This window comes from Paenarthrobacter sp. AB444 (assembly GCF_028736865.1).
Classification (GTDB): Bacteria; Actinomycetota; Actinomycetes; order Actinomycetales; family Micrococcaceae; genus Arthrobacter; species Arthrobacter nicotinovorans_B.
Genome location: NZ_JAQZBY010000001.1, coordinates 397933 through 455344 on the forward strand (window position 1 = coordinate 397933; position 57412 = coordinate 455344).

A 57412-nucleotide genomic window follows, 5' to 3' on the forward strand; every position below is an offset into this window, starting at 1 on the left:
AAGAGTGATTCTAGAATCCCAACAGGCGAGAGGACACACATTTCGTATGTCCAGTGGAATACGTCGCGAATGAGCCACGCCTAGCCCTTGCAAGGAGCCAAGGACGGCAAAAGCCTGCCCGAAGTCATGATTTCGCGTGTTTGCCACCCATGAATGAAGACAGCCCTAGAACCGTCAAAGGAACCAGTCATGAATGCGCTCACCATCAAGGACCCCGCCGATCTGCTCAGCTTCATCGGTCACACTCTCGGCTTCTGGCCACAAGAAAGCCTCGTCTGCATCACCCTCGACAAAGACCAAGTCGGCGCAACCCTCCGCATCGACCTCCCCAAACAACCAGGGTACGAGATCCACTTCGCCCGCATTGTCGCGGCCTACCTCACCACCGACGAACGAGCCAACGGCATCGTCTTCGCCCTCTACACCACAGAAACACCTGAAGCAGGCGAGGCAAGGCCACACCGGGCCACCGTTGCAGCCCTCACCGGAGTCCTCGCACATCAAGGAATCACCATCCGCGACGGCATCTACGTCACCAATACCACCTACTCCCCCTACGACGCTCTTCCAGGCGAGAACATCGCCATACCGCTCAGCAGCACCGAATATTCACAGGTCAACGCTGAGTTCATCTACCGCGGCAGCATTATCGCGCCCACCAACCACATCACCCTCCCGGCGGCGACCCACAAGCAGGAGGACGCGACCGTCGTCGAACGCCATAAGGAAGCCATCCTTAACCGGCCGCCGGCGGCAGCGATCGAAGACGCGCACCGGCTTTGGACGGGAATGTTGAACTTGAAGGACTACCCCACCGACCCGGACGTCATGATGCTCGTCGCCTACTTCCAGTTCCCGCACATCCGCGACCAACTTATGGCCGATATCCCGGGAATCGACGAACCACCCGAACACATCCTCTTCGCCCAAACCACCACCGCACCGGACTGGTCCAGAATCGAAAGGGCAAAAGACCTGCTCCTGCACACGTACATCCGCACCAGCCCCGAGCACGCAGCACCCATCCTCACCACCATCGGCTACATCAGCTGGTGGGAAGGCAGAGGATCCAAAGCACACCAATACCTCCAACTCGCCCTCGACACCGACCCTGGCTACCGCTTCGCACGCCTCACCGACCACATGCTCGGCGCCGGCATCATCGCAGGCTGGAACACCAACAAAACCACCGCCTACCGGAACAATTTGGATATGTCCTGACTCTGGCACGAGACCCCTGGGCCCGATCACCTCGAGCCACAGCTTGACGAATTGCATGATCCGCATTGCGAACGAGTCTCAAGCAGATGGAGGTTCCTTTCGACAGATCGGCAACCCGTGTGACAGCGGTGATGATTTCAGCGATAACATGAACCGCACTGGCTCCTACGGTCGGATCGCGACCGGCATGGGATTCGACGCCGGTGGCGGTGAGCTGAAAATTTCCCAAGCCCTTCCCCCCGTCTTAAACGCCGCGCCGGGGTTGGACTCGAGCACCTGCATTGCATAGGCCTGGCCCGCTGCGGCTTCCATGGCGGCGGAAGGCCCATGAACCGATTTCCTCATCACTATTGAAGACAAAGATGACCGTGGGCCTCCGCAGGCCGGCTTCGCGCAGAATCTTGAGCGCCGAAATGCCTTGTATCAGCCCCGTTTTCAGGTCGACAATCCCGAGGCAGCTCAACGCCGGGCGGCCGGTTTCGTCCGCCCAGCGTGCGGACCCGACTTTTGCAAGGTTTCCGGCTGGCGAAATCGTGTCATAGCGGGCCAGGACGAGAACATGACCGGTGCCGGCATAAGGTGATGGTCAGTGTTGGTGCGGAGTCCCCGCCGTCCAGCAGTGCCGCAGGGGTGGGCGCACCCAGACATTCAGCGCGAGCCGGCAGAGGTATCGGGCCCCTTACTTCAGCGCGGTGACGTCGCGGCTGCGTGTCTCGACCCGGACGAAATCAAGCATGTCCTTAACGATGGAGTCCTTGGCCGTCTGTGTCGGCTCCGGCAGCAATGTCACGCTGCGTTCTCCTTGAGATGGATTGTCCGTGCGGGTTTTCAGAGCGTTCGTGACGGACAGGAGGATAACCCCTGCCGGGAGAGTGGCGGGGGAATCGGCTTCCGTGGAGGCTAGCAGTGACTGGGATCGGTTTGGTATAGCCCGGTTACGGTTCGACGTGCTTTGTAGGGTTTCATCCCTGGCGTGCGAGGTGCTCAGTCAGCATGAGGACTCCTGGCAGGGTCACCATGGCAAGGATGGTCTGGATGGCCGTGATCGAGGCCATCAGACGTGTATCGCCGCCCATCCTGCTGGCGAGGACGTAGGCGCTGGGCGCGGTGGGAACTGCGCAGATGAGCACCGTGCTCGCGAGGCTGGCGCCGGTAACACCGAGTGGGATGGCGATAGCCACAGTGGACAGCGGCAGGATGACCAGTTTCAGTACCGTGGCAAGTCCAACGTCAATCGTGTCGCGCTTACGGAATGTGAAGTGCAGTGCGGCGCCGGCGATGAGCGTTCCACACGCCAGCGCCGGGGCGGCCAGCATCTCCGCGGTCGCCTTGAGGAACTCGGGTAGTGGCAGGTCGGCGAAATTCAGCGCAAGCCCGACGGCACATCCTTGGATCAGCGGATTTTCGAGGAACTCCCGCCATGCCGACTTTCTTTTCGGATTCCTGGCTTTGTCCCCGTACGCGGTGAGCATGCTGACTGAAATGACATTCACCAGTGGAACGACGATGGTGCTGGCGAGCGCGAATACCGCCACACCTCCTTGCCCATGCAGGGTCGAGGCGAAAATCAACCCGATGTAGGTATTGATGCGGATGGCGCCCTGGACCACAGAGGTCAGCTGGGGACCGGTGGCTCGAAGCGGGCGTCTGAGGGCGATCAGGATGCAGGTGACGGCCAGGATCGGCGCGGCAAGACTGAGCAGCAGCGGCCCAAGCGGAACGACGGTGAGGTCGGTGTCGGCGATGGACAGGACGAACAGGGCGGGGGTGAAGACTCGGTAACTCATCCATTCCAGTCCGCGCCAGAAGCCGGGGTCGGTCAGGACCCTTTGGCGCAACAGGGCACCAGCGGCGAGCAGAAGAAGGATCGGCACGATGGCCGTCGTCACGAGTGTCATGGCCCCCAGTGTGATGCAATGGCTTTATGCCTTTCAACCATGACAACATGAATGGTCCGCTGCTCGCGGTGGAGCTCGTCAACCTTGCCGCCGGAGGTTCATGGACGATCGGTTTGGCGCGAACTGTTCTTGAAAAGCACCAGATCCGCAGGACGTCGTCCTTGGACGCGGCCGACGCTGAGCTCCTGCGGGCCTGGGCGTGCAGGCTGCGGGAGGCTTTTGAGGCAGGTGGTGTCCAGTCGCGGTGCGCTGTCATCAATCACCTTCTTGCCGAGGGAACTTCCCATGCGTATCTGACGACCCATGACGGGCGACGGCCACACCTGCATTTCGCACCGGAGGAAGAGGACCTCCTTGCCCGGGTCAAGGCAGTCACAGCTGGCGGTTTGGCGATTTTCGCTGTCGAGTCCGAAGGGGGTCGTTTAGGGATCTGCATGCGGCAGTCATGCGAGGTTGCGTTCGTTGACACCAGCAGGAACGGACGGCGAAGCTATTGCTCGGCCAGGTGTGGAAACTACGACGCGGTTCGACGTCACCGCAGGCATACCCTGGATCCACTTCCTTGATCCGGCTGGCCTCAGACCGGTGGGGCTCCGGAGCACCTGGCACAGCAGAACGGCCACGGGCGATTGAAAGGGCTCCTGCTGGACGGGGGACGTCCAGTGCTTGTGCATCATGCCCAGTGAGGCACTGTCGCCGACGGCGGTCGGTCGGTGGTGGAGCTGGCCTCGGCAGGTATACCAGCCGTTGATCATGAGGACAACGGCTACAACCGTGACGATCCGTGGCATGAGATCGGTGAGGGTCTGGATGAGGATCAAGCCCTGGAACGCCAGCGTGAGATAACTGGTGTACGGGGCACTTGGCACGCTGAATGCAGGGCGTTCGAGCCATCCGCGCTTGGCCCAACGGTGAAGTTGCATCTGGCATAGCACGATGGTGCTCCAGGTTACGCCCACGGCGACTGAGACTACGCGGAGGACGGCTTCGAAGGCGCCATCGGGCATGAGGTAATTGATCGGGACTCCGAAAAAGGACACGGCCGCAGTGATGACGATGCCGCAAAGGGGACGCCGGCTTTGTTCTTGCGCAGTGCGAACACCGGGCCGGGCCGGCACAACCCAGTCCAGAACAGAAGTTGGACTCTGCAGTTCTGGACCTGCGCCCTAAGGACCGGGAACTTGTCATGCTGATCGTGTGGGATGGCTTCGGGGAAGCTGAAACGGGTGCGCTTCTTGGGTTGTCGCCAACGGCCTCCCGAACGCGTTACTGCGTTACTCATGGGCCCGGAAGAACCTGAAGTCCAGCTTCAGCGGTGCCGGCTCCCAAGCTGTGCTTACTTTGATCGGATTCAGATTCACTGGCTGCACGGCGCACCGGGTTAGGAAGAGTTGCCGTCGCAGCTCCCGCTGGATTCTAGCGAGGCAGCGCTGGCACCCGGACTTGACCTCCTCCTCTATTGCGCCGCATCGAAGCCTGCGAGGAGTCGTCGTGTTGCCGTGGCCATATGGGAGCGCATGCTCTTTGTCACGGCCTCAGCGTCCCGGGCCTTCAGCGCCTGGTAAATCGCTGTGTGCTCCTTGAGTGCGGCTTCGGCGTGCCCTTCGTCCGTGAGGGCTCGGTCCACCCAGATCCGCAGCAGGGAACGGATGCTCTGCAGGAGTTCCTCAAGGACCGTGTTTCCGGAGGCGGCGGCGATCTCCCGGTGGAAGGCAGCGTCGGCCTCGACGAAGGCTGCCAGGTTGTCCAGGTTTTTTTCCATGGCGTCCAGGTCCACCCGCATCCGGTCCAGTGCTTCGTCGGTGATACGAAGTGCCGCCAGTTCGACAGCCTGGATCTCCAAGCCGCTCCGTAGCTCAACGAGCTCCCGCGTCCGCGGCTCCCCCAGCATCAACCCCCAGCTGAGCGTCCGTGGCAGAAGCTCGGAGACGCCGTCGCGCAGGTACGTCCCGGAACCCGGCCTGACGATGACGATGCCGAGGATCTCCAAAGCGGCCAAGGCCTCGCGAACCGCCGAGCGCCCGACGCCGAGGGACGCTGACAGCTGGCGTTCGGCGGGGAGGCGCGTGCCGGGAGCGATGTCTCCACTGGTGAAGTACGCGAGCAGTCGCTCGGCTACTTCGGACACCACGGAACCCTGCTCCATGGGGGCCAAAGCTGCCGTCATCTGGGCCGCTGCGGCGGCGGGGTTCACAGGCATCTTCAAAGCGTAGCAACCGGATGACCAATCAATACTCATCAACCGGTTGACCAATTTAGAATCCGGGCCTATGGTTTAAATCACAAGCTTCGTCAGGCCGCATCCAGGCGGCCCATCGCATGAGTCAGCCCCTCGGAATCCAACGCAGGATCAGTGGGGATACCAACATCTAGGAGTCAATGTGGACACCACACAATCGGTGGTAGAGAAATCCGCAATCAAGAAGGTGGCTATCCGGCTGGTGCCGTTCGTCGCCCTGATGTTCTTCATCAATTACCTGGACCGCACGGCCATCTCGTTCGCTGGCCCCAACGGCATGAACAATGACCTGGCGCTGTCCGCAGCCCAGTTCGGCTTCGCGTCCGGCGTCTTCTTCATCGGCTACATCCTGCTGGAAGTCCCCAGCAACCTGGCCCTCCACAAGTTCGGCGCCCGTCTCTGGCTGGCCCGCATCATGGTCAGCTGGGGCATCGTTTCCCTGCTCTTCACCTGGGTTGGCAACGTTGAACAGCTCTACATTCTGCGCTTCATCCTGGGTGTTGCCGAGGCCGGCTTCTTCCCCGGCGCGATCCTGTTCCTGAGCCTCTGGGTTCCGTCCAAGCACCGCAGCAAGATCCTTGCCCTCTTCTACTTGGCCCAGCCGCTGACCACTGTGATCGGCGCTCCCCTGGCCGGTGCCCTGATCCAGCAGCACGGCGTGTTCTTCGGCCTTGAAGGCTGGCGCTTCATGTTCTTCGGTGTTGCCGTTCCGGCAATCGTGATCGGTGTCATCGCCTGGTTCTACCTGGCTGACAACCCGGCCAAGGCCAAGTGGCTCACCGCCGAGGAAAAGACCTGGCTGACCGGCGCCCTGGAAAAGGAAAAAGCCCAGACTGCCGCCAGCAACAAGCACGTCAGTGTCCGCACCGTGTTCGGCAACGGCCGCGTCTGGATGCTCTCCCTGATCTACTTCGGCTTCATCTACGGCCTGTACGCCCTCGGCTTCTTCCTGCCGACCATCATCGCCGGTTTCGAAGGTCTCTACGGCGCCAAGTTCGATGTGTTCCAGAAGGGCCTCATCACCGCCATCCCGTACCTGCCAGCAGCGTTCGCCCTGTACTTCTGGTCCAAGGACGCCACCAAGCGCGGCGTCAAGACCTGGCACATCGCCCTCCCCGCCCTGATCGGCGGCCTCAGCATCCCGCTGGCCCTGTTCGCAGGCTCCCCCGCAGCGACCATCGCCGTCATCACCATCACGGCCATGTCCATCTTCGCGGCCCTGCCGAACTTCTGGACCGTTCCCACCCAGTTCCTCACCGGCGCGGCAGCCGCCGCAGGCATCGCCCTGATCAACACCGTGGGCAACCTGGCAGGCTTCAGCGCCGGTTACATCACGGGCTGGCTCAAGGACTGGACCGGCAACTACACGGTTCCTATGTTCGTGGTGGGCGGCTTCATGTTGCTCTCCTCGATCCTGATGGTGGTCCTCAGCCGCCAGGGCAAGACCTCCGCAGGCATCGCCGCCGAGGCCCTTGACCCGCAGGGCGCCGGACACCACGTCGAACCGTAACCCTTAAGCCGGGGCGCCCTCCCGGAGGGCGGGCGCCCCTCTCCAACCGCACACATATTTCACACCAAGAGCTCCAGGAGCCCCCGCATGACCCGCTTGTTCAATGAACCCGCAGCTTTTGCTCACGAGATGATCGAAGGTTTTGTCGCATCGCACGGCCGTTGGGTCCGCCGCGTCAACGGCGGGGTCGCCCGGAGCACGCGTTCGACGCCGGACACGGTCGCCCTGGTGATCGGCGGTGGCTCCGGACACTACCCGGCATTCGCTGGCTTGGTGGGCCAGGGCCTGGCCCACGGCGCGGCAATGGGCAACCTCTTCGCTTCCCCGTCCGCGCAGCAGGTCTACAACGTGGCCAAGGCCGCGGACAACGGCGCTGGCGTGTTACTCGGTTACGGCAACTACGCCGGCGATGTCCTGCACTTCACCCAGGCCCAGGACAAGCTCCGGGCCGAAGGCATCGACTGCCGCAGCATCGCCGTCACGGACGACATCTCCTCGGCACCCCTGGCGGAGAAGCACAAACGCCGCGGGATCGCCGGTGACCTTACCGTCTTCAAAGTGGCCGCCGCGGCCGCCGAGGCCGGCCACTCCATGGACGCCGTGGTGGAAATCGCCCGGCGCGCCAACGACCGGACCCGTTCCTTCGGTGTCGCCTTCACCGGCTGCACCCTGCCCGGCGCGGACCAGCCGCTCTTCTCCGTTCCCGAGGGGCGCATGGCGGTCGGCATGGGCATCCACGGCGAACCCGGGATCGGCGAAACGGACGTCCCGACGGCGGATGAGCTCGCCGAGCTGCTGGTAGCGGACCTCCTGGCGGAAGTACCTGAGGGCGTCTCGGTGGAGGGCGCCCGGGTGGTCCCGATCCTCAACGGCCTGGGTTCGGTGAAGTACGAAGAACTTTTTGTGGTCTACCGCCGCGTGGCCCAGCTCCTGGCCGATGCAGGTCTGGTTGCCGTGGACCCGCAGGTGGGCGAGCTGGTGACCAGTTTCGACATGGCCGGTACCTCCCTGACGCTGTTCTGGCTGGACTCCGAACTCGAGTCGTTGTGGCTGGCCCCGGCTGATGCCCCGGCTTTCCGCCGTGGCGCAGTGACCGCCCAGGCGCTCGACGCCGAGGAACTCGCCGCCGGGAATGAGGAAGCCGAAAACTCCATCCCGGTTGCCTCCGATGTTTCCCGCGGCGCAGCACCCCGGGTCCTTGCAGCCCTTGAGGCAGCAAAGGCCGTGATCGATGCGAACGTGAACGAACTCGGCAGGATCGACGCGATCGCCGGCGACGGTGACCACGGCATCGGCATGGAACGCGGAATCCACGCCGCCACTGCTGCTGCGGCAGACGCCGTCGAACGCGGTGCCGGTGCCGGAACCGTACTGAATCTCGCCGCCGATGCTTGGGCCGACAAGGCCGGTGGCACCTCGGGTGCGCTGTGGGGCATGGCCCTGCGCGCAGTCGGCGCGGCCGTGGGCGACACCGACGCACCGCACGCCGCCGCGGTAGCCGCCGGCGTAGCCGAGGCGAAGCGCTCCATCATGGACTTCGGCAAAGCCAAGGTAGGCGACAAAACCCTGGTGGACGTGTTGGCCCCCTTCAGCGAGGCACTCACCACGGCAGTGGACGACGGCGGCTCCCTCCGGGACGCGTGGGGCGCAGCGGCGACCATTGCCGAACAATCCGCCGAAGCCACCGCGAACCTGCTGCCCCTCATGGGCCGCGCCCGCCCGCACGCGGAAAAGAGCCTGGGAACCCCTGACGCCGGCGCCATCTCCATGGCGCTGATCGTCCGGGCCATCCACAACACCCTCATTGGTGAAACCACCGCTACGAACACTGTTAAGGAGAACGCATGAGCGCCAAACTGCGCCTGGTCATCGGATCGGACGACGCCGGATTCGAATACAAGGAAGCCCTCAAGGCTGACCTGGAAGCGAACCCGCTGGTCGAGTCCGTGACCGATGTTGGAGTGGACGCTACCTCCCACACGCCGTACCCGTCCGTGGCGATCGCCGCCGCTGAACTCGTCGCCGCCGGCACCGCGGACCGCGCCCTCCTGGTCTGCGGCACCGGGCTGGGCGTGGCGATCGCGGCGAACAAGGTCCCCGGTGTCCGCGCCGTCACCGCCCACGATTCCTTCTCCGTGGAACGCTCGATCCTGTCCAACAACGCCCAGGTCCTCACCATGGGACAGCGCGTCATCGGCCTTGAACTCGCCCGCCGTTTGGCCAAGGAATGGCTCACCTACACGTTCGACGAAAGCTCCGCCTCCGCAGAGAAAGTCACCCTGATTAAGGACTACGAGGGTGTCACGTCCTGCTAAGCCTGTTGCCGCCAAGGCAGTGATCGGGGTGAGCCTGAAGATGTACTTCGGGTACCAGCGCTCCGTGGATTATTGCCGCGATGTCGCCACGATCGCCTTGAAGCACCCGTCCGTGCAGAGCGGGGACATTGAGCTGTTCGTCCTGCCGGTTCTGCCCGCCCTTCCCGAAGCTGCACGGATCCTCGGTTCCGCGCAGGTGGGAACAGGCGCGCAGGATATCTTCTGGGAAGACGAAGGCGCCTACACCGGCGAAGTCGGCGGCAAGACCGTCGCTGAGCTTGGCGGACGCTACGTCGAAGTTGGCCACGCGGAACGACGCCGGATCTTCGGCGAGGACGACCGCGTCATCGGGCTGAAAACCGCGGCGGCCTACCGCAACGGCCTCACCCCGGTGCTCTGCGTCGGCGAACTCACCGCAGGTTCCCCCGAGGAAGCCATCGCCCAGTGCACGGCCGAAATCGACGCCGCGATCAACCGCGCCGACTCCCTCGGCCCCACCGGCCGGACCATCGTGGCCTACGAGCCGCAATGGGCCATCGGCGCACCAGAACCAGCCACCCCGGAGTACATCAGCGCCGTGGTCCGCGGCCTCGACGCCCACCTGAAGGACTTGCCGGGCCAGGAAAACAGCCGGGTCATCTACGGCGGCAGCGCCGGACCGGGCCTGATCACGGAACTGGACACCGCCGTCGCCGGCTTGTTCCTGGGCCGCTTCGCACACGACCCCGCAGCGCTGAAAACCATCCTGGACGAAACCGCCGCGCGCCTCGCCGCGCAGGAGGTGGCAGCATGAGCGGCGCCTCCCAAAGCAAAATCGGCCTCTCCAGCTACGCCTTTTTCTGGCAGCTCTCGGACCAGGTCAGCAACCCGCTGAGCATCCACGATGCCCTCCGGAAGGCCGCGGAAATGGGCGTGGACCTCTTCCAGATCTGCGACTACGCACCGCTGGAAGACATGAACGACGCCGACCTCGCCGCCGTCCGCGCGACGGCCGACGAACTGGGCATCACCCTGGAAGTCGGAACCAAGGGCATCCGCCCGGAGCACCTGCGGAAGTTCCTGCACATCGCCAAGGTGCTCGGCTCGGACCTCCTGCGGACGATGTTCAACGTCCCCGGCCACACCCCGGACAACGAGGAAGCCGTGCGGATCTTCACCGAGGTGCTTCCCGAATTTGAGGCAGCCGGGGTGCGGATCGCCGTCGAGACCTATGAACAGGTCCCCACGGAACGGATCCTCGCGGTGGTGAAGCAGGTCAACAGCCCGTACCTCGGCATCTGCAGCGACCCAGCCAACACGGTCGCTGCGCTGGAGATGCCGCGTGAGGTGATTGACGCCGTCGGGCCGTATGTGGTGAACATGCACATCAAAGACTTTGCGTTCAGCCGCAAGCAGGGATGGGTCGGGTTCACGTACTCGGGCGCACCCCTGGGCGAAGGCCTTCTCGACTACGACTACATGGTCGAAAAGATCCAGCCCAAAGTAAGAAACATCAACCAAATCGTCGAGCACTGGCTGCCTTGGCAGGACTCCGAAGCGGAGACCATCCGCCTCGAAAACCAGTGGACCCAACAAAGCCTCGATTTCCTAAGGAGCAAGTGAAATGTCAGCAGAAACTTTGACCGTCGCCGTCATCGGAGCCGGAGGCAAGATGGGGATGCGCGTTTCCCGGAACCTCCAGAAGTCCAACCACACGGTCTTCTACAGCGAGAACTCTCCCGCCGGCCAGGAACGCGTCCAGGCTGAAGGCCGCGAGATCACCGCCACCGACGACGCCGTCAAGGGCGCCGACGTCGTGATCCTCGCCGTGCCGGACACCGTGCTGGGCGTCGTCTCCGAAGGCGTCGTCCCGCAGATGAAGGCAGGCTCCATCCTGCTCACGCTTGACCCGGCCGCCGCCTACGCCGGCCTGCTGGCCAAGCGCGACGACGTTGTCCAGGCCGTCGCCCACCCGTGCCACCCCTCCGTGTTCCTCGAGCGCACCACCAAGGAAGAATGGGCCGACACCTTCGGCGGCGAAGGCGCACCGCAGAACGTGGTCGCAGCCATCGACGACGACGCCCCCACCGCAACCCGCGACGCAGCCGAAGCCGTCATCCGCACCATCTACGCGCCCGTCATCGACGTGCACTGGGTCACGGTCTACCAGCTCGCGGTTCTGGAACCCACCCTGGTGGAAACCGTGGCCTGCATGATCGGCACCCTGCTCAACGAGGCACTCCACGAGACCGTGCACACCGTCGGCGTGCCTGAGGCAGCTGCCAAGGCCATGCTCTTCGGCCACGTCCAGATCGCCCTCACCAACGCCCTGCGCGGCTCCAACCCCTTCTCCGAGGCCTGCGAAATCGCCATCCAGTACGGCAAGGACACCATCATAAAGGACGACTGGAAGAAGATCTTCGACGACTCCGAGCTGGACAACGTCATCGCCAAGATGCTCAAGCTGGACGCCGTCAAGCGCTAAGCACCCCCGACTGATGGCACTGAATTTCGTCCTGGAATTCAGTGCCATCGCCCTATCTCTTCCATGAAAGCGAGTCTGCTATGACTGCCGTTTTGCCCGAAACCCAAGAACTGTCATGGACCGATCTGGACAAGAAGGCAGTTGACACCGTTCGCGTGTTGGCTGCCGACGCCGTGGAGAAGGTCGGCAACGGCCACCCTGGAACGGCAATGAGCCTCGCTCCAGCCGCGTACCTGCTGTTCCAGAAGCTGATGCGCCATGACCCGAAGAACCCGGACTGGATCGGCCGCGACCGTTTCATCCTGTCCCCCGGTCACACCTCGCTGACCCTGTACATCCAGCTGTTCCTCTCCGGCTACGGCCTGGAACTGAAGGACCTTGAGGCACTGCGTACCTGGGGTTCGCTGACCCCGGGCCACCCCGAGTACAAGCACACCGCCGGTGTGGAAATCACCACCGGCCCGCTGGGCCAGGGCCTGGCTTCCGCTGTTGGCTTCGCGTACTCACAGCGCCGCCAGCGCGGCCTGTTCGACGCCGATGCTCCCGCAGGCGAATCGCCGTTCGACCACACCATCTGGGTCATCGCCTCCGACGGCGACCTCCAGGAAGGCGTGACCTCCGAGGCGTCCTCGCTTGCCGGCCACCAGGAACTGGGCAACCTCGTAGTGATCTACGACGAGAACCACATCTCCATCGAAGACGACACCGACATCGCCTTCACCGAAGACGTCCTCAAGCGCTACGAAGCCTACGGCTGGCACACCCAGCGCGTTGACTGGACCCGTCCCAGCGAAAACAATCCGACCGGCGACTACGTCGAAGACGTCCAGGAACTGTACTCCGCACTGCAGGCAGCCAAGGCAGAGACGAACAAGCCGTCCATCATCTCCCTGCGCACCATCATCGGCTACCCGGCACCGAAGAAGCAGAACACCGGCAAGATCCACGGTTCCGCCCTGGGTGCCGAAGAAGTCGCAGCACTGAAGACCGTGCTCGGTTTCGACCCGGCCAAGTCCTTCGACGTCGACGAAGAGGTCCTGGCACATGCCCGTAAGGTCCTGGACCGCGGCGCCGAGTCCCGCGCCGCCTGGCAGGCCAGGTTCGAGGCATGGCAGGCGTCCAACCCGGACGGCGCCGCCCTCTTAGAGCGCGTTGAGGCCAAGAAGCTTCCGGTGGGCATCGACCTTGCCCTTCCCGTGTTCGAAGCCGGCAAGGACGTTTCCACCCGTGCGGCATCGGGCAAGGTCCTGAACGCCATCGGCCCGGTCCTTCCCGAGCTCTGGGGCGGCTCCGCCGACCTCGCCGAGTCCAACAACACCACCATCGAAGGTTCGCCGTCGTTCATCCCGACATCACGTTCCACGGACGCCTGGAAGGGCAACCCCTACGGTCGCGTCCTGCACTTCGGTATCCGCGAACACGCAGCGGCCTCGATCGTCAACGGCATCTCCCTCCATGGCCGTACCCGGGCCTTCTCCGGCACGTTCCTGATCTTCTCGGACTACCAGCGTCCGGCCATCCGCCTCGGCGCGCTGATGGGCGTCCCGTCCCTGTACGTCTGGACCCACGACTCCATCGGCCTCGGCGAAGACGGACCCACGCACCAGCCCGTGGAACAGCTCGCCTCCCTGCGCGCCATCCCCGGCCTGGACGTCGTCCGCCCCAGTGACGCAAACGAAGTCTCCGCTGCCTGGAAGGCCATGCTGGAGAACCACGAGAACCCCGCCGGCATCGTGCTGACCCGCCAGAACATCCCCACCTACGCCCGCGGTGAAGGCGAAGCCACCGGTGATACCTTCGCATCCACCGCAGGTGTGGCCAAGGGCGGCTACGTCCTGGCCGAAGCCTCCAAGAACGGTGAAACGGTGGACGCCCAGGTCATCCTGATCGGCACCGGCTCCGAGGTCCAGCTCGCCGTGCAGGCCCGCGAAGCACTCCAGGCCGAAGGCATCGCCACACGGGTCGTCTCCATGCCGTGTGTCGAGTGGTTCAACAAGCAGGACGAGGCATACCGCGAGTCCGTCCTCCCGGCCTCCGTCAAGGCCCGCGTCTCCGTCGAAGCCGGACTCTCCCAGGGCTGGCGCGAATTCGTCGGTGACGCCGGCCGCTCCATCTCGCTGGAACACTTCGGCGCCTCGGCTGACTACAAGCGGCTCTTCCAGGAGTTCGGCATCACCGCCGAGGCTGTCACAGCCGCCGCCAAGGACTCCCTCACAAACGCCACCGCGTAACACCTGAGGGCCTTGGTATTACGAAATTCCGCCATCATGGGCCGTTACCCGCTGCTTTGCCGTTCCAAGTGGCACCGCGCCCTAGGGAGAGGACTGTGCCGTGGGAATCACGTGAAAGCAAAACCCCTCCGAAGGGGCATGCGGTGCCCGAGGTGAGACTCGAACGCAATTCGCGGCCTTGTCATTGCTGGGATCCCGCGAACATATGCGGATGTACACCAGTCCGGGGTGACTAACAAGTGTGGACAGTGTCCACACTTGTTAGTCAACGGCTTCCAGCCCGGTTTTCTGGGTTCGAGGGTGCCCTGACTGGACGGGCGTCCCTGGCAACACTCGATGAGCGCCGCTAATTGGACTAAAGAATCCCATCATCTGCAGTTCACGAGCAAGCGCTCGAGCGAAAATCCCTCTGACAATGGACCTGGACCAGCGGACTACGGCCCGAAGGCCGGAGATGCTCGTTGGCCACGAAACCCTGCCAACTGGTCCTGGTTGGCAGGGCTGGCAGTTACTTCTCTCACTGGCATCCATGAAGTAGCAGTACCGTTACTGGTTGGCATCAGGCTTCCCTCGCTGACGAACTGCCTCGCCTGAGCGTCGCGGTCCGGCGCCCACCAGCCGCTGGTGGGGCAATGGTCTCCCGTACGGACGGCACTTATAGGCCTGGGTCCGCTCTGTCGTTTGCTGCTGATAAGGCTTCTTTTCTTCATGCCAACTCCTACGCATTTGGTGACCGCTAGTCAACTCTAATGACTAGCAGTAAACCATAGTTGGAATTTCGTGCGTATCAAGCAGAAGTTTCAGCCCTGTTACTTCTCCTCGCCCCGCTCCGCGCTTCTTAGGCAGCTCAGAAATTCGTCCACTGCTGGCGCAGGACCGGCGCTCCGGGCAGCGAAGAGGGACGTCCGAGGGTTGCCCGCGATGGGCCTGGCCACCACGCCAGGCATCTGGAATCGACGCACGGACTCGGGAAGGATCGACAGCCCAAGTCCTGCTGCGACCAGGCCGAGGACGGTTTCTTGGTGGATGGTTTGTTGGACCACGTTCGGGGACACTCCTGCCTCATCGAAGAGGTTCAGGACGCGTGCAACAAAGCCAGGCATGAGGCGGTACGGGAACAGGATCATTGGCTCCCCTTGGAAATCCTGGGGTCGGATCTCCGCGCGCGATGCCAGCGGGTGGGCCTCGGGCACGACGGCAACCAACGCCTCAGTGCTGACCAGCTCCAGCGTGAGGCCTGGTACCTCACCGGGGTCCCGGAGCACACCAAGGTCCAGCTCGCCGTCGAGCAGTTGCTCAATTTGCTCCCCGCTGGTGAGGGGGAAAAGAACCAGCTCCACGCGGGGCCGGCGTTCCCGAAAGACCCTTATAGCTTCCGGGATAGTGCTGTAGCTGGCAGAGCTCACGAATCCGACCCTGATCCGGCCACTAAGTCCTGCTGCCACACTGGCGGCATCGCCGGCGGCGTCGTCGAGTTCCGTCACGGCGCCTTGGATCCGGTTCCTGAACGCCTCTCCCGCCGGGGTCAGCGCGACGCGGCGGGTGGTCCGATCAAACAGCTGGACGCCCAGCTCTGTCTCCAGCCTGCGGATAGCCACAGTCAGCGGCGGTTGGGTTAGGTGCAACCGTTCGGCAGCTCGGCCAAAGTGGAGCTCGTCCGCGACAACGAGGAAATAGCGCAGCTGCCGGAGTTCCATGTTCATTCTTTCGTCAGACGTTAACAATAACAACAAAAATGATATTGGACGCAACTGATCAAACGGTGAGTAACTAAGGAAAAGCGAAGAAATCCGCGCACTTCATCCACCACCATCAGGAGTCTTTTATGGAATCGTCCGAATACGTCGTCGTTGGAGCTGGCCTGTCCGGCGCCGCTACCGCTTGGCAGCTTTCGGCCCGCGGCCACGAGGTCGCACTGCTGGAGCGGACCACCCCGGCCAACGACGCCGGCAGCTCCCACGGCTCTGCCCGCATCTTCCGCTACGCCTACCCGGACGAGTTCTACACTTCCCTAGTCCAGGAGGCAAAGGCCGGATGGGACGAGCTGGCCCGCCTGTCGGGAAAGCAGCTGATTACGCCCCACGGCGCCGTGGATTATGGTCCGGTGCGCCAGCCCGAACGACTCGCCGCGGTCCTCGAAGCCCGCGGCATCGAGCACGAACTGCTGACCGCCGGGCAAGCCCAGGACCGGTGGAGTCAGATTGCCTTCGACACCGACGTACTGTGGCACCCCGGCGCTGGCGTCATCGACGCCCATGAATCAGTTGCCGCAATGGTGGACCAGGCCGCCGCCCACGGAACGACACTGCACGCCAATTGGGAAGTCGCCTGCATCACTGAATCCGCTGGCGCCTATACCCTCACGTCCTTGGACGGACGTTCCATCCGGGCCGCCAACGTCGTCGTCGCGGCAGGCGGCTGGCTGCCGAAGCTCTTGGGCTCGCTATCCCTGCCAACGTCCTTCCTTGAGCATTTCCCGGATTTCGAGGTCCGGCAAGAGCAGGCCTACCACTTCCCCTACATTGACGGCACTGACCCTGCCTCCTGGCCAACCTTCATCCACAAGCGCGAGGGCTGGCAGTCCTACGGCCTGCCGGGCGGCCGCGACGCGGACTTCCGGGGCCAAAAGGTCGCCGAATACAACGGCGGCAAGATTCTGCCCTCCGCGGCAAACCAGGACGGCCTGATCGACCCAGCCAACCGCCGTCGGGTGATCGAATATGTCGAAAAGTATCTGCCAGGCCTCGTGCCCGAACCATACGCTGAGACCACCTGCCTGTTCACCAACACACCCACCGAAGACTTCATCATCGACCGCGCCGAGCGCATCACCATCCTCTCCCCCTGCTCCGGGCACGGCGCCAAGTTCGCCCCGCTCATCGGACAATTCGCCGCCGACCTCGCCACCGGCACGGGAACGGTCCCCGAACAGTTCCGCGTGGCAGCTCAGGCAACAACTGCAGGAGCGCGCTCATGACCCACCTCACAGGGATTCTCACCCACCAGGCAAGCACGACGGCGGCAACGGTCACCGGACTGCTCTCCGACATCGCCAACCTCGGCACTGACACAGTACGTGGCGGCTATACCCGCCCCGTCTATTCCACCGCTGAACTGGACTTGCGCGAATGGTTCATCCAAGAAGCCAACCGGCGCGGCCTTGCCGTGGAAACCGACCGCAACGGATCCATCTGGGCCTGGTGGGATACCCCCACCAAAGATCGCAGCAATGCCCTGGTCACCGGCAGCCACCTCGACTCCGTCCCCGGCGGCGGCCCCTTCGACGGACCCCTCGGCGTGGCCTCCGCACTGGTCGCCGTCGATATTCTCAAGAGCCGCGGAACTAACCCAACCCGGCCACTCGCCGTCGTCGTTTTCCCGGAAGAAGAAGGCTCTCGCTTCGGCGTCGCGTGCCTCGGCTCCCGCCTCATGACCGGCGCCATCGACCCGGACAAGGCCCGGAACCTCCGCGACCCCGACGGCAACACCTTCGCCGACACCGCCAAAGCCAACGGCCTCGACCCCCGCTTCATTGGCCGCGACGAGGTACTCCTGGGCCAGATCGGCGCGTTCGTTGAACTCCACGTCGAACAAGGCCGTGGCCTGATCGGCCTCGACCAGCCCATCGCGATCGCCTCCTCCATCCTCGGCCACGGCCGCTGGCGTCTGAGCTTCCACGGGCAAGGCAACCACGCCGGCACCACCCTCATGGCAGACCGCCACGACCCCATGATCGCCGCCTCCCGGACCGTCGTCGCCATCCGCGACACCGCCCGCGAACAACCACACGCCCGGGCAACCGTAGGCAGGCTCCAACCAGTCCCCGGCGGAACCAACGTCATCGCTTCCCGCGTGGACTTCTGGCTCGACATCCGCCACCCGGACGACGCCGTCACTGCGGCTGTGGTGGAAAGCATCCACACCCAAGCGCAACTGATAGCTGCGGAAGAAGGCTGCACCGTGGACCTGCGCGAAGAATCGCTTAGCCCCACGGTCCACTTCGACCCCGCCCTGCAAAAGCAACTCCAAAAGGCCCTCCCCGAGGCGCCCATCCTGGACACCGGCGCTGGACATGATGCAGGAGTGCTCTCCCCCCATGTCCCCACGGCCATGATCTTCGTCCGGAACCCCAGCGGCGTCTCCCATTCCCCCGAAGAGCACGTCGTGGACGAAGACGCCGACACCGGAGCCCAGGCCCTGGCCGACGCCCTACAAGCTCTTCTCGTCTAACGTCCCACAGGGCGACCGAGAAGTTACACGCCGGAAACATTCGCTTGACGAAAGCGTAACGGCATCAGCGTTTACTAGCAGTTACCACCGTTTCCCAACAAGAATTTAGGAATCCCGCATGTCTACTCAAATTAACTTCCGCTACCTCAGCGAACCGGACATGATCGAAGCCGGTGTCGGTGACCTCGTCCGTTGCACCGATGTCATGGAAGAAGCACTCGTCCTCCTGCGCCAAGGCGACTACCGGATGGCCGGCGAGAACGGCAATTCCCACGGCGCCATGATTACCTTCCCGGCAGCTCCGGAGTTCGAGGGCATGCCGAAGGACGGCCCGGACCGCCGTTTCATGGCCATGCCGGCCTACCTTGGCGGACGTTTCGGCACCTCCGGTGTGAAGTGGTACGGCTCCAACACCGAAAACCGGGCCAAGGGACTCCCCCGTTCGATCCACGTGTTCGTCCTCAACGACCGCGACACCGGTGCCCCGTTGTCGATCATGAGCGCCAACCTCCTCAGCGCCTACCGCACCGGCGCGGTCCCCGGCGTCGGCGTCAAGCACCTGGCAAAGGCAGACGCGAAGGTCGCCGCCGTCGTCGGACCCGGCGTCATCGCCCGCTCCGTCCTCTCCACCACTCTGGCCCTGCGCCCTTCGATCGACACCCTCTACGTCAAGGGCCGCAGCACCGGCAGCACCCAAGCCTTCGTTGACTGGGCCCAGGACACTTTCCCCCAGTTGACCAAGGTCGCCGCAGCCGAGACGATCGAAGACGCCATCGCCGAGGCCGACGTCGTCATGGCCACCACCTCCACCGACGCCGCCGGCAGCGAAGCGTTCCCGTACTTCCCCAAGCACGCCATCAAGCCCGGCGCCCTGCTGCTGCTGCCCGCAGCGGCCCGCTTCGACGACGACTTCCTCCAGGGTGACGCCCGCCTGGTCATCGACGCCGAAGGCCTCTACCGTGCCTGGCTCGAAGAGTACGGCCCCACCGCCTACCAGATCCTCGGCATCCCGGGCTCGCACTGGTTCGGCCTGCTGGAAGAAGGCAAGCTCCCCGCATCGAAGATCGAAGAGATCGCCGACATCGCCACCGGCAAGCTCCCGGCGCGCCGCGACGACGAGGAAATCATCCTCTACTCCGTCGGTGGCATGCCCATCGAGGACGTTGCCTGGGCCACCGACCTGTACCGCACGGCCGAGGAGAAGAACATCGGCACTGTGCTGAACCTGTGGGACACCCCCGCCCTCGCCTAAGCACCACAGACCCGCGTGGGGGCAGAGGTCACCTGCCCCCACGCGCACCAATCAACCGCCTCCACCAACTGCACGAATGAAAGGGGTTTCCCATGGACACGGGAAATATCGCCTGGCTGCTGGTCAGCTCGGCCCTGGTTTGCTTGATGATCCCCGCCCTGGCCCTCTTCTACGGAGGCATGGTGGGCTCCCGCCGCATCCTGAACATGATGATGATGTGCTTCGGCGGCGTCAGTATCGTCGCTGTCCTCTGGGCAGCCTTCGGCTACTCCGCAGTCTTCGGGAACTCCATCGGCGGCCTCGGCCTCATCGGTGACGTCACCCAGTTCCTCGGGCTCGAACAACTCCTCGCCGACGATCCCAACGCCACCCTGCCGCCCGCGCTCTTCGCCGCGTTCCAACTCTTTTTCGCGGGTATCACCACCGCCATCATCGCCGGAGCCGCAGCCGGACGCATGAAATTCGGCGCCTGGATGCTCTTCGCCGCGCTCTGGGCAACCGTTGTCTATCTGCCCGTCGCCCACTGGGTGTTCGCCCTCGACTCCGCCGACGGCAGCATCACCGGCGGTTGGATCCTCAACAACCTCAAGGCCATCGACTTCGCCGGCGGCACCGCAGTCCACATCAACGCCGGCGTCGCAGCACTGGCCCTCTCCCTGGTCCTTGGCCGCAGCGCCGGCTGGCCCAAAAGCGAGCACGTCCGCCCGCACAGCCGCCCACTCGTCCTCGTCGGAGCTGGCCTGCTATGGGTCGGCTGGTACGGATTCAATGCAGGATCAGCCCTCGCCGCCGGCAACACTGCCGCGGTCGTCTTTCTCACCACCTCCGTGGCAGCTGCCGCTGCGCTACTCGGCTGGATCGCCGTCGAACGCCTCCGCCGCGGCCGGGCCAGCAGCATCGGCGCAGCCTCCGGGCTCGTCGCCGGGCTCGTCGCCATCACCCCCGCCTGCGGTGCGGTCGGCCCCCTGGGCGCCATCGCCATCGGCGCCATCGCCGGCGTCGTGTGCTCGTTGGCCGTCGAATGGAAGTACCGCCTAGGCTACGACGATTCCCTCGACGTGGTCGGCGTCCACTTGGTTGGCGGCATCATCGGCACCCTCCTCATCGGCGTCTTCGCGACCGAGGCCGCACCCAACAAGACCGCAGGGCTGCTTTATGGAGGCGGCTTCGGGCTCCTCGGAACACAGGCCCTGGCCACCGGAGCCGTCCTCGTGTACTCCTTTGTCGCCACCTGGCTCGTCGCTAAGCTCGTCCAAGTCACTGTCGGCCTGCGAATCCGGCCCGAGGACGAACTGCGCGGCATCGACCTCGCCGCCCACGCCGAAGAAGCCTACCTCGTCGACGAAGAACCGGAGATGCTCGGCTCTCCCTCCAGGTCCTGATGAACGTCGTCAGTTACTGCGATCTCACCGAATCCCGCTGGATCAACGGCGGCGGCACGGTCAGGGTCATCGCTTCCGGGGCCATCGCCAGCGACGGCACCGTCAGCTTCGCAGTAAGCGACCGCTGGGATTGGCGACTCTCCATAGCCGACGTCGGGCAACCCGGAGACTTCTCCCAGCTGCCCGGCGTCGGGCGCATCCTGACAGTGGTCGACGGCGGACCGCTTCACCTCACCATCAACGGCAAATCCCGGATGGCGGCCCCCTACCAACCGCTGGCGTTCGACGGCGGCATCCACACGAGGGCGGCACTGCCCAAGGGACCGGTCAGAAACCTGAACCTCATGTGCCGGAAAGGTCATGCCGGCGGCAGCGTCTCTGTCATTCCACTGCAGGAACATGCGCTGCTGCCGCACCAGGCCGCTGTACTGTTGGACGGTGAAGCCTTTGCAGGCGGAAGGAAACTCAACAGCCTAGATACGGTCTTCGGGTCGCGAAACAAAAAGGTCCTGGTTAAAGGAACCGGAACCCTCGCATTGGTGGGACTGTACGGTGCCATCAATCGCTGAAACAGGCGCCGCCGCCATCGCTTCAGGGGGCGGTCACGGCCAGGAAACGGATGGGAACTTCCACCAAGCGCAGCGGCCCATGAGGGCCCTCCCCTTCAAACACCAGAGAGTCCCCCGGGCCGAGTTCATATTCATAGGATCCGTGGCCATAGATCATTCGACCCTCCAACATGTGGATGAACTCGGTGCCGGGGTGCTGGAACTGCGGAAACACATCCGAGGCACTGGTCAAGGTAACCAGGCTTGGCTCAATGGCCCGCTCCCGCCTTTTCAAAGAACCCAGGGAACGGTATTCGTGGCCATGCCGGGTGCCACTCCTGACAGTTACGCTGCCTTCCCCGGCCCGTGTCAGCGTTGCTTCGCGTTCAGTGTCCGCACCCTGGAACAGTGCGGTAACAGGGATATTCAAGCCCTGGGCCAGCCGCTGCAAGGTGGTGAGCGACGACGAGGTACTGGCTGATTCGATCTTGGAAATCATCGCCTTGGACAAGCCTGTCCGGTTTGCGAGTTCGGCGGCGGACATCTCTGCTTGGAGCCGATGGCGCTTTACTTGCGCTGCAATGACGCCCTCCAAGGGGCCAACTGCAGCCACGTCGACGTCAGTTGAGCCGGGCGCGTCAAGTTCAGCCTTTTCAGCCCACTCTGTAGTCATGCATCGAGTATAGGCGGGCATACCTTTGCTCTCTTGAGAAGATCCCCCACGCGCTCTGGCACTTGTCCGTCGCTGCGTGGTTGCTGACGTTGCTAGCATTGCGGTCGAAGCCGGGTTTGCTGGGCCATCAACCATTCAATGGTGAAACCAGGCGTTCAGCGGTTGCAGCTCGCGCTACCATTTATCGCTGCCAAAACGTTAGTCGTCGGGCTGCACGAGCTTGGCCCCTGCCAGGCAAACAGTACTCAGGACATCAAACAAAAGGGAGCGACCGAGGCACTTTTTCAGAACCAACGAGTCCGATAAAGCGTTTCAGAAGTGCCTGTGTATGGACATCCACCGTGGCGTCGTAGCTCTCAAAGTCCATCAAACCTTGCCTCGCCTTTTGCATGCCAGTTACATCGCCCTCATCCACTAGCGGCAGCCATCGTCTGAATCCATCGAGCGAGAGCTCAGGGTGGAATTGCACCCCCCACGCCCGATCGCCAACGCGAAATGCTTGGTGCCGATACTGATCAGTCGATCCCAGCCACTCCGAGCCGGGAGGTAGCTTCACGATGGTATCCCCGTGAAAGGAGCCGACGAGTAGTGGGTTGGGGAGTCCTTCCATAAGAAGATCGTTCACAGCCGCTGGCTGCCAAGTTACGCGTATCACTCCAGCCTCAAGCCCATGGCTCCCGCGAGAGACTAAACCGCCGAAGGCTTGGGCCATCAATTGCGCGCCTAAGCAGATGCCTAAAGTCGGAACGCGTCTCATGGACGCACGGACGATGATCGCCCTAATGTCCCCTAGCCAGCTATAAGTCGCGTCATCCAGAGAACTCATGTCCCCACCCAGGATCACCAGGGCATCTTCATCCACAAATTCCGGGATTGCTTCACCCTTGAAGGGCTGGACCACCCTAACCCTCATGCCGGCGTCGTAGAAGTGCGGAGCCAGCCGATCCAAGGGGCACTGGGGATCGGGCTGAATAACAAGCACCCTCATTTGAGGACTGTCTGAAATCAGTGGGTGGGCCGTCACTGTTGGATACTCCATTCGTCGTGGTCAATGCAAATGACCCAACCAAATGATGCAGCAGTCTGTGACTGTTAGTCAACTTCGTTGAGCGCTAGTAATCCGACTGTTGCCGCTGTATTCCTGGCGGCCGCTTCAGCGCCTTCGTGAAACAGAAATCGATCGTAAAACCCATGCAGCCAAGGATGCACTCACGCTTTGCGAAAGGGGCATCGAGGAACTTCGAAGCTTGCTCGGATAACCAGACAACTCCCGCCGCTCGATTTTCATGCATACATGCCCGAACGAGGAGCGCCCCTGACCTGGAGCGGCTAGGTGTCGTTGCTTTTGCCGCCACCAGGACCCTCAAGGAATACGAGGCGTCAGGTGAAGGGACGATCAAGCCACTATCTGCGGCAGACCCGCCAAAGCGTAAAGCGGCTTTGACCGAGACATTGCTGTCGAACTCATCTCGTCATGTGCGTTCGTAGGCGAAGCTGGACTAGATGGTCGATCCAAAGTGCCGATGACTTCATAAGGCGAGGTCTTCCGGTCGATCCTACAGAGCTAAGGAAGACGCCCCGTATCCTTTCTATCCACAGCTCAGGCGCTACAACGAAACAATTGAAGCACTGGAAGCGGCACACTGCCGATTTTCCGTCAACGCGGCAAACATGAAGGTGGCTAGGGACCTGGCGATGATTCCTCTGGATCCTCTCCTCCTTAAGACCGATCATCCGTCGGGAGATCGCAACTCCCACGCCCATAGGCAACCAGGTGCCATAGCGGATGTCGAAGAATCGCTCGCCAAATTGCGTGGAACAACAACTGTAGAGATCCGCCGCCGAACTTGGGTCAACTTCTCCAACCTTGTTAATGAGGTTGGCGTGGATGCGCTGCTCCCGAACCCTATTCAACAAACGGTGACCGCCGTTCGAAAGTAGCTTGCACCCCTCCATCCTGAAGAAGCTGCGTCGCGACACTATCGCGAGTCCTGCCCGCCCCAGGCGAGCATCGTCATCCGGTTAGCCGGGACGCATGCCTTTACCCACGTGAAATAAATTGCCGTGCACGCCACACAACTCAGTCTCCAGGCCAATCGTCAATGGCCGGGAACTCGCATGCACGAGCATGCATGCGGCGGGAGTTCGGCATGCCCAATCAGCAGCAGCGGACCTTAAAGGTTAGTTTCGTAGGTCTGGCTGACAAGGTCTGCACCGAATTGGCGTCCAGGCTCTTCCTGGGTCAGTTGGAATCCCCGGTCCAGATAGATTTGTCGCGCCGGCCCAAGAATGTCGGTCGTCCACAGGGTGATCCGCCGGTAGCCGGCGTTCCGGGCGAAGGCCATACAAGTGTCGACGAGCTGTCCGCCGAGCCGGTGGCCGCGGCCGTCGGGACGCACGAGTAGGGTGCGCAGTTTCGCAGTTGCGTCATCAGCTTTGACGCAAAAGATGCATCCAACTCGTTGTCCGTCGATCTCGGCAATCCAGGCCGCCTCCCGTGCCGGGTCGTGATGTGCGGCGTAGTCGGCGACGATCCTCGCTACAAGCGCCTCGAAGCTCGAATCCCAGCCAAATTCCCGGGAATACACCTCCCCATGTGCCATCACGACCCAGCCGAGGTCTCCAGGTTGACCCAAAGGCCGTATCACGACGTTGGCCTGATCTGCCATTGGTTCTCCATCCCAAGTTGCTGAAACGATCGTTTCAGTAGCTTAGGATAGGCGCATGACCACCCGGGAGACAACTGCATCAACGCGGCGCGAGGAGCTGCTCGAACTGGCCTATGGCTACGTGCTGCGGCACGGACTGGCAGACCTTTCCCTGCGACCCCTGGCGGCTGACATCGGTTCGAGCCCCCGCGTGCTGCTGTTTCTCTTCGGCAACAAGGACGGCCTCATCCGTGCACTGCTTTCCCGTGCGCGGGCCGAGGAGGTGTCGCTGTTGGCAGAACTCAAGTCCCGACCCGGCGGCAGTCTTTCATTTGTCGCGGGGGAGCTGTGGCGCTGGCTTTCTGCGCCCGAGAGAAGGCCGGTCCTGGCGCTTTGGGTTGAAAGCTATGCTCGGTCACTCGTCGATCCGTCGGGCCCGTGGGCAGACTTCGCTCGAGCCACTGTCGATGATTGGCTTAACCTGCTGGTGACGACGCAGGAGCCAGCAGCTCAGGACACGGAACAAGGCCGATCGGACAGAACCGCGGCCCTCGCAGTCCTTCGCGGCGCACTGCTGGACCTGCTGGCCACAGGAGACACAGCAAGAACCACCAGGGCTGTGGCAGCGCAGCTGGCCACACTTGCCAAAAGAGCCTGAAACCGGAACTCGTCCATCGTGGAGACATGCATCAGATGCATGAAGCCTGGAGCCGCAAGGGATCCCGGCGCAAAGTTCCTCCCCACTCCCGTAGCTTGGTGTCGATATGGGTGCTTAGCGGCGGGGGGTTGATGTAAGAACAAATCTTTTGCGCTGAAGCACCGTTGGTGGCTGCAAGCGCAGCTTTGGTCCCATGTCAGACAGTAACGGCAACGGGGTCGACGCAACCCCCAAGATTGCGGCGACCCCGTTGGTCTCTCCCCCCGCCCTTCGTATAGGGCAAGCACCGACAGCAGGGCCGACGACGGCCGGGATAGGTTCTCGCTGCCGGTTAGCGGCCTGGGAAACCCGCTTGGCGCCGTCGGCCTTCACTCGGGATTCTCCGCCGATGCCACCGGCTGGTTTCCCCGCCGCCGCGCTCCACCCGGTCCGTCCCGTCTTGCCAAAACCGAAATCTCAGCCGCCGGCTGAACGCGCCACGACTCCTTACGTGGCCAAAGTCATGCATCGGTCTACAGGAAATAGCAGCCGCTGGGATAGTCCGAGTCAACTCCACTAAACGACCCGGCATCTCTTTTAGCGAATGCCTGCCTCCCTCACGGCGATTTAAGGTTGAGCCAGGAATGCGTTTAGTTGTAGGGATCTGCGATGCCGATGTATTGGGTGGTGGTGTATTCGGCGATGCCTTCGGAGCCTCCTTCACGTCCGAGCCCGGATTGCTTCACGCCGCCGAAGGGTGCTGCGGCGTTGGAGATGACGCCGGCATTGAAGCCGACCATGCCGAACTCGATCTGCTCGGCCACCCTGAGCAAACGGTTGAAGTCGCGGCTGTAGAGATAGGACGCGAGTCCGTACTCGGAGGCGTTGGCGAGGCGGATCGCGTGGGCTTCGTCCGTGAACGTGGTGACGGGGGCGACGGGTCCGAATATTTCCTCCCGCAGGATCCCGGCGTCGTTGGGGACATTTGCGAGCACGGTGGGTAGGTAGAAATACCCGGCGCCATCGGCTGGTGAACCCCCAGTGAGGGCAGTAGCGCCGGCGTCGACGGCGGCGCTCACCAAGGCATGCACGTCATCCCGGGCGCCGGAGTCGATAAGCGGCCCCACTTGCGTGCCCGGTTCGGTGCCGCGGCCGATGACCAGGACGCCCATGGCGGCGGCAAACTTTCGGGTGAACTCCTGCGCGACGGATTCGTGGACAAGAAAGCGGTTGGCAGCGGTGCAGGCTTCGCCCATGTTGCGCATTTTGGCGGCCATGGCTCCTTCGACAGCGGCGTCTAGGTCCGCGTCCTCGAACACGATGAACGGTGCATTCCCGCCGAGTTCCATGGAGGTTCGCAGCACGTTCTGGGCTGCGTCGGCCATGAGGCGTTTGCCTACCGGGGTGGAGCCGGTGAAGGAGACCTTCCGGAGGCGGGGATCAGCCAGGAGTGGGCCGCTGATGCCGGAAGCTGACGCGGAGGAGACGACGTTCAGGACTCCAGCGGGCAGGCCGGCGTCGAGCATGGTTTGGGCGAAGTATTGCGCGGTCAGGGGTGTGAGTTTGGCAGGTTTGAGGACCATGGTGCAGCCGGCGGCGATGGCGGGCGCTACTTTGCGGGTGGCCATCGCGAGCGGGAAGTTCCACGGTGTGATGAGCAGGCAGGGGCCGACGGGTTTGTGCTGGACCAGGATCTTGTTCTTGCCTTCGGGGGTGGTGAGGTAGCGGCCGTAGTCGCGGACGGTTTCTTCGGAGAACCAGCGCAGGAATTCGGCCCCGTAGGTGACTTCACCACGGGCTTCTGCGAGGGGTTTGCCCATTTCCAGGGTCATGAGCAGCGCGAAGTTCTCGGCCCGTTCGGAGACCAGATCGAAGGCGCGGCGCAGGATCTCGGCCCTCACCCGTGGTGCCGTCCTGGCCCAGGAAGCCTGCGCCGCGGCGGCCGCGTCCAACGCTGCCACCGCGTCCTCGCTCGTCGCGGAAGCCAGCGTGGCGAGGACCTCCCCCGTGGCGGGATCGTGGACATCGAACGTCCCGCCGTCGGACGCGTCCCGCCACTGCCCGCCGATCAGCAACCCGGTCGGGACGGAGGCAAGCAGGGACGTTTCATGGTCAGTGGTCAAAGTGGTCATGTGATTCCTTGCAGATAAAGGGCGTTCAGCTGCCCGTGGCCTGGATGACGGTGTCCAGCCAAGGAACGCGGTTGCTGAAACGGCTGATTTTGGATGGGAGGGTCCATCGGTACGCGTCGTGCTCGTCGTTGAGGGTGAGCCGCCGCTGGGAGCTTACGGCCGTGAAGGTGTGGACCAGCCAGGGGTTGCCGTCGACGTCCGGGATGAGGAGCTGTTCTCCGCGGTGGAAGGCGGTGAGATTGGCGCGGGTGAGGCCCGCTTCTTCGTGGAGTTCCGTGCGGGCCTGTTGCTCCGGCGACATGCCTGCTTCGAGGTATCCGGTGATGCAGTGCCACAGGCCCTGCTCATGTCCCACGCTCTGGCTGCGCTTGAAGAGGGCCAGCCGTCCCCGCCACTGCACGACGGCGGCAACAACTTGCCGGGGCGGCCCGGCGGTCACTTCGATCAGCCCAGGGGCCGCCCCGTGGAGGGTTCGGGTGTCCATCAGGCGCCCCGGTTGAAGAATTGCTCGCTCGTCAGTACTTCGCAGAGCGGTGAGAGCAGTCTAAGGAGTGCGAAGGACTGCTCCTGTGCTTCGTCGCTGACGGCGGCGCAGGCGTCGGAAATGACGGTCACGAAGCGGCCGGCGTCCACCGCACCAAGGGCGGTGGAGAGGACGCAGCAGTCCGTGGCCACGCCGGTGAGCACCATTTCCGAACCAACCGGAACAAGGTCTGCGAGCTCCGAGCCCCACTTGGAGAAGGTGGGTGCGTCGACCACCGTTGCGGTGCTTGGGACATCCATGGTGATGTCCCAAGCACCGGACTCCGGCGGAAACCGCATCTGGTCCCAGCGCCGGTAGTAGGCGGACCAGCCTCCGGTTTCCTGCGGGTCCCGGACGAACCGGGTGAACACGGTGGTGGGGCCGATGTTCTCCTGCAGTTGGTTGATGACCGGGACAATCTCCCCATAGCGGGGAACCTGCCACTGCCCTGCGTCGCGGAAAGCCCGTTGCATGTCCACCACCACCAAGCGTGTCTGTGTCACAGGGTCTGTGCCTCCGGACGGCTGTCCAGCATCTCGAGTCCGGAGAGGCGTTTGCGCCGGTTGGTCGCGAAGTAGACGGCGACTGCGACAGCGGCGCCGACGTAGTAGGACAGGTCGCCGATGCCAGGGAACGCTGCTGCGATGGGACCGGTGTAGATGGAAGACATCCAGAACGGCGAGGAGAGCACCACACCGGCGGCCCAGGCTACGAAGCCCCATTCGAACTTGCGGGTCTTGTCGAACAGTTCGCGCAGTCCGCGTTCTGTGCGGCGGCCACCGCGGAGGTAGTCGCAGACCAGGACGGCGACGTAGGGAGCGATGCAGTATGCAGTGAGGTTAAGGAACGCGGTGAAGCCCTCGTTGAAGCCGGTTTGGCCCCACTGTGCCACCAGGTAGGAGGCGACGCAGATGACGATCACGGCGATGTGGCGCTTGACCGGAACACCCATGGTCTGGATGGAGATGGCGCCGCCGTAGACGTTGAGGAAGTTCTGGGTGAAGGACGACAGCGCGACGACGCAGAGGCCTACTGCGGCCCACGGACCCATGACTTCCTTCAGGGCGCCGATGCTGTCCGTAGCCGTGGTGGTTGAGCCGAGCAGGGTGCCCAGAATGCCCATCCATACAAGGGTGATGAAGTTGCCGAGCATGGTTGCCCAGCCTGCGCCGCGGCGGTTTCCTGCGGTGTTGGGCAGGTAGCGGGAGTAGTCCGAAGCGAACGGCATCCAGGCGACGATGAAGGAGAAGAACCAGCCGAAGAAGATGATCCAGCCGCCCACGCCGTCAAAACCGGGAGCGGATTCGTTGGCGACATTGACCACCTTGCCGTTGGCCGCGGCGACGATCGTGATGAACACAAAACCAATCACCAGAACGAAGGACAGGATGCGCTGGAGGAAGTGGATCAGGTTGTAGCCGATCACCGCCACGCCCAGCTGGATTCCCATGAGGATCAGGGACGAGACCCAGAACGGAATATCCGTGAGCAGGGCGATCGCTTGCCCGCCCAGGATAACGGTCACGGCCGCCCATCCGATGCCGGCGAAGACGTTGACATAGGCCACCGGGAAGAGGTTACCTACGAAGCCCAGTGGTCCGCGGCCTTGCATCTGCTGGGGAATGCCCAGCCGCACACCCATGGCTGAGAGGTAACCCATGCCCGCCGACGAAATGACGCCGGCCAGGACGATGGCCAGGACAGCCGCCCAGAACGGGAGGCCAAAGTACGTGGCGCTGAAGCCGAGGACCACGATGGGGAAGTTCATTCCGGCGGCAAACCAGAGGAAGAACTGGGAACGAGGCTTGCCGTGGCGCTCGACGTCCGGGATGTGCTCGATGCCGTAGGGTTCGATTTTGGTGAGGCTGTCGCGGTACCCGCGATCTTCGGCGACGCTGTCTTCTGCGGCGCGCATGGTTTCAGGGCTCATGTTTGTGTCCTAATGTGGGAAGCGCACCTTGGTGCACTGCTTACGAGCAGGGAGGCTGGCGCGGCTGTTTCCTTTGTCCGAGGTTGGGCAGCCGCGCCGGCTCTTTAGAGTTCGGCCAGGGCGTCGCCGTCGAAGAATCGACCGGCTTTGTAGACCATGGGTGCCGAGCCGCCGGTTTCCGCGTGGCGGACACGGCAGATGAAGACCGTGTGGGTCTTGGCTTGGAAGCGTTCCTGGATTTCAGCTTCAAGCGATGCTGCGGAGCCGTCCAGGAGCGGGCTGCCGTTGGGTCCGTCGTGCCACTCGAGTTCCGCGAACTTGTCCGGGCTCTTGGAGGCAAACGTGCGGACGGTTTCGCGCTGGTTGGTGCCCAGGATGTTGATGCCGAGGTGACTTGAGGAAAACAGTGCCGAGTAGGTGCTGGACGTCTTCTGGACGCAGACCAGAACCAGCGGCGGTTCGAGCGAGACAGAGCAGTAGGAGTTCGCGGCCAGCCCCTTGGGGGTTTCGCCTTCCTTGGTGGTGACCACCGTGACTCCGGTGATGAATTGGCGGTTGAACGCCTTCATCAGGTCGGGGTCCAGCTCGGGCAGGTCCGCGGCGTCCGGCGCGACGGGTGCCGCAATGCCGCGGAGGGGACGGATGCCCAGGCCGGCCAGCAGTTCGCTGCCGTCCCAGGTGACGGATTCACGGGTGATCTTCCCGTTGTCCAGGGTCAGGATGTTCGAGCCACGGGTTTGAACGGTGAGTCCCGTGGGCGGAACACCCAGGTATTCGTGGGTGTGCGTACCGGTGGAAGTCCAGAACACGGCCACGGTGCCGTCTCCTTCAACCACGTCGTCGACGGTGGTACTCAGATCGGGGAAAGCTTCCCGGACCGCAGCGATCTCCGCCTTAAGGCCGGCAAGATCGACGGTTGCGCCCGTGGCCTTGCTGGTGCGTAGGTAGTCGACCGCCATAAGGGCATCGAGAGCGTCGAGGTCTCCCTTGTCCCAAGCTGCCAACCAAGCTGATGTGATGAGCGGTTCTAACGTCTGTTGCATACCAATGACAGTAAGCCAGCTCACAAGGAAAGGTCAATACTCACGTGGCATTCAGTCAATTTCCGTATAAACACTGGGATTCTTGAAAAGTTGGCGATGAACTGTTGACGGCCTGATGCATGCAACATACGCTGTGATGTATGCAAGACGAACTCGTAGTTATGAGCGACTCCGCTGAGCAGGATGGTCTCCTCGGCAAGATCCGGCGACTGGTCCTCGGGGGACAATTCCCTCCGGGTGCGGTCCTTCCGGAGGCCTTCCTGGCGCAGGAGTTCGACGTGAGCCGCACCCCTATCCGGGAAGCGCTCAAGCAGCTTCAGCATGAGGGCCTGGTGGAGATCCGGCCCAAGGTGGGCACGTTTGTCCGCGAACCTACGCGCAGGGAGATCATCGAGCTCTTCCAGCTGAAGGAATCCTTGGAAGGCCTCGCCGCGTCGCTCCTGGCCCGCAGGGGCGAAGTTCCGGAACTGGACGTGCTGCGCCGGAACTTGGAAGCCTCCGAAATGGCCGGCCTCACCCACGATCCGGACGCGTACGCCCGCCTGGTCCACGAGTTCCACTGGACGATCGTCCGGGGTTCGGATAACCGCAAACTTGTTGAGCACTACGAACGGCTCATGAACCAGCTGGCATACCAGCGGCTGGTCCTGCAGACCGTGGAACACCCGGGGCGCATCGAAGCCTCTACCCGGGAACATCGTGCGGTCCTGGAAATGATCGAACACAAAGACCCCTTCGGTGCCGAAGCCGCCATGCGGAACCACGTCCACGCTTCCTCGCGTGAAGCCCTCATGCCGGGCTCGGACACCGATCACAAGCACTGACCCCATAACCCGAAAGGAAGCCATGCGCTTCTTCAACCTGCCCGCCCACCCCGGGACCAAACCATGACCGGGCCCAGTATCCGCAAGATTGTCTACTACAGCGAAGAGATCCTGCTCGAAAACGATGCAGCGCCCGCGGTTCCGGCCGTCCGGGCCACCGTCGCGGCGGTGATCGCGAACCCTTGGATTGAGGGAACAGCCGCTGACGACCTCAGTCCCGAGGTCATCCAGGTCGCACCCGTGCTGGCACGCCAACTCACGGACATCCTCGCTGCCAACCTGGGCGGCGTGGACGCGATCGAAGCCTTCGGCAAAGCGGCCGTGGTGGGTACTGACGGTGAAATCGAACACGGTGCGGCGCTCATCCACACCCCCTTCTTCGGGAACCTGGTCCGCGAGTACTTCGCAGGCGAATCGATCATCTGTTTCGCTGACGACCGGGCTGACGCCGGCGCTTCGCTCGTCGTGCCGCTGTGGCACAAGAACGCCGCTGCCACCCGCACCCATTACCAAACCGCAACCACACGTATCGGTGACGCCCCGCGCCCCGGCGAAATCGTCGTCGTCCTCGCCGCTTCCACTGGCCCGCGGCCGCACTCCAGGATCGGCGACCGCCTCACCGATCCGATCGTCAAAGCAGAAACACTAGGAGAACTTGTCTCATGAGCATCCGTAAGATTGTCACCTTCACCGAAGACGTCCTCCTCGAAGGGGGCAGGGAAGTCAGCCCGGCCGCCCGCGTCGCCGTCGTCGCGGCGATCGTGAAGAACCCGTGGGCCGGACAGGGCTTCGTCGAAGACCTCACCCCCGGCATTGATGAGAACGCCTCGGACATTGGCGCCCTGCTGGCACCCCGCGTCCTGGAAGCCCTTGGCGCTCCGGCCGAGGCCTACGGAAAGGCAGCGATCGTGGGCCTCAACGGCGAAATCGAACACGGCTCGGGCCTGATCCACACGCTAGCTTTTGGGAACCACTTCCGCGACGCTGCCAACGCCACCACGCTCCTGCCCGCTGTGGAGAAGCGCGGCCCCGCTGGTGTCCTGTTCGACATCCCTCTCAAGCACATCACAGACGCCACCATCCGCTCGCACCACCAGACCATCGAGGTCCGGATCAACGACGCCCCGCACGCCGACGAGATCGTGATCGCCCTCGCCGCCGCAGCACAGGGACGTCCGCAGCAGCGCCTGGCAGCGTTCTCCACTGAATCGAAGTAGGTGCCTTCCGCCGTGAGCCGCCAACGCATAGCCCTGATCCACGGAGTGGGACTGGACGGATCCATGTGGGCGCCACTGCGTGAATTCCTCGAACCGGAGTTTGAGGTTCAGGTCCTGGAGCTCCTGGGCCACGGGCGCCGCCCGAAGGCCCCGGACGGTGTGACGCTCGGGGAACTCTCGGCGGACATTGCAGGGCAACTCCAGCCTGGAACGCACCTGGTGGGTTTCTCGCTGGGAGCCCTGGTGGCCCAGCACCTGGCCAGGTTCAGGCCTGATCTGGTGTCCACGCTAATGTCTGTTGCCTCAGTCTGTGCCCGCACGTCCGAGGAGCACGCCGCCGTCATGGTTCGCCTGGCATCAGCAGCCTCGGACTTCCCGGCCACAGTGGAAGCATCCATTCGGCGCTGGTTCCCGGAAGGCTCCTGTGTCCCGAAGCAGGTCATCAAGGAAACACGGGCGGTCCTGCAAAGGAACGATCCCCAGTCCTTCCTCGCCTGCTACCGGGTCTTCGCCACCGCCGACGCCGAGATCGCACCCGAACTGCCGCGCATCACCGTTCCGGCACATGCCGTGACCGGCGAACTGGATCCGGGTTCCACCCCGGAGATGAGTGCCAGGCTCGCCGCGGCCATCCCCGGCAGCACGTACTCGATCATTCAGGGAACACGGCACATGATGCCCGTAGAACGCCCCCAGGAAATCGCCACCACCATCACAGCTTTCATCAAGGAGCATTCACATGTCCGGTGAACGTCGCTACGACCACTTCATCAACGGAGGATGGGTCCCGCCCACCAGCGGTGACTACTTCGACAGCACCAACCCGGCAACCCTCGAGGTCCTGTACCAGGCAGCCCGAGGCAACGAAGCCGACGTCGACCGTGCAGTTTCTGCCGCAAGCGCGGCCTTCGCGAATCCCGCCTGGCGGGACCTCAGCCTGACCAAACGCGGCCACCTCCTTCGGAAACTGGGCGACCTGATCGGCCAGAACGCCGAAGAACTCGCGCAGCTGGAAACCCTGGACAACGGCAAGCTGCTGCGTGAAATGCGCGGACAGCTCGCCTCGCTCCCGGAGTACCTCTACTACTACGCCGGTCTCGCTGACAAGGTCCAGGGAAGCCAGATTCCCACCAACGCGGTGACCATGCTCAACTACACCCAACGCGAACCGCTCGGTGTGGTCGGGGCAATCACTCCGTGGAACTCCCCGCTGACCCTGACCACCTCCAAGCTTGCCCCCGCACTCGCAGCCGGAAACACCCTGGTGATCAAGCCCAGCGAGTACACGTCCCGGACCATCCTCCGCGTGGCCGAACTCGCCAGCCAGGCCGGGTTCCCGGATGGTGTGGTCAACGTGGTCACCGGGTTCGGACAGGAAGCCGGAGCGGCCTTGGTCAGCCACCGCAAGCTCGCCAAGATCTCGTTCACCGGATCCACCCAAACAGGGGCGCGTATCGCCTCCGAAACAGCGTCCCGGTTCATCGGCTCCACCTTGGAACTGGGCGGCAAGAGCCCCAACATCGTGTTTGAGGACGCAGACGTGTCCAACGCCGCGATGGGCGTCATCGCCGGGATCTTCGCCGCGGCAGGGCAGACCTGCATTGCGGGCAGCCGGGTGTTCGCGCACCGCAGCGTCTACGACGAACTGGTGGAACGGGTGGCAGAGCGTGCCTCGTCGATCATCATCGGCGACCCGCTCCTTGCCTCCACCGAGCTTGGCCCGCTCGCGTTCGGAGCCCAGCTGGACAAAGTGAGCTCCTACGTGGACATCGGTGTGCGCGAAGGCGCCACGGTACGGACCGGCGGTAAGCGGCCGGACATCGACCTTCCCGGCTACTTCTTCTCGCCAACCGTTCTCACCGGCGTCGACAACACCATGCAGGTGGTCCGGGAGGAGATCTTCGGTCCTGTCGCGGCGATCATGCCGTTCGACAACGAGGATCAGGTGGTGGGCCTGGCCAACGACACCGAGTACGGGCTCGCAGCAGGCATCTGGACCCAAAACCTGGCCCGCGCCCACCGGATGGCCCGCAGGCTTGAAGCGGGAACGGTCTGGGTGAACACCTACCGCGCCATGTCTCCCATGTCCCCACGGCAGGGTTTCAAGAATTCCGGCGTGGGCATCGAGCACGGACTCGAATCCATGCACGAGTACACGCGCCTCAAGAGCGTGTGGATCAACACCGACGAAGGCCCGGTATCCGATCCCTTCGTCCTGCGCAGCTAAAGGAGTCACCATGCCCCTCATTGAAGTATCCATCGCCAAAGGCCGCACGCCCGAGCAGCTCCGCTCGCTCATCACCGAACTGCACCTCGCCGCCGAAAAAGCCGTAGGTGCAGTCCCGGAAAACACCACCGTCATCATCCGCGAAATCGAGCACGAACACTGGTCCCGCGGCAACCAAACCATCGCCGAGCGCAACGCGGCAGCCTCCCAGTAGCTGCAGTAACGCACAACGGCGGAACCGCCGCGAATCAAAGGAGTCACAAATGCGTTTTTCCCTCTTCGTCCATATGGAACGCTGGGACGAGTCCGTCTCGCACCAGGAATGCTTCGAGAACCTGACCGAGCTAACTCTCCTTGCCGAGGCCGGCGGGTTCAGCACGGTCTGGATCGGTGAACACCACTCCATGGAATACACCATTTCGCCGAGCCCCATGCCGCAACTGGCCTACCTGGCGGCCAAGACCTCGCGCATCCGCCTCGGCGCAGGAACCATCATCGCCCCCTTCTGGAATCCGCTGCGCGTCGCCGGGGAGTGCGCCCTCCTGGACGTCATCAGCAACGGCCGCGCAGAAGTAGGTCTGGCCCGCGGTGCGTACCAGTTCGAATTCGACCGCCTCATGGGCGGCATGTCCGCTGTCGACGGCGGCAAGCACCTCCGTGAACTGGTCCCCGCAGTCCGGAAGCTCTGGGAAGGCGACTACGCCCACGACGGCGAAGTGTGGCAATTCCCCACCTCCACCAGCGTTCCGAAACCAATCCAGAAGCCCACCCCGCCCATGTGGATTGCCGCACGGGACATCTCCTCCCACGAATTCGCGGTGGAAAACGGCTGCAACGTGATGGTGACCCCGCTGATGAAGGGGGACGAAGAAGTAGAGGACCTCGCCCGCAAGTTCGATTCCGCCGTGGAAAAGAACCCGGACATTCCCCGGCCGGACCTCATGGTCCTCCGGCACACCCACGTCCACTCCGCCGACGAACCCGAAGGCTGGCGCCGCCCCGCCGAAGGCATCCAGAAGTTCTACCGGACCTTCGACGCCTGGTTCGGCAACAAGACCACCCCTGTGAACGGATTCCTGGAACCCAGCCCCGAGGAGAAATTCGCCGAGCGCCCCGAATTCACGCCCGAATCCCTCCACAAGACGGCCATGATCGGCACACCCGATGAGATCATCGAACGACTCCGCCACTACGAAGCCCTTGGCGTCACCGAATTCAGCGTCTGGTCCGACAACAGCCTCACCCACGAAGAAAAGAAGCGCTCCCTCGAGCTCTTCATCGAACACGTCGTACCGGCATTCCAGGAACAGCCCGCGCCCGCCTCGTTCTGATACACGCCCACCAACACCAACTGCCGACCGGCTCATTTTCGAGCCGGTCGGCAGTTCTGCTATGTGGCCGTTAGGTGTCGGGCGGGTCGAGGTCCGGTCGTGGCCTGCCCTTGCACACATCCCTATGGTGCGGAGCCCACAACCTCCATGATCGAGGCGAACTCACCATAAGTCGTGACGAGAGGCCCGGATTCCCATGTCTTCTGCGCCATCACCCTGAGTCTCGGGTAGATCGACTCGGCCGTCTGTTCGGCTGTGTAGTCAGTGGGCACGCCGTCGTTCCAGAAGTGGACCACCGAGCCGCGGTTGCGCTTCTCGGCCGGGTCGGTGTCGTAGAAGGGGACCATCTCTCCGTCGCCGTCTTCCAGGCTGTACAGGAAGCCGTGGAAACGCTGCACTGCCCAGTCCTCATACATCCGCACCGGAGAGGGATGTTTGGGGACGTGAACGGCGTTGTAGTCGTAGGTCGGGTAGAAACTGGAGTTTTGGATCGTGTATCCAGCTGCCAGGAGCTGCTGGGGTGTTGCAGGGTTGAACAAACTCGGGAAGGAGGCCCCGTTCAAGTCCGCCCACCATTCAACAATCACGTCAGTGTCGACGGGTACAGTCGTGGGCTCCGGAGTGAAGTTGTCATTCCACACGCGGAGCGTTTTGCCATGAGCACGGACGAGAGCATTGATTTCATTCATCAGGCCTCGGACGCCGTCCTTGGGTGAGGCGAGTGGGCCGTACTTATCCTTCGCATATGCCCCGAGTTGTGGATAGTTGTCGTACTGCTGGTCGCCCAAAAACTCATCTGAACCCATGTGCCAGTAATTTCCAGGGAAAAGAGGCAGGTACTCGAGTACGATCCCTCGAATCCATGCACGAGCCTCCGTTATCGAGTAGTCGATTTTGTTGGGAACCGCGATTCCGTTACCGTCGCGCAGCTGCCACTCGGGATGTGCGCGCAGAGCCCAGCCCATATGTCCGGGCATGTCAACCTCGGGCACCACAGTGATGTGATAGCGTCCGGCAAGTGAGACCAGGTCACGCACCTGGTCTTTGGTTAGGAAAACGTCGGATTGAAGTCCTTCGTTGCTCTCGACGCGCCAGCCCTGATCGTCGGTCAGATGCAGGTGGAGATAATTGAGCTTCAAGTACGCTAACTCGCGGATTCGCTCCTCAAGCCATTCCTTCGAATAAGAGGGGTTACGAGCGATGTCGATCATGAGTCCGCGCTCCGGATAGCGTGGCCAATCTATCGCGACGCCGGCGGGCACTGATGTGCCCTGGTGCAGCAGCTGAAGAACAGTTCGCGTTCCGTAGAAGGCCCCAGCGGACGCGACCGCGCTGATCTCAATGGATGAACCGATCCGCAGCTCATAACCTTCGGCGCCAACGGCGTCGTTGGTCGAGCCGAGGGTCAGCAGGATATCCCCGGGACTAGGGGCAACATCTGTCACAACCACACGCGGTTTCTTGCCGGTTGCTTTTTCAAGGTCATCCGCAAAGACATCTGCATCGGACTGCAAGGCCATCGCATAGGTAGGTTTCATTACGAGGCGGGTTTTGGATGTGAGCTGGAAAGCGCCGAGCCCAGCCGTCCAATTACGCAGGGCAGGAATCGTCTTCGGTCGTGTTGATGTTCCAGTATATTGCGTCGGGAACGAGCAGCCGGTGGTAAGCACAGGCCGCACGCACGTCGCCGAGTCGGCAGCTGCGGCGGGCTGGGCCGTGAGTAGCGAGGCGAAGAGGAAAAGGGGAATCAGGCCCCACCACCTTCGTTCGTACATGCGGGAGCGGAACCTCATGGGGAACATCCTCTCTTGGGGGGTGATGTGTCGTGCCAATGAGGGACAAAAGCTTATGCGGGTCCAGTCGCCTGCCCTCAACTTCCGGAGTTTGCAAACTCACGGACTGTTGTTGTCGACAACATTACGGTGATGCTACTCCCGTGTGAGTCCCGCCACATTAGGCGGCGAGGGCCAACCAGAGAATCATGGTGCGGCAGTCGCACTCCACCAACCCGATCCGCCAACAGATATATAAACGACTAGTCACCAATGAACGCCCCCTTGAGCCATCGGCCCCAGAGCGCCTCGCCAGATCCGACGGTCAACGACTGACTTCAGGGACTTGGGCTTGCAGCGGCGATAAACGCCCCGCCGATCACGAGCCTGGCCTCCTAACTTGCATAGTTGGTTGCGGCTAAGTATCGGGGCGGGAGTCGCCGGACCCGCTCTCCAAAAGGATGGACCCAGATTGTTCTGCACCTGCCGCTCCAGAGCCGCTGTAGCAGCTTGAGCTATTGCAGCTTCAGTCGCCCCTCCGCCAAGGCACAGTCAGGATAACGCTGGCCGCGTTGTGGCGAGGTCCCGCCTCGGAACCGATGCGGGACGCGAGTCAGCGGTGGCTTGTCGTCGGCTTAGTCAGTCGTCAATGGGTTGCCATGTCGCTTGGTTGCTCGCGATGTGGACGTGACCGAAGGGCACGTCCGCGAAGTGGATGCCGAAGCCAATGGTGTTTGGTTTGGCGAGTTCGAGGACAAGGCGATGGCGAAGGGTCGTGGCTTGCTGGTGGTCGAAGTCGAAAGTGTTTTCCCAGAGCGGGTGAGTGATCTGGATCGGCGAGTGGAAGGCGTCGCCGAAGGCGATGACCCGTTGCCCTCCTGCGCTGATGACGTATAGAGCGTGCCCTGGGCTGTGACCGGGCCCGAACATGACCCGTACGCCAGGAAATACTTCTTCGCCGTCGGCGATGGTGCGTACCCGCGGCTGCATGGCCATGAGCATGTCGCCCATGCCCTGCGCCTCCGCATACCCGCGCATGTCCCACTCAGATTCGGCGACGAGGTAGTCGGCGCTCTTGAACGCAGGCTGCTCACTGCCGGGGGCCGGGTGCCAAGCCCACCCAAAGTGGTCCACATGCAGGTGAGTGAAGGCAACAGCCTCGACGTCCGAGGGGTCGCGACCGATGGCGGCGAAGCTATCGAGCAGTTTTCCCCCGCTCAGTACGCCGAAAGGGTTCTCGGGAGGGCCCATGGTAATCGGCCCGACTCCGGCATCGATCATTAGCGCCCGACCATCATGCTCGACGAGAAGGGCTCCGTTGCCGGTCACCAGGTGCCCACCCTCATCGAGATACTGCGGATGCTGAGCCCAGAAGTCCTCGGAAGGCTCGGTCAAGAGCATTCGGGCATCGAGAGTGCCAACACCGTCTGGCAAATAGGTGAGCTTTGTGTCACCCAACGTAAGGGACCGGATGCCTGCCGGTCGTCGGAGCCGCTCGTTTTCGTTCGTTGTTGCGTTCATGACTTGGGCCTCCATCAAGGTATGACTTGTATAATTAAAGTCATAACTATCATGGCTTGAAATAAATCGCTAGACTGCATTTGTGACTACATCGGATTCGCAGGTGGCTGAAGACTGGGAGCTCGCCAAGCTCATCCACGAACTTGACGGACGCAACAACGCCCGTCACCGCGCGCGGGTGAGCCAACTTGGCCTGACGGTCGCCCAGGCGTCTGCCCTGCGAGAGCTCACTGGCCCGATGACCATGCGCGAGCTCGCTGCCCGGATGGGATGCGAGCCATCCAACGCGACCGTTGTGATCGACAACCTTGAAAAGCAGGAACTTATCGAACGGCTGCCGCACCCGACGGACCGTAGAGCAAAGCAGCTGATGCTGACCCCACAAGGCACCGACCGACGGACGGCCTTGCTGACCGGCCTGCGGCAGGAGGAGCCGTTGATGGCGGCCTTAACCCAAAAAGACAGGGAGGCGCTCACTAACTTACTCCAGGCCGCACTGTCGTTCGATGAGGCCTTCCAACATGAGGACCACTCCCCCGCCCGCCAACGGTCCGCCCACAGGGATGCTGTCCAACAGTTATAGCCCTGCGGCTGGTCATATAACTTCCGCGGGGTCCGGACGCCCCTATGGGGCGGGACTTCCAAAGAAGGAACACCCGCCCCCAGAGACAGTGCAATGCCCCGTCCGTTAGTGTGCGAGCTTCAGTAGTGTTTTACCTAGTACTTCGATTCCTGCAGCGCAGTCCTCCGGGGTTGAGTATTCGCGGGGGTTGTGACTGATTCCGTCGTACTGGCCGCGGATGAAGATCATGGCCGTCGGGGTAATGGCCGCCATTTCCTGGGCGTCGTGGCCCGCGCCGGACATGAGTCGGATGGTCTCGTACCCCAAGTCCTGTGCTGTGGTCTCGACGACGGCCTGGATCTCTTCGCTGAAAGGAACTGCGTTCGTCTTGGCCATGCGTTTGGCTTCGACGCGGAGTCCGGGCTGCGAGTCCGCCAATTTTGCAAGGAAAGCAGCCAGGTCGGCTTCGGCTTTTGCCATCAGCGCATCGTCCGGATTCCGCAAGTCGACAGTGATTTCGGCGAGGTCGGGAACAACGCTAGGCAATCCGGGAGAGGTGCGGACGTGGCCTACGGTTGCCCGGAGCTGTCCGTAGCGTCCCGAATTGACCATGAGGCGGACCTGGACGATGATCTGGGCCGCAGCCAATCCCGCGTCGACCCTCAATTCCGTCGGAGTGGTGCCGGCGTGGGCGGCGCGGCCGTGCAGGATGACCTTCTGCCACGAAATGGCCTGGACTCCGGTGACCACGCCGACGGCCAGGCCGCGCTGCTGAAGGACGGGGCCCTGCTCAATGTGCGCTTCCACGTAGGCATGGGGGGCCTCGAGAAGAACTGGACGGTCACCCTTGAAGCCGATGCGTTCAAGTTCGTCACCGAAACGAAGGCCGGCTTCATCGGCAAGGTTGTAGGCGTAATCGAGGCTGAGACGTCCCGTGGCTACTGCAGACCCCAGCATGTCGGTTCCAAACCGTACGCCTTCTTCCTCGGTCCAGGCGGCGATGACGATGGGACGACGGGTCTGCAGCCCTGCGTCATTGAGGGACCTGATGACTTCGAGGGCGCCGAGCACGCCCAGGCACCCGTCGAAAGCTCCAGCCGTTGCAACGGTATCGATGTGAGAGCCGGCCATGACCGGGCTCGCATCCGGCTCGGTGCCCTCACGGCGCCCGAAGATGTTGCCCATCTCATCCACCGTCACCTCAAGTTCGGCGTCCTTCATCCAGCCGATAACCAGGCGGCGACCTTCACCGTCCTCATCAGTCAGTGATTGGCGGTTGATTCCGGTCAGGCCGGTAGCTGCGTCTTCGTAGGCGCCGATCGCGGCCAGGTCCATAAGTGACCCCCACAGCCGTTCGCTATTGATTGACAAGGCGGCAGGGGCGGTTGCTTCTATGCTCATTGGTTCTCCAAGTAGTGGAAGGTGGTAGTTCAAAACTAGGAGACACCAATAGCGTGCGTCGATAAGGTGATTGCCATCAGTATCAATGAATTTTCACCATGAATGGAGTGGGTGTTGTACAGCGTCAACAGATTGCGGCTCCTTCGGGAAGTCAGCCTGAGGGGAACCCTGGCTGCCGCCGCCGAAGCCTTGGGTTACAACGCCTCTTCAGTGTCGCACCAGCTCAAGCTCCTGGAAAAGGAAGTCGGTGCGCCCTTGTTGGAACCGGTTGGCCGCAAGGTACGGTTGACCGGCGAAGCCCGGATCCTCGTAGAGCATGCCGAAGCCATCTTCCGGCACCTTGAAGCAGCAGAGGCGGAGATCGCACTGGCCAGGGAGTCCGTCAGCGGGACCGTGCGGGTGGCTAGTTTCCAAACGGCGGGGCACGCGGTGATTCCCGAGGCGCTGGCTGAACTGTACCGGAATTACCCGGACTTGGACGTCACCGTGGCCCACATTCCGGTGGAGGATGCCCTGTCGGCGCTGCTCGCCCGGGACTTTGATCTGGTGCTGCAGGAAGACTACCCGGGGCATCCGCAGATCACTGTGGACGGAGCGGAAATCACAACCGCGGGGTTGGACCCCTTGTGGTTGGTGACGGGCAGTTCGCGGGCGCAAGTCCAGCTCAGCGATATGGCGGAGGCTGCCTGGGTTTTGGAGCCGCACGGCACACTGGCCAGGAGATGGGCGACGGCGGCCTGCCGTGGAGCGGGTTTTGAACCGCGGGTCCGGTTCGAATCATCAGACGTGCTCCTGCACCTTCGGCTGGTCGCGGAAGGCCTGGCCGTGGCGTTGGTACCGGGCTTGGCGCTGGAGGGGGCGGCTTTGGATGAGTTGGCCGTCCATGAATTGCCGGGACACCCAGCCCGGCGAATCGCTTCGGCCATCCGCAGTGGTAGCGGCCGCTCTCCCGCAATAGCCGCTGTCCGTGCGGCGATCGCCGGGCAGACAGCAGAAAAGCTCGCCGCCGGGTATCCGACGGCGAGTTGATCCTTCTGCTAGTTGGCGCCGCGCTGCCTGGCCTCGGCGAGGGCCCGGATATTTCCCCTGGCGAGGAACCAACCGATCACAAGCAACGGCGCCATCAGGATGATCGAGCCGATCGTGTACGTCCCCACGGGGTAGTCCATGGCCATGAGCATAAGGACCGCGAGCAGGAACACCAGCGTGATGATGCCGGTCCAAGGGGCTCCAAAAATCCTGAAGGACGGACGGTTGAGTTTGCCCCTGCGCGCCCAGGACCAGAGCCGCAACTGGCAGAGAACTATGGTTGCCCATGCAACGATCAGGCACAGCGAGGAGACGTTCAGTACGATCTCGAAAGCAGCTTCGGGAACCACCGCGTTGAGTCCTACGCCGAGCAGTGCAACCCCGCCAGTCATAATGATCCCGCCGTATGGAACGCCGTTCCTGCTTAGCCGGCCGGCAAACCTTGGGGCTGAGCCTGCGGCGGACAGCGAACGCATGATCCGCCCCGTTGAGTACAGGCCGGCATTCAGCGACGACAACGCGGCGGTCAGCACGATCAGATTCATCACGGTGTCCCCACCGGCAATTCCAATGGAGCCGAAGAAAGTGACAAACGGACTCTCGCCGGCTTTGTAGGCGGTAAAGGGCAACAGGCAGGACAGCAGCAGCACCGAACCGACGTAGAACACACCAATGCGGAACACGACGGCGTTTATCGCCTTGGGCATGATCCGTTCCGGGTTTTCCGTCTCCCCCGCAGCGGTTCCGACGAGCTCAATGGCACCGTAGGCGAAAATGACCCCTTGGATGACAACCAATGCAGGCAGCACCCCGTTGGGGAACATTCCCCCGTTGTCGGCGATGATACTGAATCCGGCGGTATGGCCGGCCACCGGAGTGCCGAACGCAATAAAGCAAATACCGACGATTAAGAATGCGATGAGGGCGACAACCTTGATAAGGGAGAACCAGAATTCGAGCTCACCGAAGACTTTGACCGACAGCAGGTTCAGTCCCAGGACCAAGGCAAGGGCTGTCAAGGCGAAGACCCATTGCGGAACATCAGCGATGACCGGCACGTACTTTTTGAAGAAGTTGATGTAAAGGGCCACAGCGGTGACATCGACGATGGCAATCATGGACCAGTTGAGCCAGTACAGCCAACCAACAGCAAAGGCGGCCTTCTCGCCGAAGAATTCGCGGGCATAGGATACGAAGGAGCCTGACGTGGGTCGATGGAGTACCAGCTCCCCCAAAGCGCGGAGGATCAGGAACGCGAAGAAGCCACAGACGGCGTAAACCACCACAAGGCCTGGACCCGCTGCAGCCAGCCTGCCACCGGCGCCCATGAAAAGGCCGGTGCCTATCGCCCCGCCGATTCCGATCATCTGGATCTGCCGGGCAGAAAGTCCCTTGTGATAACCCTGCTCTTCCTCGTGGAAGCCAGGGGCGGCGCCGGTAGCGGGCCGGCGGGGGTCTAAAGTTTCCTGGGTGCTGCGTTGAACGGCCATCAAGATCGCTTTCGTGAAAGGTAAACCACCCAGATCAGGTGGCCTGGTCGCGGCAGCCTTCTGTGGCACCGCTCACTGTCCGGTCCATCCTCGGCGGTTCAGCAGCAAAGAAAAAGCGCGAAAAAGCGCACTCAACAGTGAAGCTAAAACGGCTGTTCCACCCGGGGTGTGCAGGGGCACGAAATGAAACTTGAAGTTTTTCTTCAAGAAAATGTCCATGAACTGCCGCTTTTATTTGAACGTCCAGCGGTGCACTCTGGAGACATGCCCTCCACTGAAACCACTCTCCGTTACACCAACCCGGCTGCACGTCTGTGGCGGACCCCCTCGCCCGCCTCCGCACTCGCCTACCACCAAACCCTCGAAGGCTACGCGCCCACCCCTCTGACTTCCCTCCCGGAATTGGCGGCCGAAATTGGAGTAGGACACGTTCTTGTCAAGAATGAATCCGACCGCCTTGGCTTGCCTGCCTTCAAGATCCTCGGCGCATCCTGGGCGGTCTGCCGCGCGATCTGTGAGCGGTTCAACCTCGACGTCGACGGCATCACCGTCCCTGAACTGCGCGACTTCCTTGTGAGCCATGTTGCCACGGGGCAAGCCCCCATCCTGGTGACAGCCACCGACGGTAACCACGGACGTGCGGTCTCGCGCATGGCCAAACTCCTGGGCTTGGCGGCACGCATCTACATCCCCATGGGACTCAGCGACGCGGCCGTCGAAGGGATCCAGGGCGAGGGAGCCGAACTGGTACCCCTACAGCTCACTTACGACGAGGTGGTAGAAGCCGCCGCCCAATCAACAGAAGGCAATCCCAGGGACCTCTTGGTACAGGACACGTCCTGGCCTGGATACGAGGACATTCCCCGCTGGATCGTCGACGGGTACACCACCCTGTTCACTGAAATTGATCAACAACTCGCAGCTCTGGGGTACCCAGGTCCCGACCTTGTAGCATGTCCGGTCGGAGTAGGATCCCTGGCCCACGCACTGGTGGATTACTACCGAAGTGAAGGACACCCGCGCCCGTCACTGTTGAGCGTCGAACCGGCCACTGCCGCGTGCATCGCCCGATCACTGCTCGCCGGCGCGCCGGTCACCGTGGACACCAGCTTCCCGTCCATCATGTCCGGACTGAACTGCGGAACACCCTCCGAGCTTGGTTGGCCTTCACTGTTGGCCGGCCTCGACGCCGCAGTGTCCGTGACGGAAGACGAATGCCGCCAGGCGGTCTTGGACCTTGTGGAACTTGGACAGGACGCCGGCCCGTGCGGGGCGTCCACGTTGGCCGGGGTGCGCAACGCGCTCAAAGGCGAGGGACGCCGTCGTGAACTAAATATCGGACCGGAATCCATCATTGTCCTGGTCAGCACCGAAGGCCTCGCGGCCAACCCTCTCCGCTAAGGAAAAACCGCAGATGACCACTGATTCCGATACCACCATTGCTATCCCCCACGTCATGAACCCGGCCGAACTGCTCCAAGATCTGGTCCGTATCGACTCGGTCAACCCCGGCCTCGTATCGGGGGCAGCCGGAGAGTCTGAGATAGCCAGCTACGCCTCCGCGTGGCTTGAAAGTCACGGCTTCACGGTTACGCGCTTGGAGCCCGAACCGGGCAGGCCCTCCGTAGTTGGCGTCGCCGCGGGCACCGGCGGCGGAAAGAGCCTCATGTTCAACGGGCACCTGGACACCGTAACGCTTGCAGGGTACGACGGCGACGCGCTTGACCCCGTCGTCAAGGACGGCAGGATGTTCGGGCGAGGAGCGTTCGACATGAAGGCAGGTATTGCCGCCATCATGGTGGCGGCAGCTACCGCCGCAGCCCGTCCCCACCGGGGCGACATCATCGTCGCCCTCGTAGCCGACGAGGAATACGCCAGCGCAGGCACCGAAGAAGTGCTCCGCCACTTCAGGGCTGACGGTGCCATCATCGCCGAACCCACCCACGAAGACGTCGTGATCGCCCACCGCGGCTTCGCATGGTTTGACGTCACGATCCACGGCACAGCGGCCCACGGCTCACGGCCCGATCTCGGTGTGGACGCCATCGCCAAAGCCGGATGTTTCCTCACCGGCCTGGACAATCTGGCAGCAAAACTAGCCGCCGGTCCGAAGCACCCTACCCTGAAGACAGGAAACATCCACGCTTCCTTGATCCGCGGCGGGGAAGAAATTTCCAGCTATCCGGCCGAATGCACCATCTCCCTGGAGCGCCGTACCGTTCCAGGCGAGAACGCCGATACCGTCGAAGCCGAGCTGCGGGCCATACTGGACCACCTTTCCGCCACCGACCCCGACTTCCGCTACACCCTCAGCCGGGGACTCGAGCGGCAGCCCTTTGATGTCCCGGCCGAAGAACCCATCGTCCAGACCCTCCTGGCGGCCGCCAAGGAGGTCTCTGGAAAGGACCTGACACTGCGCGGCGAAGCGTTCTGGACCGACGCAGCCCTCATGCTCGAAGCCGGTATTCCGGGACTTCTGTTTGGCATCGACGGCGGCGGGGCCCACGCAGCAACCGAATGGATCGAGCTGGATTCCCTCGACCGCATCACCTCGATCCTGACCACCACCACCATCAACTATTGCAAGTAAAGGACCCCATGCCTCAGACAGCGCCTTCCACGGAACTGCATGCACAAACCAGGCAGCGCCTGCACCAACTCGGACTGGAACTGCCAACAGCGTCCGCGCCCGTAGCCAGCTATGTGCCGGCCACCAGGATCGGAAATACTGTCTACACCTCCGGACAACTCCCCCACGAGAACGGCGTCCTTGCAGGGACAGGCAAGGTCGGCGCCGACGTCACTGTTGAAGAAGCTTCGACATTGGCCGCAACCTGCGTCCTCAACGCACTCGCTGCTGTATCCGGGATGGGCAACCTCGACCATGCCCGCATCGTCAAAGCTGTCGTCTTCGTTGCCTCCGCTGCCGGTTTCAACGCGCAGCCTGCGGTGGCCAATGGTGCCAGCAACCTGCTGCTTGACATCTTCGGCGGCCGCGGCGACCACGCCCGATCGGCCGTCGGAGTTGCCGAACTGCCGCTGAACGCGCCAGTGGAAGTGGAACTCATCGTAGAGTTTTCGTGAAAGCGTCATTTACGGCGTTCAACGAACCGAGGCGGAAAGGCCGCACATGCTGAATGTCGGCAGGCTAAGGGTCTTGCGGGAACTACACCATCGCAAGACCCTTTCGGCCGTGGCCGAAGCCCTCTCCTACAGCACCTCTGCCGTTTCGCAACAAGTACGCCTCCTCGAGAAGGAAATAGGCGTCGCCTTAGTCGAACCAATGGGGCGCCGGCTGCAACTTACACCACAAGGCCTGGCCCTCGTGGCACACGCGGAAAAAATATTGGACATGCTTGAACGGGCGGAGGCGGACGTATCAGTTTCCCTCGACCAAATCCGCGGGACAGTGAAAGTCGCAGCTTTCCAAACCGCGGCGCTGACCTTCCTGCCTCGGATGACGTTGGAACTGCAGGAACTGCATCCGGAGCTTTCAATCGAGTTTCATCAGGGTGAACCTGAAGTGACCCTCCCCGCTCTGAACTCGGGCGAATACGACGTAGTCATCACCGAGGCCTACCCCGGGTTTCCTGCGCCATCATTGCCGGGGATTGCCTACCAACCACTCTTTGAAGACGCCCTGTGGCTAGCTGTTAACGCAGAATTGGCAAGCATTCTCGACCCCACTACGGGATTGATCCGACAACTCGCCGGAACAGGCTGGGCCGTCGAAGCTCTGGACTCGGTACCCCGGACCTGGGTGATTAATGAATGCCGCAAGAACGGCTTCGAACCGCGGATCGTATGCTCCACCGAAGACCTTGCGGTCCAGCGACGGTTCGTCGAAGCCGGCCTCGCAGTAGCCGTCCTGCCCGGTCTTGCCCTCGAGGAGGGATCGCCCAACATACGGAGGTTTCCCACAGGGCTCGGCATTCAAAACCGCGAGATCCTCGCAGCCTACCGCAAGGCGTCTGAGAAGAGGCCCGCCCTCGGCGCAGTACTCTCGGCCTTTCACCGCGAAAGTGCGAAGTACTGATCTACCTGATACGCGTTGAAGCATGCGATGGCGTCACACTCTCGCCGTAACCCGATGGCCAGGCCGTCTTTGATCCCGTGGGAATCCGAGCCTCACCACAAGCAAGCTGTTTACCGTGAAAGTTGGGTGATTCACCCCTTAGGACCTCATCCGAGCCTCGCCCCGTTAGTCCGCCAACGCGGCTCGGACACGGTCAGTCAGGGTCGGAACCGTCTGAACCAATCGGTCCAACGGGTACCTAAATCTCAAGGCACTTACGCTGATGGCGCCGGTTGGCACGGTGGTCAGGAAGGAAAGTACCGCATGGAAGTAGACGTAGCCGCGGGAATTTCCGGCCCTTGGATCCTCAAGTGCTTCGGTGCGGCTGATCGCCTGAATGAACCGTACGGACGTCTCTGCAAAAAATCGCGTGGCCTGGGGGAATCGTTCTAATTGCGGGGAGAAGCGGTTGTCGACCGAGGAATCAGTTCGGGGTGCATGAGAGTGTGAACTGCGCTAGTGCGCCCACCGATGCGTTCCAGAAGGAGCCGAGCTACTTGTTGACCCATTTCGAGGCCCGACTGGTCGACGGTGGTCAGGTCAATTGGGCCAAACGATGAGGCATTTGAATTATCGAATCCGACGAGTGAGTAAGTGTCAGGAACCGTGCGTCCTTGGTTCCAAAGTTCGCTGATCATCCCGAGCGCGACTATGTCAGCGCCCGCGAATACTGCTGTCGGAGGCCGGTCTTGTGCGTCTATTAGTCGAACCGCCTCTTTGCCCCCTTCCTGACTCCACGGCCCCTCAACAACTACAGCTTCATCGAGCAGGTGCCGGCGGTCCATCGCATCGAGGAAGCCAGCGAGCCGGACCATCTCCGGCCGGCTTGAGTCCGGATCGTCCCGGTCACGCGCTACAAAGCCAATTCGACGGTGCCCGAGCCCCACTAGATAATCAACGACAAGCTCGGATCCTAGTGAGTCGTCGGCCGACACAGAGTCCAGGGACGGACTTTGGCTGTGCAGACCGACGATCGCTAGCGGGATTTCGCGAGCCACTCGTTCGAGATGCTCCTCGCTGAGGATTGGTGCAACCAAGATGAGCCCGTCCATCTGGTGGTCGATGAGAGCATCAACAGCGTCAGCTTGAGACCCAGTTTCATAACCCGCCGGTGTGATCATGAGCTCGTAGCTGTTCGGCCGGATCACACTGGAAATGCCTCGGGCCAAGATGCTGAAGAACGGGTTGTCAATGTCGGACACCATCATTCCGAGGGTGAAAGTCCGCCCTCTCATGCCTCGTGCCGGTCGGGAAGGTCGGTAGCCGAGCTCGTCCATAGACGCTTGAACGCGTTGGCGCATGGACTCGCTGGCGCCGTAAGCATTGCGCAGCACCTTCGAAGCGGCTGCGGTGGACACACCGGCGTGCTTCGCGACGTCCACGATTGTGACGCGCTTCCGCCTAGCCTTAGCCGGCCTGTTCGTGCCCTCCATCAACTACCTCCTTATGAATAATCCCCGAACAAGCAGAATGCTATCCAACGACGATGCCTGGTAAGGGGCAGCGCCTGGCCTCAACGCTTACAACGACTTGGACGTGCCACCGGGCACGGAAACGTGTGGCTAAGGGGCAACCCTCTCAACTATTCTTAAGGATCATTGACATCGCCGCGTGGCGCGAGGAACGCTTCTAGTTTCCGTTTCGACGTCATTCAAGACTCACGCTTCCCTGAGTTGGAAGCAGAGCCGAGGCTGTCCTAGTGCTCATCATGACGCGCAGCAGAGCCTTCGTCGTTCGCTTTAGTCGGCATGTCCCGGTCCCACAGTCCTGAGGATCCGGACCGCTTGCGCGTGTATGGGATGTTCTCGTGCCGCAAATCCTCGGCCGCCCTCCATATGTGTGGCGATGATGAAAGTGAAGTCGGTAGCTGGCCGGTCTAGGTATTTGCTCGCGATTCGCAAGGCTTGGGACTCCCCGCGGGGCGTGAGACCGGCAAGCGTCATCGCGGAAAGCAATCTATTCCAAACATCCTCGTGGTCAATGAGGTCCCTGATGGTCGCGTTCGTGAGGTCACATTGCGTTTTTGCGTGGGGGTCGTCAACTGTCCAGGTGTGGACGCCATGGCTCACCAGTACCGCCTCCGTGGAACCCGGAATCTCGACATCCGCCTGTACTCCCGCAGGAATCGAGGTCGTCAGATGGAACTTTCCATCGGCCCTTTCCCACGCCACAGAAATCTCGCCGAAAGGGCTGACGTGGCGGGCGGAAGCGTGGGAAAGTGCTCTGGGCGGCAGGGGCGCCACGCGGACACGACGGTAGCCGGGGGCGGCGGGGGCGAGGCCAGCGACGGTCCTGTGCAGTGTGTCGGCAACTGCGCCCAAGGCGTAATGGTTGAACGACGTCATTTCGCCAGGGTTGATGGAACCGTCCGGGAGCATGCTGTCCCAGCGCTCCCAAATCGTGGTTGCCCCCATAGTCACTGGGTAGAGCCACGAGGGGCAATCTGTTTGAAGCAACAAGCGGTATGCAAGGCCGGCGTAGCCGTTATTGATTAGCGCGTCGCAGATGAGAGGCGTTCCCACAAACCCGGTCGCAATTCTGAATCCACCGATTCTAACCATGTCGGCGAGGCGCTGAGCAGCAACGGCGCGCTGACTGGCGCTCGGCAGAAGGTTCCACTCGAGGGCGAGGGCGTAGGTGGTTTGGGCTTCAGATACAACACGCCCTGACGGGGTGACGTACGCGGCGGCGAACGCTTGACGTACACGATGCGCTAGATCGCGGTAGTGTTCTGCCAATTCGGTGTCGCCAATGACCTCCGCCGTCTGCGACACTATCCACGCAGAACGTGCGAAGTGGGCCGTCGCCACGACCTCTGCAGCTGCCTTCGCATCCGCGGGATCGTGAGGCGATGCGTTCGGATCCAACCAATCACCAAACTGGAATCCACTGTTCCAGAGCAGGCTCGGACCTGCCAGTGAAGCTATACGGTCAACCCACGCACGCATACTTGGCATTTGACGGCGGAGAATGCCAACATCTGCAGTTCGCTGATATAGCGTCCAAGGAACGATCGTCGCGGCATCTCCCCACGCCGCGGCCTCTGGGTCTTGGACGTTGGTCCTGTTGACGTTGGGGATGACGTGCGGAATGCCACCGTGCTCGTACTGCTCGAATGCCAGGTCCGCCAACCAGGATGTCACCAGGCCCGAGACATCGTAGAGAAACTGGGCGGTAGGTGCAAAAATCTGGAGATCGCCGGTCCAGCCCAAACGTTCGTTTCGCTGGGGGCAGTCAGTCGGGATATCTATGAAGTTTCCTCGTGTACTCCAGATGACGTTCTCGTGTAACTGGTTGAGCAGAGCGTTTGAGGACTGGAACCATCCCGTCCGGCGGAGGTCTGTACCCACCACTACTTGCGTGATGTCCCCGGCCTTTAGCTCGGCAACACCGGTGATCTCGGCGTACCGGAAACCGTGCAAGGTGAGTTCGGGTTCAAGGATTGCTTCGTCTTCGCCTGCCATGATGTAGGTGTCCGTAGCGCGGGCGGAACGAAGCGGACGGGTGCCGAGTTCTCCGCCTTCCAGGACCTCGGCGTGGCGCACAACGATCTCAGAACCACGCTTCAAACCACTGACCCGCAAGCGTACCCATCCAACGGCATTTTGACCGAAGTCGACGAGCGTGCGACCACTCGGAGAAGTCCAGATCGTAGCTGCCGGGTTCTGGCCCGTCGGGCGGACGGGAGCGGCGGAGGGCGCGACCAGGGCCGCGGTTGCAGCCGGTACAACCTCGACAGCCACACGCTTTGATGTCTCAGAACTCCGACGGAAGTCCGTGGTCTGCCCGTTGTAGAGGTCATCGGAGACGATCTGGCTCTCGAACGCTGTCCACGACGCATCTGTTGCGATGCAATGGGTCTCCCCGTCGACCGTGGTGATCTCGAGTTGCGCGCAGAGTGCGAGTCTGTCGCCGTACAGGGCCTGCTCGTTCATGTACCCCAGATACCCGCGGTACCAGCCGTTACCGAGTAGTGTGCTGAAGGTGTTATCTCCTGCTTGCAGGAACTCGGTGACATCATAAGTGAAGTAGCGCAGACGGTCGTCATAAGACGTCCATCCTGGCGCGAGAACGGAGTCATCAAGGCGGGAACCGTTGATCACGGGCCGGTAAATGCCGTGCGCCGTCGCGTACAGGCGCGCTGACCGGACCGGCGCGCTGAGTTGAAATGACCGCTCTACGATGGGCGCCGGCTCATCGAGGCCCGCGATGCCGACAGGACTAATGAACTCCGCCGACCAGTCCGACGCGTCTAACAATCCCACTTCGAAGGAGGACGTGGCCCCCCAGGGGCCCCAGCTCTGGCCGTCCGAGACACGGAGCCGGACGGACGCCGCTTCCCTGGATCCAAGGGCAGGTGCGGGCCAGTCGATCAGTATCTGGTCCTGACCCGTCAGCCGGTACACCATAACACCGTTGCTGGTTGTGACCTCCACTTCCGTGGAGCGCTGCGCAAATGAAGCTTCAGCGTCAGCTAACGACCAGCTTAGGCGCGGCGCGCCTGTCCCCACGCCCAGAAGACGCGAGGTGGGCGCGAAGTGTTCGAAGCGGGGTGCGCTGGGCACTGCTGTCGTAGTCATTAACTTCTCCAGAATCGGCGATGAACGCCGGAAAGTATCGGGGCTGCAGAGATAGAGCCCAGGACGTGTCGCGAGTGCTGAACGCGGAATTCGCCGCTGTTCGTTCTTTGTCTCTTGGGCAGAAACCGCCTCCTTGAGGACGCAGCGGGCCGAGAGACCGTATTGGCTGCGCAACACCTTTGGAGAACGTTCTACAAGTAGGCTAAGTGATGCAGAGTAGCCACGCAAGTGCAGATTCCGGAGAAAAGGGTGCGCCTGGGCAGATCGACAGCTGTGAGCCGTTGCGTCGGCGCTCAGTTCGCGGTGATCTAGCCATACACCGACGGGTAAAGCAGAAGCAACGGCGGAATTATCCGCCGTCGCTTCCCCTGTGTGCGGTCGCCAACCGTCGGATCTGTTACATAACACCTGAGATCCGGGTGCGGTGCCTTCTGGGTTTGTTCCGAAGCTGGGTACTTGCGCCTGTGCCGGGCTCTGTCAGTGATGCGCTGTCAATCGGTTTCGGGCCCTTGGCAGTAAAAGCACCCATCATCACATTCGGCGCCTCCTTCGCCCCCGCTAGCTTCAGCATGTAGCGTTGCTCCTGCGGCTGTCACCATCGAACTGCAGCGCCGCTGTAGTTTTGCCGTGCTTCGGCGGCGGAGTAACTGATCCTCTGCCATTGCACAGGCGCATTTTGGATTGAGGGCATCATTGATCCCCTGACAATGTATCTGGGTTCGTTTCCACTTCCGTCGGCCTCCCACCACCCGGTGGCGGGACAGTGTTCGCCCGTTAATGTTTTCCGTGGTTCGACCTGCCGGGCGGAGGTGGTCTTGGGCTGGCGGCGTTTCATTTTCTTTCTTTCGTAGTCGGCGGCAACCAGGTCGGCTGCCTGCTGAGTGCGGACAGCATCTCGACGCTCACAGGGAAAGCCCGAGTCCTGAACTGTCCAAGGGATTTGCTATTCGTCGTCGGTTCCTCGTACCCCTACAACAACGGGGAAGGGTCCTGTGAGGCCTTGGCGCTCCTGTGCTGCTTTGAAAATTCCCTTGCGGGCGCAGTACCAGCCGAGAACCAGCAATGGAACAAGCAGAACCGTCGATGCAAGGACCCAACGCCCAGTCTCTGAAAATCCCATGGAAACCAGAACGAAGGCGAGGAAGGCAAGGGTCAGGTAGGAGGTGAACGGCGCACCCATGAGCCGGAAGGCAGGCCGTTGGACTTTACCTTCCTTAGACCACTTTTGGAGCCTGATTTGGCAAAGCATGATTGTTGCCCAGCCTCCAATGATGCCGAGCGCGGAGATCTCGAGGACAATCTCAAACGCCTTGGAGGGGAACGCGGCATTGAGTCCCACGCCAAGGAGCGTGATCACTGAGGTGAGCAAGATGCCTCCGTAGGGTACGCCATTCTTGCTCATCTTTGCTGTGAATTTTGGTGCCGAGCCATTGACCGCCATCGAGCGGAGAATCCGTCCAGTGGAGTAGAGGCCAGCATTCAAAGCAGACAGTGCCGCCGTAAGGACAACGAAGTTCATGACAGATGCAGCCGTTGCACCGGCATTCTCGGACCCAATGTGGGCGAAGAAGGTAACGAAGGGGGATTCTCCAGCTTTGTATGCGCTGAAAGGCAAGAGCATGGACAGCAGCAAGACAGAGCCGACGTAGAAGATTGCGATCCGGAAAACAACAGTGTTGACGGCTTTGGGCATCACCTTATGCGGGTCTGCGGTTTCGCCGGCAGCCGTGCCGATCAGTTCTATTGCGGCGTAGGCAAAGACAACACCGCTAATGGCCAGAATTGGTGCAACCGCCCCCATCGGGAAGACGCCGCCGTTGTCAACGATGACCGAGAGCCCCGTCGCTCCCGAAGTTGTCTGCCCGCCGAACACGATGAACAGAACGCCGATAATCAGGAAGGCGACCAGGGCAACGACTTTAATCAAGGCGAACCAGAATTCCATTTCGCCGAAGAGCTTGACCGAGAGGAGGTTGAGTGTCAGGACAATAACAAGGGCAACCAACGCCAGAAGCCACTGGGGAGCTTGTTCGAGAGGCGCAAAGTAGGGTGCCCAGAACTTCAAATAGAGGGCAACAGCAGTAACGTCCACGATGGAGGTCATCGCCCAGTTAAGGAAGTACAACCATCCGGCAGCAAACGCCATCTTTTCCCCGTAGAACTCCCGGGCATAGGAAACAAAAGACCCGGAAGAAGGGCGATGCAGCACAAGCTCCCCGAGCGCACGGAGTATGAAGAAGGCGAAGACGCCACAGACTGCATAAACGAGGAGCAACGCCGGACCGGAGTTGTGCAGCCTTGCCCCGGCTCCCATGAACAGCCCCGTGCCGATAGCACCCCCCATCGCAATCATCTGGATCTGGCGAGGCTTGAGGACCTTCCGGTAACCGGAGTCTTCACTGGCGAAGTCCTGGACGGCGAGAGCTTCATCGCCCAACCGTGCTCGTGAATTCTGCAGGATGTCGGCAGGGTCATCGCTAACTGGTGGCTGCGCGGAAGCAGGCCCGCGTCTGTCTGGGGGGATATTGGACATGATTCATCCTTAGGGAGGTGGTGACGGAACATAGTGGTACGACCACTCCGGGTGTACCCGGTCAGTGGTTGTTGGAGGGTTTTGAGAGCTCAAAGTGCCTGATCAGTCGCGACACGCCATCGTCGATGCGCGAACTGTCGCTTGCGAAGCACCACCGCAGGTAGCCCTCACCTTCTTGACCGAATGCGATACCGGGCGCTAGTCCCAGCCCCACGGAACTGATCAGGTCTTTGCAGAACTGAAGGCTGTCCCTTACTCCCTCAACGCGGAAGAAGCTGTACATTGCTCCTCGTGCCGGGGCGGCCAGCTGAACCTGCGGAACGCTGCCAAGGGCGGCAGCCAGGTGGTCGCGGGAAGCTTTGAGCCGGGCGACCGTGTCGGCGATCATGGGTTCTCCGTTTTCAAGTGCGAACAGTGCCGCCGCCTGGACGAAGCCCGGGACGCAGGTCGTTGAGAACTCGATGAGTTTAGATATCTCGGGCATCATCTGGCGAGGTGCTAGCAACCAACCAATACGCCATCCAGTCATGAGCCACGTCTTCGAGAAGGAGTTAGTAGTGATGACGCGATCGGATTCGTGGGAGATGTCGAGGAATGACGGTGCCGCGGGCCCGTCGAAGTAGTAGCGCTCGTAGACCTCGTCAGAGATGATCCAGATCCCCAGTTTTCGGCAGTGTTCCAGAATTTTCTGCTGGTCTTCGCGAGAAATGACCCAACTTGTTGGGTTGTTCGGCGAGTTAATGACGAGCACCTTGGTGTCAGGAGTCAGTGCGGCAAGCAGCTTATCAACGTCCAGGTACCAGCCGCTGGCACTGAAATCGAGTGAGACGGATTCCACGTATGCACCGTAGACCTTGGGCATCTCCACGACATTGGGCCACAGCGGCGTGACTGCCACGACCCGGTCCCCCACTGTGACCAAGGCCTGCATTGCCGTCATGAGCGCAGAGGTACCTGAGCTTGTGACGGCAATCTGCTCAGCGTCGCCCCGGCCATGGAGGCGACGAGCGTACCCGGCCAAGGCTTCTCGGAGCGTGGGTACGCCCAGACCTTGCGTGTAGAACACGTTTCCGGCGTGGAGTTCAGCAATGGCAACGTCCCGAATGGCCTGGGGCGTGGCAACGTCCGGCTCGCCGAACCAGAACGGGAGCACTCCGGGCTTGCCCATTCCGGCGTTGGCGACATCGCGGATCTTGGACGATCTCAGATTCCGCACACCTTCGCGGGCTCGCAGATCGAGTTCATGGACGATGGCTTGGTCAAACACGGAGAAACCTCTTCGGAAGGACGGATGTTCTCTCGATCGGCCTGGATCGAGACTAGAAAGTGATTCGGGCAACACTATGCCGCCTGTCAGCCTCGAACGTCAAGTATTAATGGCGAACAACGTGACAAATGAATCACTGTTGCCAACCGATGCCATTCAAATGTACTGTCTGATGTCATAGAGATGGACAGCCAAAATACTCACGGTTTGTTACCTGAGCTCCCTGGAGTCGATTGGTCGCCTAGCCCGAACGGTCCGGAACTACGGTGTAACCCGCCGCGACGGGTTGCTTAGGTACGCAACTGTTCATCTATTGGTCCCGCATCAAACCCAAGGAATCTGCATGAACACCACGATCGACGAACTGACGTCACATGTGCAGCGTGCAAACCGTGCCTTCGAAGCTGCACGGTCTGCCGCTCCATCGACCCGCGCTGGATGGTTGGAAGCCATCGCGGTGGCACTCGGCGACCAGGAGGAGCCCCTGATCCAGGCCGCAGCTCTTGAGACGCACCTGCCTGCAGGCCGGCTGGCTGGGGAGTTGAAGCGTACGATCTTTCAGCTGAGACTCTTCGCGGATGAGATCCTGAAGGGCGAGCACTTCGACGCAACCATTGACGAGGCGGATGCCAATTGGGGCATGGGACCACGTCCCGACCTGCGCCGGCTGAACGTCCCTTTGGGTGTGGTTGGAGTATTTGGCGCTT

At 62.2% G+C, this 57412-nt stretch carries 51 protein-coding genes and 2 pseudogenes (1 of these 53 cut by a window edge); 31 read left to right on the forward strand and 22 right to left on the reverse strand.

The window, feature by feature from the left end; all coding sequences use genetic code 11:
* Window positions 1-189: 189 nt before the first annotated feature.
* The gene (locus tag PQ627_RS01850; RefSeq protein WP_274258110.1) at window positions 190-1221 is read left to right on the forward strand and encodes a DUF4192 domain-containing protein; all 1032 of its coding nucleotides are present in this window, start codon (window positions 190-192) and stop codon (window positions 1219-1221) included.
* Here the strand turns inward: PQ627_RS01850 and PQ627_RS19970 are convergent.
* The 3 genes from PQ627_RS19970 to PQ627_RS01855 form a co-directional block, all read right to left on the reverse strand.
* The gene (locus PQ627_RS19970) at window positions 1160-1450 is read right to left on the reverse strand and encodes a hypothetical protein (protein ID WP_443192732.1); all 291 of its coding nucleotides are present in this window, start codon (window positions 1448-1450) and stop codon (window positions 1160-1162) included. The two genes, PQ627_RS01850 and PQ627_RS19970, sit on opposite strands and share 62 nt — an antisense overlap.
* A gap of 15 nt (window positions 1451-1465) precedes the next feature.
* Complete coding sequence (locus tag PQ627_RS19975; RefSeq protein WP_443192733.1) at window positions 1466-1684, reverse strand: M20/M25/M40 family metallo-hydrolase; 219 nt, start codon at window positions 1682-1684, stop codon at window positions 1466-1468.
* 499 nt (window positions 1685-2183) lie between these two features.
* The gene (locus PQ627_RS01855; protein WP_274258111.1) at window positions 2184-3119 is read right to left on the reverse strand and encodes an AEC family transporter; all 936 of its coding nucleotides are present in this window, start codon (window positions 3117-3119) and stop codon (window positions 2184-2186) included.
* A 434-nt stretch (window positions 3120-3553) separates the two neighbouring features.
* Here PQ627_RS01855 and PQ627_RS01860 point away from each other — a divergent pair, with 434 nt between their 5' ends.
* Window positions 3554-3685 carry a CGNR zinc finger domain-containing protein gene (locus PQ627_RS01860; RefSeq protein ID WP_274258331.1) on the forward strand — a complete coding sequence of 44 codons (132 nt, stop codon included), beginning with the start codon at window positions 3554-3556 and terminating at the stop codon, window positions 3683-3685.
* Between the two features lie 231 nt (window positions 3686-3916).
* Here the strand turns inward: PQ627_RS01860 and PQ627_RS01865 are convergent.
* Window positions 3917-4237 (reverse strand): annotated as a pseudogene (locus PQ627_RS01865) (amino acid permease); the annotation flags it as partial.
* Window positions 4238-4257: 20 nt separating this feature from the next.
* Between PQ627_RS01865 and PQ627_RS19980 the strand changes: the two are divergent.
* Window positions 4258-4419, forward strand: a complete 162-nt coding sequence (locus PQ627_RS19980; RefSeq protein WP_443192734.1) for a sigma factor-like helix-turn-helix DNA-binding protein — start codon at window positions 4258-4260, stop codon at window positions 4417-4419.
* Between the two features lie 156 nt (window positions 4420-4575).
* On the opposite strand, the gene PQ627_RS01870 is transcribed toward PQ627_RS19980, so the two are convergent.
* A complete protein-coding gene (locus PQ627_RS01870; protein ID WP_274258112.1) occupies window positions 4576-5319 on the reverse strand; it encodes a FadR/GntR family transcriptional regulator in 744 nt (247 codons plus the stop codon).
* 181 nt (window positions 5320-5500) lie between these two features.
* Here PQ627_RS01870 and PQ627_RS01875 point away from each other — a divergent pair, with 181 nt between their 5' ends.
* From PQ627_RS01875 to tkt, 7 genes are all read left to right on the forward strand, one after another.
* On the forward strand, window positions 5501-6868 hold the full coding sequence (locus PQ627_RS01875) for an MFS transporter (protein ID WP_274258113.1): 1368 nt from the start codon (window positions 5501-5503) through the stop codon (window positions 6866-6868).
* Window positions 6869-6955: 87 nt separating this feature from the next.
* On the forward strand, window positions 6956-8716 hold the full coding sequence (locus PQ627_RS01880; RefSeq protein WP_274258114.1) for a dihydroxyacetone kinase family protein: 1761 nt from the start codon (window positions 6956-6958) through the stop codon (window positions 8714-8716).
* Window positions 8713-9183, forward strand: coding sequence for a ribose-5-phosphate isomerase (locus PQ627_RS01885; RefSeq protein ID WP_274258115.1), 471 nt, complete (start codon window positions 8713-8715; stop codon window positions 9181-9183). The genes PQ627_RS01880 and PQ627_RS01885 overlap by 4 nt, the downstream gene beginning before the upstream one ends.
* A complete protein-coding gene (locus PQ627_RS01890; RefSeq protein ID WP_274258116.1) occupies window positions 9167-9976 on the forward strand; it encodes a triose-phosphate isomerase family protein in 810 nt (269 codons plus the stop codon). Before PQ627_RS01885 ends, PQ627_RS01890 begins: the two co-directional genes overlap by 17 nt.
* Complete coding sequence (locus PQ627_RS01895) at window positions 9973-10785, forward strand: sugar phosphate isomerase/epimerase family protein (protein ID WP_274258117.1); 813 nt, start codon at window positions 9973-9975, stop codon at window positions 10783-10785. The genes PQ627_RS01890 and PQ627_RS01895 overlap by 4 nt, the downstream gene beginning before the upstream one ends.
* A 1-nt stretch (window position 10786) precedes the next feature.
* Window positions 10787-11647 (forward strand): phosphogluconate dehydrogenase C-terminal domain-containing protein, encoded by an 861-nt coding sequence (locus tag PQ627_RS01900; protein ID WP_274258118.1) that lies wholly within the window; start codon window positions 10787-10789, stop codon window positions 11645-11647.
* Between the two features lie 80 nt (window positions 11648-11727).
* Window positions 11728-13878, forward strand: coding sequence for a transketolase (tkt, locus tag PQ627_RS01905; protein WP_274258119.1), 2151 nt, complete (start codon window positions 11728-11730; stop codon window positions 13876-13878).
* 809 nt (window positions 13879-14687) lie between these two features.
* Here the strand turns inward: tkt and PQ627_RS01910 are convergent.
* Window positions 14688-15575 carry a LysR family transcriptional regulator gene (locus PQ627_RS01910; RefSeq protein ID WP_274258120.1) on the reverse strand — a complete coding sequence of 296 codons (888 nt, stop codon included), beginning with the start codon at window positions 15573-15575 and terminating at the stop codon, window positions 14688-14690.
* A gap of 128 nt (window positions 15576-15703) precedes the next feature.
* Between PQ627_RS01910 and PQ627_RS01915 the strand changes: the two genes are divergently transcribed.
* The 5 genes from PQ627_RS01915 to PQ627_RS01935 all read left to right on the forward strand — a co-directional run bounded on the left by PQ627_RS01915 (window position 15704) and on the right by PQ627_RS01935 (window position 21311).
* Complete coding sequence (locus PQ627_RS01915) at window positions 15704-16855, forward strand: FAD-dependent oxidoreductase (protein WP_274258121.1); 1152 nt, start codon at window positions 15704-15706, stop codon at window positions 16853-16855.
* Window positions 16852-18108, forward strand: a complete 1257-nt coding sequence (locus tag PQ627_RS01920) for an allantoate amidohydrolase (RefSeq protein ID WP_274258122.1) — start codon at window positions 16852-16854, stop codon at window positions 18106-18108. Before PQ627_RS01915 ends, PQ627_RS01920 begins: the two co-directional genes overlap by 4 nt.
* A 118-nt stretch (window positions 18109-18226) precedes the next feature.
* Window positions 18227-19360: a tyramine oxidase subunit B gene (locus tag PQ627_RS01925; RefSeq protein WP_274258123.1), complete on the forward strand. Its 1134-nt coding sequence runs from the start codon at window positions 18227-18229 to the stop codon at window positions 19358-19360.
* 92 nt (window positions 19361-19452) lie between these two features.
* Window positions 19453-20742 (forward strand): ammonium transporter, encoded by a 1290-nt coding sequence (locus tag PQ627_RS01930; RefSeq protein WP_274258124.1) that lies wholly within the window; start codon window positions 19453-19455, stop codon window positions 20740-20742.
* Window positions 20742-21311 carry a HutD/Ves family protein gene (locus PQ627_RS01935; RefSeq protein ID WP_274258125.1) on the forward strand — a complete coding sequence of 190 codons (570 nt, stop codon included), beginning with the start codon at window positions 20742-20744 and terminating at the stop codon, window positions 21309-21311. Before PQ627_RS01930 ends, PQ627_RS01935 begins: the two co-directional genes overlap by 1 nt.
* 22 nt (window positions 21312-21333) lie before the next feature.
* Here the strand turns inward: PQ627_RS01935 and PQ627_RS01940 are convergent, their stop codons facing one another.
* The 3 genes from PQ627_RS01940 to PQ627_RS01950 all read right to left on the reverse strand — a co-directional run bounded on the left by PQ627_RS01940 (window position 21334) and on the right by PQ627_RS01950 (window position 24632).
* Complete coding sequence (locus PQ627_RS01940) at window positions 21334-21963, reverse strand: helix-turn-helix domain-containing protein (RefSeq protein WP_274258126.1); 630 nt, start codon at window positions 21961-21963, stop codon at window positions 21334-21336.
* 253 nt (window positions 21964-22216) lie between these two features.
* Window positions 22217-23002 (reverse strand): type 1 glutamine amidotransferase, encoded by a 786-nt coding sequence (locus PQ627_RS01945; protein WP_337993521.1) that lies wholly within the window; start codon window positions 23000-23002, stop codon window positions 22217-22219.
* 1135 nt (window positions 23003-24137) lie between these two features.
* Window positions 24138-24632, reverse strand: a complete 495-nt coding sequence (locus tag PQ627_RS01950; protein WP_274258128.1) for a GNAT family N-acetyltransferase — start codon at window positions 24630-24632, stop codon at window positions 24138-24140.
* A gap of 55 nt (window positions 24633-24687) precedes the next feature.
* On the opposite strand from PQ627_RS01950, the gene PQ627_RS01955 reads away from it, so the two are divergent.
* Window positions 24688-25269, forward strand: a complete 582-nt coding sequence (locus PQ627_RS01955; protein WP_274258129.1) for a TetR/AcrR family transcriptional regulator — start codon at window positions 24688-24690, stop codon at window positions 25267-25269.
* A gap of 629 nt (window positions 25270-25898) precedes the next feature.
* Here the strand turns inward: PQ627_RS01955 and PQ627_RS01960 are convergent.
* The 5 genes from PQ627_RS01960 to PQ627_RS01980 form a co-directional block, all read right to left on the reverse strand.
* Complete coding sequence (locus tag PQ627_RS01960) at window positions 25899-27380, reverse strand: NAD-dependent succinate-semialdehyde dehydrogenase (RefSeq protein ID WP_274258130.1); 1482 nt, start codon at window positions 27378-27380, stop codon at window positions 25899-25901.
* A gap of 25 nt (window positions 27381-27405) precedes the next feature.
* A complete protein-coding gene (locus PQ627_RS01965) occupies window positions 27406-27864 on the reverse strand; it encodes an NUDIX domain-containing protein (RefSeq protein WP_274258131.1) in 459 nt (152 codons plus the stop codon).
* Window positions 27864-28406, reverse strand: a complete 543-nt coding sequence (locus PQ627_RS01970; RefSeq protein ID WP_274258132.1) for a cysteine hydrolase family protein — start codon at window positions 28404-28406, stop codon at window positions 27864-27866. Before PQ627_RS01970 ends, PQ627_RS01965 begins: the two co-directional genes overlap by 1 nt.
* A complete protein-coding gene (locus PQ627_RS01975) occupies window positions 28403-29833 on the reverse strand; it encodes a purine-cytosine permease family protein (RefSeq protein WP_274258133.1) in 1431 nt (476 codons plus the stop codon). The genes PQ627_RS01970 and PQ627_RS01975 overlap by 4 nt, the downstream gene beginning before the upstream one ends.
* 104 nt (window positions 29834-29937) lie before the next feature.
* The gene (locus PQ627_RS01980) at window positions 29938-30876 is read right to left on the reverse strand and encodes a flavin reductase (protein WP_274258134.1); all 939 of its coding nucleotides are present in this window, start codon (window positions 30874-30876) and stop codon (window positions 29938-29940) included.
* A gap of 140 nt (window positions 30877-31016) precedes the next feature.
* On the opposite strand from PQ627_RS01980, the gene PQ627_RS01985 reads away from it, so the two are divergent.
* The 7 genes from PQ627_RS01985 (at window position 31017) to PQ627_RS02015 (ending at window position 36475) form a co-directional block, all read left to right on the forward strand.
* Window positions 31017-31700 carry a GntR family transcriptional regulator gene (locus PQ627_RS01985; protein WP_274258135.1) on the forward strand — a complete coding sequence of 228 codons (684 nt, stop codon included), beginning with the start codon at window positions 31017-31019 and terminating at the stop codon, window positions 31698-31700.
* A 63-nt stretch (window positions 31701-31763) separates the two neighbouring features.
* Entirely contained in the window at window positions 31764-32366 is a 603-nt protein-coding gene (locus tag PQ627_RS01990; RefSeq protein WP_274258136.1) for an amino acid synthesis family protein, read from the forward strand.
* The gene (locus PQ627_RS01995) at window positions 32363-32917 is read left to right on the forward strand and encodes an amino acid synthesis family protein (RefSeq protein WP_274258137.1); all 555 of its coding nucleotides are present in this window, start codon (window positions 32363-32365) and stop codon (window positions 32915-32917) included. Before PQ627_RS01990 ends, PQ627_RS01995 begins: the two co-directional genes overlap by 4 nt.
* 12 nt (window positions 32918-32929) lie before the next feature.
* Window positions 32930-33667, forward strand: coding sequence for an alpha/beta fold hydrolase (locus PQ627_RS02000; RefSeq protein WP_274258138.1), 738 nt, complete (start codon window positions 32930-32932; stop codon window positions 33665-33667).
* A complete protein-coding gene (locus PQ627_RS02005) occupies window positions 33657-35144 on the forward strand; it encodes an aldehyde dehydrogenase (RefSeq protein ID WP_274258139.1) in 1488 nt (495 codons plus the stop codon). Before PQ627_RS02000 ends, PQ627_RS02005 begins: the two co-directional genes overlap by 11 nt.
* Window positions 35145-35154: 10 nt before the next feature.
* A complete protein-coding gene (locus PQ627_RS02010) occupies window positions 35155-35358 on the forward strand; it encodes a tautomerase family protein (protein WP_274258140.1) in 204 nt (67 codons plus the stop codon).
* A gap of 49 nt (window positions 35359-35407) precedes the next feature.
* Window positions 35408-36475: an LLM class flavin-dependent oxidoreductase gene (locus tag PQ627_RS02015; protein ID WP_274258141.1), complete on the forward strand. Its 1068-nt coding sequence runs from the start codon at window positions 35408-35410 to the stop codon at window positions 36473-36475.
* Window positions 36476-36597: 122 nt separating this feature from the next.
* Here PQ627_RS02015 and PQ627_RS02020 read toward each other — a convergent pair whose 3' ends face one another.
* Entirely contained in the window at window positions 36598-38268 is a 1671-nt protein-coding gene (locus PQ627_RS02020) for a beta-N-acetylhexosaminidase (protein ID WP_274258142.1), read from the reverse strand.
* Window positions 38269-38886: 618 nt separating this feature from the next.
* Window positions 38887-39768, reverse strand: coding sequence for an MBL fold metallo-hydrolase (locus PQ627_RS02025; RefSeq protein WP_274258143.1), 882 nt, complete (start codon window positions 39766-39768; stop codon window positions 38887-38889).
* Between the two features lie 82 nt (window positions 39769-39850).
* Here PQ627_RS02025 and PQ627_RS02030 point away from each other — a divergent pair, with 82 nt between their 5' ends.
* Window positions 39851-40351, forward strand: a complete 501-nt coding sequence (locus tag PQ627_RS02030) for a MarR family winged helix-turn-helix transcriptional regulator (protein WP_274258144.1) — start codon at window positions 39851-39853, stop codon at window positions 40349-40351.
* Window positions 40352-40456: 105 nt separating this feature from the next.
* Here the strand turns inward: PQ627_RS02030 and PQ627_RS02035 are convergent, their stop codons facing one another.
* A complete protein-coding gene (locus tag PQ627_RS02035) occupies window positions 40457-41731 on the reverse strand; it encodes a M20 family metallo-hydrolase (RefSeq protein ID WP_274258145.1) in 1275 nt (424 codons plus the stop codon).
* Between the two features lie 114 nt (window positions 41732-41845).
* On the opposite strand from PQ627_RS02035, the gene PQ627_RS02040 reads away from it, so the two are divergent.
* Window positions 41846-42760, forward strand: a complete 915-nt coding sequence (locus tag PQ627_RS02040) for a LysR family transcriptional regulator (RefSeq protein WP_274258146.1) — start codon at window positions 41846-41848, stop codon at window positions 42758-42760.
* An 8-nt stretch (window positions 42761-42768) separates the two neighbouring features.
* On the opposite strand, the gene PQ627_RS02045 is transcribed toward PQ627_RS02040, so the two are convergent.
* Complete coding sequence (locus tag PQ627_RS02045) at window positions 42769-44250, reverse strand: amino acid permease (RefSeq protein WP_274258147.1); 1482 nt, start codon at window positions 44248-44250, stop codon at window positions 42769-42771.
* Window positions 44251-44514: 264 nt separating this feature from the next.
* On the opposite strand from PQ627_RS02045, the gene PQ627_RS02050 reads away from it, so the two are divergent.
* The 5 genes and pseudogenes from PQ627_RS02050 (at window position 44515) to PQ627_RS02065 (ending at window position 48286) form a co-directional block, all read left to right on the forward strand.
* A complete protein-coding gene (locus tag PQ627_RS02050) occupies window positions 44515-45651 on the forward strand; it encodes a diaminopropionate ammonia-lyase (RefSeq protein ID WP_274258148.1) in 1137 nt (378 codons plus the stop codon).
* 13 nt (window positions 45652-45664) lie between these two features.
* Window positions 45665-46840, forward strand: a complete 1176-nt coding sequence (locus PQ627_RS02055) for an ArgE/DapE family deacylase (RefSeq protein WP_274258149.1) — start codon at window positions 45665-45667, stop codon at window positions 46838-46840.
* Window positions 46841-46848: 8 nt separating this feature from the next.
* A complete protein-coding gene (locus tag PQ627_RS02060; RefSeq protein WP_274258150.1) occupies window positions 46849-47334 on the forward strand; it encodes a RidA family protein in 486 nt (161 codons plus the stop codon).
* 46 nt (window positions 47335-47380) lie between these two features.
* Window positions 47381-47554, forward strand: a pseudogene (locus PQ627_RS19985) (helix-turn-helix domain-containing protein); the annotation flags it as partial.
* 48 nt (window positions 47555-47602) lie between these two features.
* Window positions 47603-48286 carry a LysR substrate-binding domain-containing protein gene (locus PQ627_RS02065; RefSeq protein ID WP_274258151.1) on the forward strand — a complete coding sequence of 228 codons (684 nt, stop codon included), beginning with the start codon at window positions 47603-47605 and terminating at the stop codon, window positions 48284-48286.
* A 428-nt stretch (window positions 48287-48714) separates the two neighbouring features.
* Here the strand turns inward: PQ627_RS02065 and PQ627_RS02070 are convergent, their stop codons facing one another.
* The 4 genes from PQ627_RS02070 to PQ627_RS02085 form a co-directional block, all read right to left on the reverse strand.
* A complete protein-coding gene (locus PQ627_RS02070) occupies window positions 48715-49758 on the reverse strand; it encodes a LacI family DNA-binding transcriptional regulator (RefSeq protein WP_274258152.1) in 1044 nt (347 codons plus the stop codon).
* Between the two features lie 306 nt (window positions 49759-50064).
* The gene (locus tag PQ627_RS02075; RefSeq protein ID WP_274258153.1) at window positions 50065-52905 is read right to left on the reverse strand and encodes an alpha-L-rhamnosidase; all 2841 of its coding nucleotides are present in this window, start codon (window positions 52903-52905) and stop codon (window positions 50065-50067) included.
* A 943-nt stretch (window positions 52906-53848) separates the two neighbouring features.
* On the reverse strand, window positions 53849-55438 hold the full coding sequence (locus tag PQ627_RS02080) for an amino acid permease (protein ID WP_274258154.1): 1590 nt from the start codon (window positions 55436-55438) through the stop codon (window positions 53849-53851).
* 61 nt (window positions 55439-55499) lie between these two features.
* Entirely contained in the window at window positions 55500-56705 is a 1206-nt protein-coding gene (locus tag PQ627_RS02085; RefSeq protein ID WP_274258155.1) for a pyridoxal phosphate-dependent aminotransferase, read from the reverse strand.
* 343 nt (window positions 56706-57048) lie between these two features.
* Here PQ627_RS02085 and PQ627_RS02090 point away from each other — a divergent pair, with 343 nt between their 5' ends.
* Window positions 57049-57412, forward strand: the beginning of a protein-coding gene (locus tag PQ627_RS02090) for an aldehyde dehydrogenase (NADP(+)) (protein WP_274258156.1). It continues 1106 nt past the right edge of the window; the window shows 364 of its 1470 coding nt (coding positions 1-364); it begins with the start codon at window positions 57049-57051; its stop codon lies beyond the right edge, outside the window.

Coding starts and splice junctions, on each gene's coding strand:
- PQ627_RS02035 (WP_274258145.1), bottom strand. CDS start 41,731: ATGAGCATAGAAGCAACCGCCCCTGCCGCCTTGTCAATCAATAGCGAA.
- PQ627_RS01930 (WP_274258124.1), top strand. CDS start 19,453: ATGGACACGGGAAATATCGCCTGGCTGCTGGTCAGCTCGGCCCTGGTT.
- PQ627_RS01950 (WP_274258128.1), bottom strand. CDS start 24,632: ATGGCAGATCAGGCCAACGTCGTGATACGGCCTTTGGGTCAACCTGGA.
- PQ627_RS01860 (WP_274258331.1), top strand. CDS start 3,554: ATGCGGCAGTCATGCGAGGTTGCGTTCGTTGACACCAGCAGGAACGGA.
- PQ627_RS02025 (WP_274258143.1), bottom strand. CDS start 39,768: ATGAACGCAACAACGAACGAAAACGAGCGGCTCCGACGACCGGCAGGC.
- PQ627_RS02010 (WP_274258140.1), top strand. CDS start 35,155: ATGCCCCTCATTGAAGTATCCATCGCCAAAGGCCGCACGCCCGAGCAG.
- PQ627_RS02050 (WP_274258148.1), top strand. CDS start 44,515: ATGCCCTCCACTGAAACCACTCTCCGTTACACCAACCCGGCTGCACGT.
- PQ627_RS01915 (WP_274258121.1), top strand. CDS start 15,704: ATGGAATCGTCCGAATACGTCGTCGTTGGAGCTGGCCTGTCCGGCGCC.
- PQ627_RS01980 (WP_274258134.1), bottom strand. CDS start 30,876: ATGCAACAGACGTTAGAACCGCTCATCACATCAGCTTGGTTGGCAGCT.
- PQ627_RS01995 (WP_274258137.1), top strand. CDS start 32,363: ATGAGCATCCGTAAGATTGTCACCTTCACCGAAGACGTCCTCCTCGAA.
- PQ627_RS02075 (WP_274258153.1), bottom strand. CDS start 52,905: ATGACTACGACAGCAGTGCCCAGCGCACCCCGCTTCGAACACTTCGCG.
- PQ627_RS01920 (WP_274258122.1), top strand. CDS start 16,852: ATGACCCACCTCACAGGGATTCTCACCCACCAGGCAAGCACGACGGCG.
- PQ627_RS01960 (WP_274258130.1), bottom strand. CDS start 27,380: ATGACCACTTTGACCACTGACCATGAAACGTCCCTGCTTGCCTCCGTC.
- PQ627_RS02045 (WP_274258147.1), bottom strand. CDS start 44,250: ATGGCCGTTCAACGCAGCACCCAGGAAACTTTAGACCCCCGCCGGCCC.
- PQ627_RS02060 (WP_274258150.1), top strand. CDS start 46,849: ATGCCTCAGACAGCGCCTTCCACGGAACTGCATGCACAAACCAGGCAG.
- PQ627_RS01975 (WP_274258133.1), bottom strand. CDS start 29,833: ATGAGCCCTGAAACCATGCGCGCCGCAGAAGACAGCGTCGCCGAAGAT.
- PQ627_RS01850 (WP_274258110.1), top strand. CDS start 190: ATGAATGCGCTCACCATCAAGGACCCCGCCGATCTGCTCAGCTTCATC.
- PQ627_RS01870 (WP_274258112.1), bottom strand. CDS start 5,319: ATGCCTGTGAACCCCGCCGCCGCAGCGGCCCAGATGACGGCAGCTTTG.
- PQ627_RS01935 (WP_274258125.1), top strand. CDS start 20,742: ATGAACGTCGTCAGTTACTGCGATCTCACCGAATCCCGCTGGATCAAC.
- tkt (WP_274258119.1), top strand. CDS start 11,728: ATGACTGCCGTTTTGCCCGAAACCCAAGAACTGTCATGGACCGATCTG.
- PQ627_RS02015 (WP_274258141.1), top strand. CDS start 35,408: ATGCGTTTTTCCCTCTTCGTCCATATGGAACGCTGGGACGAGTCCGTC.
- PQ627_RS01925 (WP_274258123.1), top strand. CDS start 18,227: ATGTCTACTCAAATTAACTTCCGCTACCTCAGCGAACCGGACATGATC.
- PQ627_RS01945 (WP_337993521.1), bottom strand. CDS start 23,002: ATGGAGTATCCAACAGTGACGGCCCACCCACTGATTTCAGACAGTCCT.
- PQ627_RS02020 (WP_274258142.1), bottom strand. CDS start 38,268: ATGAGGTTCCGCTCCCGCATGTACGAACGAAGGTGGTGGGGCCTGATT.
- PQ627_RS02070 (WP_274258152.1), bottom strand. CDS start 49,758: ATGGAGGGCACGAACAGGCCGGCTAAGGCTAGGCGGAAGCGCGTCACA.
- PQ627_RS02080 (WP_274258154.1), bottom strand. CDS start 55,438: ATGTCCAATATCCCCCCAGACAGACGCGGGCCTGCTTCCGCGCAGCCA.
- PQ627_RS01940 (WP_274258126.1), bottom strand. CDS start 21,963: ATGACTACAGAGTGGGCTGAAAAGGCTGAACTTGACGCGCCCGGCTCA.
- PQ627_RS01910 (WP_274258120.1), bottom strand. CDS start 15,575: ATGGAACTCCGGCAGCTGCGCTATTTCCTCGTTGTCGCGGACGAGCTC.
- PQ627_RS02055 (WP_274258149.1), top strand. CDS start 45,665: ATGACCACTGATTCCGATACCACCATTGCTATCCCCCACGTCATGAAC.
- PQ627_RS01955 (WP_274258129.1), top strand. CDS start 24,688: ATGACCACCCGGGAGACAACTGCATCAACGCGGCGCGAGGAGCTGCTC.
- PQ627_RS02005 (WP_274258139.1), top strand. CDS start 33,657: ATGTCCGGTGAACGTCGCTACGACCACTTCATCAACGGAGGATGGGTC.
- PQ627_RS01965 (WP_274258131.1), bottom strand. CDS start 27,864: ATGGACACCCGAACCCTCCACGGGGCGGCCCCTGGGCTGATCGAAGTG.
- PQ627_RS02065 (WP_274258151.1), top strand. CDS start 47,603: ATGCTTGAACGGGCGGAGGCGGACGTATCAGTTTCCCTCGACCAAATC.
- PQ627_RS01880 (WP_274258114.1), top strand. CDS start 6,956: ATGACCCGCTTGTTCAATGAACCCGCAGCTTTTGCTCACGAGATGATC.
- PQ627_RS01990 (WP_274258136.1), top strand. CDS start 31,764: ATGACCGGGCCCAGTATCCGCAAGATTGTCTACTACAGCGAAGAGATC.
- PQ627_RS01900 (WP_274258118.1), top strand. CDS start 10,787: ATGTCAGCAGAAACTTTGACCGTCGCCGTCATCGGAGCCGGAGGCAAG.
- PQ627_RS01895 (WP_274258117.1), top strand. CDS start 9,973: ATGAGCGGCGCCTCCCAAAGCAAAATCGGCCTCTCCAGCTACGCCTTT.
- PQ627_RS01855 (WP_274258111.1), bottom strand. CDS start 3,119: ATGACACTCGTGACGACGGCCATCGTGCCGATCCTTCTTCTGCTCGCC.
- PQ627_RS01885 (WP_274258115.1), top strand. CDS start 8,713: ATGAGCGCCAAACTGCGCCTGGTCATCGGATCGGACGACGCCGGATTC.
- PQ627_RS01985 (WP_274258135.1), top strand. CDS start 31,017: ATGCAAGACGAACTCGTAGTTATGAGCGACTCCGCTGAGCAGGATGGT.